At 72.0% G+C, this 55,072-nt stretch carries 57 protein-coding genes, 1 pseudogene and 1 riboswitch; of the genes and pseudogenes, 16 read left to right on the top strand and 42 right to left on the bottom strand.

Annotation, left to right across the window (positions count from 1 at the left end; genetic code table 11):
* Together VNM44_RS13995 and VNM44_RS14000 are read left to right on the top strand one after the other, a co-directional pair.
* Positions 1 to 448, top strand: a pseudogene (locus tag VNM44_RS13995) (histone deacetylase); the annotation flags it as partial.
* 10 nt (positions 449 to 458) lie between these two features.
* Entirely contained in the window at positions 459 to 1,274 is an 816-nt protein-coding gene (locus VNM44_RS14000) for an SDR family NAD(P)-dependent oxidoreductase (protein ID WP_325626504.1), read from the top strand.
* Here the strand turns inward: VNM44_RS14000 and VNM44_RS14005 are convergent.
* From VNM44_RS14005 to VNM44_RS14030, 6 genes are all read right to left on the bottom strand, one after another.
* The gene (locus tag VNM44_RS14005) at positions 1,253 to 2,422 is read right to left on the bottom strand and encodes a hypothetical protein (protein WP_325626505.1); all 1,170 of its coding nucleotides are present in this window, start codon (positions 2,420 to 2,422) and stop codon (positions 1,253 to 1,255) included. The two genes, VNM44_RS14000 and VNM44_RS14005, sit on opposite strands and share 22 nt — an antisense overlap.
* Positions 2,423 to 2,492: 70 nt before the next feature.
* Positions 2,493 to 3,167, bottom strand: coding sequence for a class I SAM-dependent methyltransferase (locus VNM44_RS14010; RefSeq protein WP_325626506.1), 675 nt, complete (start codon positions 3,165 to 3,167; stop codon positions 2,493 to 2,495).
* Entirely contained in the window at positions 3,164 to 4,183 is a 1,020-nt protein-coding gene (alr, locus tag VNM44_RS14015; protein ID WP_325626507.1) for an alanine racemase, read from the bottom strand. The genes VNM44_RS14010 and alr overlap by 4 nt, the downstream gene beginning before the upstream one ends.
* Positions 4,184 to 4,236: 53 nt before the next feature.
* Complete coding sequence (locus tag VNM44_RS14020; RefSeq protein ID WP_325626575.1) at positions 4,237 to 5,592, bottom strand: NAD(P)H-hydrate dehydratase; 1,356 nt, start codon at positions 5,590 to 5,592, stop codon at positions 4,237 to 4,239.
* Positions 5,592 to 5,981: a holo-ACP synthase gene (locus VNM44_RS14025; protein ID WP_325626508.1), complete on the bottom strand. Its 390-nt coding sequence runs from the start codon at positions 5,979 to 5,981 to the stop codon at positions 5,592 to 5,594. Before VNM44_RS14025 ends, VNM44_RS14020 begins: the two co-directional genes overlap by 1 nt.
* A gap of 4 nt (positions 5,982 to 5,985) precedes the next feature.
* Entirely contained in the window at positions 5,986 to 6,762 is a 777-nt protein-coding gene (locus tag VNM44_RS14030; protein WP_325626509.1) for a TIGR01458 family HAD-type hydrolase, read from the bottom strand.
* Here VNM44_RS14030 and arfB point away from each other — a divergent pair.
* A complete protein-coding gene (gene arfB / locus VNM44_RS14035; RefSeq protein ID WP_325626510.1) occupies positions 6,761 to 7,174 on the top strand; it encodes an alternative ribosome rescue aminoacyl-tRNA hydrolase ArfB in 414 nt (137 codons plus the stop codon). The two genes, VNM44_RS14030 and arfB, sit on opposite strands and share 2 nt — an antisense overlap.
* A 4-nt stretch (positions 7,175 to 7,178) precedes the next feature.
* Complete coding sequence (locus VNM44_RS14040; protein ID WP_325626511.1) at positions 7,179 to 7,934, top strand: biotin--[acetyl-CoA-carboxylase] ligase; 756 nt, start codon at positions 7,179 to 7,181, stop codon at positions 7,932 to 7,934.
* Positions 7,935 to 7,977: 43 nt separating this feature from the next.
* Here VNM44_RS14040 and VNM44_RS14045 read toward each other — a convergent pair whose 3' ends face one another.
* From VNM44_RS14045 to rplM, 10 genes are all read right to left on the bottom strand, one after another.
* Positions 7,978 to 8,889, bottom strand: a complete 912-nt coding sequence (locus VNM44_RS14045; RefSeq protein ID WP_325626512.1) for a 2Fe-2S iron-sulfur cluster-binding protein — start codon at positions 8,887 to 8,889, stop codon at positions 7,978 to 7,980.
* The gene (locus tag VNM44_RS14050; RefSeq protein WP_325626513.1) at positions 8,886 to 10,748 is read right to left on the bottom strand and encodes an NAD(P)H-dependent oxidoreductase subunit E; all 1,863 of its coding nucleotides are present in this window, start codon (positions 10,746 to 10,748) and stop codon (positions 8,886 to 8,888) included. The genes VNM44_RS14045 and VNM44_RS14050 overlap by 4 nt, the downstream gene beginning before the upstream one ends.
* Positions 10,749 to 12,701, bottom strand: a complete 1,953-nt coding sequence (locus tag VNM44_RS14055) for a molybdopterin oxidoreductase family protein (protein WP_325626514.1) — start codon at positions 12,699 to 12,701, stop codon at positions 10,749 to 10,751.
* A 60-nt stretch (positions 12,702 to 12,761) separates the two neighbouring features.
* Positions 12,762 to 13,289: a molybdenum cofactor guanylyltransferase gene (gene mobA, locus VNM44_RS14060; RefSeq protein ID WP_325626515.1), complete on the bottom strand. Its 528-nt coding sequence runs from the start codon at positions 13,287 to 13,289 to the stop codon at positions 12,762 to 12,764.
* The gene (gene fdhD, locus VNM44_RS14065; protein ID WP_325626516.1) at positions 13,286 to 14,062 is read right to left on the bottom strand and encodes a formate dehydrogenase accessory sulfurtransferase FdhD; all 777 of its coding nucleotides are present in this window, start codon (positions 14,060 to 14,062) and stop codon (positions 13,286 to 13,288) included. Before fdhD ends, mobA begins: the two co-directional genes overlap by 4 nt.
* A gap of 72 nt (positions 14,063 to 14,134) precedes the next feature.
* Positions 14,135 to 16,774 carry an Ig-like domain-containing protein gene (locus VNM44_RS14070; protein WP_325626517.1) on the bottom strand — a complete coding sequence of 880 codons (2,640 nt, stop codon included), beginning with the start codon at positions 16,772 to 16,774 and terminating at the stop codon, positions 14,135 to 14,137.
* Positions 16,775 to 16,894: 120 nt separating this feature from the next.
* Entirely contained in the window at positions 16,895 to 18,727 is a 1,833-nt protein-coding gene (gene glmS, locus VNM44_RS14075) for a glutamine--fructose-6-phosphate transaminase (isomerizing) (protein ID WP_325626518.1), read from the bottom strand.
* 62 nt (positions 18,728 to 18,789) lie between these two features.
* The gene (locus VNM44_RS14080) at positions 18,790 to 20,049 is read right to left on the bottom strand and encodes a phosphoglucosamine mutase (protein ID WP_325626519.1); all 1,260 of its coding nucleotides are present in this window, start codon (positions 20,047 to 20,049) and stop codon (positions 18,790 to 18,792) included.
* 112 nt (positions 20,050 to 20,161) lie between these two features.
* A complete protein-coding gene (rpsI, locus tag VNM44_RS14085; protein ID WP_325626520.1) occupies positions 20,162 to 20,557 on the bottom strand; it encodes a 30S ribosomal protein S9 in 396 nt (131 codons plus the stop codon).
* 24 nt (positions 20,558 to 20,581) lie between these two features.
* Positions 20,582 to 21,025, bottom strand: coding sequence for a 50S ribosomal protein L13 (rplM, locus tag VNM44_RS14090; protein WP_325626521.1), 444 nt, complete (start codon positions 21,023 to 21,025; stop codon positions 20,582 to 20,584).
* A 118-nt stretch (positions 21,026 to 21,143) separates the two neighbouring features.
* On the opposite strand from rplM, the gene VNM44_RS14095 reads away from it, so the two are divergent.
* From VNM44_RS14095 to VNM44_RS14120, 6 genes are all read left to right on the top strand, one after another.
* Entirely contained in the window at positions 21,144 to 21,416 is a 273-nt protein-coding gene (locus tag VNM44_RS14095; RefSeq protein ID WP_325626522.1) for a type II toxin-antitoxin system prevent-host-death family antitoxin, read from the top strand.
* A gap of 2 nt (positions 21,417 to 21,418) precedes the next feature.
* Complete coding sequence (locus VNM44_RS14100; RefSeq protein ID WP_325626523.1) at positions 21,419 to 22,009, top strand: PIN domain-containing protein; 591 nt, start codon at positions 21,419 to 21,421, stop codon at positions 22,007 to 22,009.
* Positions 22,010 to 22,015: 6 nt separating this feature from the next.
* A riboswitch (TPP riboswitch) is annotated at positions 22,016 to 22,128 on the top strand.
* The gene (locus tag VNM44_RS14105) at positions 22,114 to 22,764 is read left to right on the top strand and encodes a thiamine diphosphokinase (RefSeq protein WP_325626524.1); all 651 of its coding nucleotides are present in this window, start codon (positions 22,114 to 22,116) and stop codon (positions 22,762 to 22,764) included. (Overlaps the previous riboswitch by 15 nt.)
* Entirely contained in the window at positions 22,761 to 23,816 is a 1,056-nt protein-coding gene (locus VNM44_RS14110; protein ID WP_325626525.1) for a thiamine ABC transporter substrate-binding protein, read from the top strand. The genes VNM44_RS14105 and VNM44_RS14110 overlap by 4 nt, the downstream gene beginning before the upstream one ends.
* Positions 23,792 to 25,381, top strand: a complete 1,590-nt coding sequence (locus VNM44_RS14115; protein WP_325626526.1) for an iron ABC transporter permease — start codon at positions 23,792 to 23,794, stop codon at positions 25,379 to 25,381. The genes VNM44_RS14110 and VNM44_RS14115 overlap by 25 nt, the downstream gene beginning before the upstream one ends.
* Complete coding sequence (locus tag VNM44_RS14120; protein ID WP_325626527.1) at positions 25,378 to 26,352, top strand: ABC transporter ATP-binding protein; 975 nt, start codon at positions 25,378 to 25,380, stop codon at positions 26,350 to 26,352. Before VNM44_RS14115 ends, VNM44_RS14120 begins: the two co-directional genes overlap by 4 nt.
* Before the next feature lie 51 nt (positions 26,353 to 26,403).
* On the opposite strand, the gene guaA is transcribed toward VNM44_RS14120, so the two are convergent.
* The 10 genes from guaA to VNM44_RS14170 all read right to left on the bottom strand — a co-directional run bounded on the left by guaA (position 26,404) and on the right by VNM44_RS14170 (position 35,789).
* On the bottom strand, positions 26,404 to 28,002 hold the full coding sequence (gene guaA / locus VNM44_RS14125; RefSeq protein ID WP_414652987.1) for a glutamine-hydrolyzing GMP synthase: 1,599 nt from the start codon (positions 28,000 to 28,002) through the stop codon (positions 26,404 to 26,406).
* A 16-nt stretch (positions 28,003 to 28,018) separates the two neighbouring features.
* Complete coding sequence (gene guaB / locus VNM44_RS14130; protein ID WP_325626529.1) at positions 28,019 to 29,494, bottom strand: IMP dehydrogenase; 1,476 nt, start codon at positions 29,492 to 29,494, stop codon at positions 28,019 to 28,021.
* Positions 29,495 to 29,542: 48 nt separating this feature from the next.
* The gene (locus VNM44_RS14135; protein ID WP_325626530.1) at positions 29,543 to 30,493 is read right to left on the bottom strand and encodes a 1-phosphofructokinase family hexose kinase; all 951 of its coding nucleotides are present in this window, start codon (positions 30,491 to 30,493) and stop codon (positions 29,543 to 29,545) included.
* The gene (locus VNM44_RS14140; protein WP_325626531.1) at positions 30,490 to 31,605 is read right to left on the bottom strand and encodes a D-alanyl-D-alanine carboxypeptidase family protein; all 1,116 of its coding nucleotides are present in this window, start codon (positions 31,603 to 31,605) and stop codon (positions 30,490 to 30,492) included. The genes VNM44_RS14135 and VNM44_RS14140 overlap by 4 nt, the downstream gene beginning before the upstream one ends.
* A gap of 23 nt (positions 31,606 to 31,628) precedes the next feature.
* On the bottom strand, positions 31,629 to 32,549 hold the full coding sequence (gene pyrF, locus VNM44_RS14145; RefSeq protein ID WP_325626532.1) for an orotidine-5'-phosphate decarboxylase: 921 nt from the start codon (positions 32,547 to 32,549) through the stop codon (positions 31,629 to 31,631).
* The gene (locus tag VNM44_RS14150) at positions 32,546 to 34,207 is read right to left on the bottom strand and encodes an exonuclease domain-containing protein (protein ID WP_325626533.1); all 1,662 of its coding nucleotides are present in this window, start codon (positions 34,205 to 34,207) and stop codon (positions 32,546 to 32,548) included. Before VNM44_RS14150 ends, pyrF begins: the two co-directional genes overlap by 4 nt.
* Positions 34,208 to 34,368: 161 nt before the next feature.
* On the bottom strand, positions 34,369 to 34,641 hold the full coding sequence (locus VNM44_RS14155; RefSeq protein ID WP_325626534.1) for an HU family DNA-binding protein: 273 nt from the start codon (positions 34,639 to 34,641) through the stop codon (positions 34,369 to 34,371).
* A gap of 70 nt (positions 34,642 to 34,711) precedes the next feature.
* Positions 34,712 to 35,275 carry an orotate phosphoribosyltransferase gene (pyrE, locus tag VNM44_RS14160; protein WP_325626535.1) on the bottom strand — a complete coding sequence of 188 codons (564 nt, stop codon included), beginning with the start codon at positions 35,273 to 35,275 and terminating at the stop codon, positions 34,712 to 34,714.
* On the bottom strand, positions 35,272 to 35,448 hold the full coding sequence (locus VNM44_RS14165; protein WP_325626536.1) for a hypothetical protein: 177 nt from the start codon (positions 35,446 to 35,448) through the stop codon (positions 35,272 to 35,274). The genes pyrE and VNM44_RS14165 overlap by 4 nt, the downstream gene beginning before the upstream one ends.
* Positions 35,445 to 35,789 (bottom strand): hypothetical protein, encoded by a 345-nt coding sequence (locus tag VNM44_RS14170; RefSeq protein WP_325626537.1) that lies wholly within the window; start codon positions 35,787 to 35,789, stop codon positions 35,445 to 35,447. Before VNM44_RS14170 ends, VNM44_RS14165 begins: the two co-directional genes overlap by 4 nt.
* Positions 35,790 to 35,841: 52 nt before the next feature.
* Between VNM44_RS14170 and VNM44_RS14175 the strand changes: the two genes are divergently transcribed.
* Positions 35,842 to 36,663, top strand: a complete 822-nt coding sequence (locus VNM44_RS14175) for a YihY/virulence factor BrkB family protein (protein WP_325626538.1) — start codon at positions 35,842 to 35,844, stop codon at positions 36,661 to 36,663.
* Between the two features lie 5 nt (positions 36,664 to 36,668).
* On the opposite strand, the gene VNM44_RS14180 is transcribed toward VNM44_RS14175, so the two are convergent.
* Genes VNM44_RS14180 through murI form a run of 3 tightly spaced genes read right to left on the bottom strand, consistent with a single transcriptional unit; the run spans position 36,669 to position 38,801 of the window.
* Positions 36,669 to 37,223, bottom strand: coding sequence for a non-canonical purine NTP pyrophosphatase (locus VNM44_RS14180; protein ID WP_325626539.1), 555 nt, complete (start codon positions 37,221 to 37,223; stop codon positions 36,669 to 36,671).
* Positions 37,223 to 37,939, bottom strand: a complete 717-nt coding sequence (gene rph, locus VNM44_RS14185) for a ribonuclease PH (RefSeq protein ID WP_349258047.1) — start codon at positions 37,937 to 37,939, stop codon at positions 37,223 to 37,225. Before rph ends, VNM44_RS14180 begins: the two co-directional genes overlap by 1 nt.
* A gap of 40 nt (positions 37,940 to 37,979) precedes the next feature.
* Positions 37,980 to 38,801 (bottom strand): glutamate racemase, encoded by an 822-nt coding sequence (gene murI, locus VNM44_RS14190; RefSeq protein ID WP_325626540.1) that lies wholly within the window; start codon positions 38,799 to 38,801, stop codon positions 37,980 to 37,982.
* Between the two features lie 60 nt (positions 38,802 to 38,861).
* On the opposite strand from murI, the gene VNM44_RS14195 reads away from it, so the two are divergent.
* The 4 genes from VNM44_RS14195 (at position 38,862) to VNM44_RS14210 (ending at position 43,332) form a co-directional block, all read left to right on the top strand.
* Entirely contained in the window at positions 38,862 to 40,283 is a 1,422-nt protein-coding gene (locus VNM44_RS14195; RefSeq protein WP_325626541.1) for an alpha/beta fold hydrolase, read from the top strand.
* Positions 40,280 to 41,485, top strand: coding sequence for an ABC transporter substrate-binding protein (locus VNM44_RS14200; RefSeq protein ID WP_325626542.1), 1,206 nt, complete (start codon positions 40,280 to 40,282; stop codon positions 41,483 to 41,485). Before VNM44_RS14195 ends, VNM44_RS14200 begins: the two co-directional genes overlap by 4 nt.
* A gap of 28 nt (positions 41,486 to 41,513) precedes the next feature.
* A complete protein-coding gene (locus VNM44_RS14205) occupies positions 41,514 to 42,521 on the top strand; it encodes a hypothetical protein (protein WP_325626543.1) in 1,008 nt (335 codons plus the stop codon).
* 82 nt (positions 42,522 to 42,603) lie between these two features.
* Entirely contained in the window at positions 42,604 to 43,332 is a 729-nt protein-coding gene (locus VNM44_RS14210) for a type 1 glutamine amidotransferase (RefSeq protein WP_325626544.1), read from the top strand.
* On the opposite strand, the gene VNM44_RS14215 is transcribed toward VNM44_RS14210, so the two are convergent.
* The 6 genes from VNM44_RS14215 to VNM44_RS14240 all read right to left on the bottom strand — a co-directional run bounded on the left by VNM44_RS14215 (position 43,329) and on the right by VNM44_RS14240 (position 47,247).
* Positions 43,329 to 43,709, bottom strand: a complete 381-nt coding sequence (locus tag VNM44_RS14215; RefSeq protein ID WP_325626545.1) for a sulfurtransferase — start codon at positions 43,707 to 43,709, stop codon at positions 43,329 to 43,331. The two genes, VNM44_RS14210 and VNM44_RS14215, sit on opposite strands and share 4 nt — an antisense overlap.
* A 103-nt stretch (positions 43,710 to 43,812) precedes the next feature.
* Positions 43,813 to 44,397 (bottom strand): glutathione S-transferase family protein, encoded by a 585-nt coding sequence (locus VNM44_RS14220; protein ID WP_325626546.1) that lies wholly within the window; start codon positions 44,395 to 44,397, stop codon positions 43,813 to 43,815.
* Positions 44,398 to 44,406: 9 nt separating this feature from the next.
* Positions 44,407 to 45,402, bottom strand: a complete 996-nt coding sequence (locus VNM44_RS14225) for a GNAT family N-acetyltransferase (protein WP_325626547.1) — start codon at positions 45,400 to 45,402, stop codon at positions 44,407 to 44,409.
* Positions 45,403 to 45,599: 197 nt separating this feature from the next.
* The gene (locus VNM44_RS14230) at positions 45,600 to 46,223 is read right to left on the bottom strand and encodes an HAD-IB family phosphatase (protein WP_325626548.1); all 624 of its coding nucleotides are present in this window, start codon (positions 46,221 to 46,223) and stop codon (positions 45,600 to 45,602) included.
* A gap of 8 nt (positions 46,224 to 46,231) precedes the next feature.
* Entirely contained in the window at positions 46,232 to 46,969 is a 738-nt protein-coding gene (locus VNM44_RS14235; protein WP_325626549.1) for an SDR family oxidoreductase, read from the bottom strand.
* Positions 46,966 to 47,247 (bottom strand): hypothetical protein, encoded by a 282-nt coding sequence (locus VNM44_RS14240; RefSeq protein ID WP_325626550.1) that lies wholly within the window; start codon positions 47,245 to 47,247, stop codon positions 46,966 to 46,968. The genes VNM44_RS14235 and VNM44_RS14240 overlap by 4 nt, the downstream gene beginning before the upstream one ends.
* 44 nt (positions 47,248 to 47,291) lie before the next feature.
* Between VNM44_RS14240 and VNM44_RS14245 the strand changes: the two genes are divergently transcribed.
* On the top strand, positions 47,292 to 48,182 hold the full coding sequence (locus tag VNM44_RS14245) for a DMT family transporter (RefSeq protein WP_325626551.1): 891 nt from the start codon (positions 47,292 to 47,294) through the stop codon (positions 48,180 to 48,182).
* Between the two features lie 25 nt (positions 48,183 to 48,207).
* On the opposite strand, the gene VNM44_RS14250 is transcribed toward VNM44_RS14245, so the two are convergent.
* The 7 genes from VNM44_RS14250 to VNM44_RS14280 all read right to left on the bottom strand — a co-directional run bounded on the left by VNM44_RS14250 (position 48,208) and on the right by VNM44_RS14280 (position 55,011).
* Positions 48,208 to 48,762: an SRPBCC family protein gene (locus VNM44_RS14250; protein WP_325626552.1), complete on the bottom strand. Its 555-nt coding sequence runs from the start codon at positions 48,760 to 48,762 to the stop codon at positions 48,208 to 48,210.
* Positions 48,763 to 48,815: 53 nt separating this feature from the next.
* Positions 48,816 to 49,577: an HpcH/HpaI aldolase family protein gene (locus VNM44_RS14255; protein ID WP_325626553.1), complete on the bottom strand. Its 762-nt coding sequence runs from the start codon at positions 49,575 to 49,577 to the stop codon at positions 48,816 to 48,818.
* 3 nt (positions 49,578 to 49,580) lie between these two features.
* Complete coding sequence (locus VNM44_RS14260; protein ID WP_325626554.1) at positions 49,581 to 50,582, bottom strand: oligopeptide/dipeptide ABC transporter ATP-binding protein; 1,002 nt, start codon at positions 50,580 to 50,582, stop codon at positions 49,581 to 49,583.
* Complete coding sequence (locus VNM44_RS14265; protein WP_325626555.1) at positions 50,551 to 51,576, bottom strand: ABC transporter ATP-binding protein; 1,026 nt, start codon at positions 51,574 to 51,576, stop codon at positions 50,551 to 50,553. Before VNM44_RS14265 ends, VNM44_RS14260 begins: the two co-directional genes overlap by 32 nt.
* Positions 51,573 to 52,448, bottom strand: coding sequence for an ABC transporter permease (locus tag VNM44_RS14270; protein ID WP_414652988.1), 876 nt, complete (start codon positions 52,446 to 52,448; stop codon positions 51,573 to 51,575). Before VNM44_RS14270 ends, VNM44_RS14265 begins: the two co-directional genes overlap by 4 nt.
* Before the next feature lie 86 nt (positions 52,449 to 52,534).
* Entirely contained in the window at positions 52,535 to 53,455 is a 921-nt protein-coding gene (locus VNM44_RS14275) for an ABC transporter permease (protein ID WP_325626557.1), read from the bottom strand.
* Positions 53,456 to 53,475: 20 nt separating this feature from the next.
* Entirely contained in the window at positions 53,476 to 55,011 is a 1,536-nt protein-coding gene (locus VNM44_RS14280; protein WP_325626558.1) for an ABC transporter substrate-binding protein, read from the bottom strand.
* Positions 55,012 to 55,072: the final 61 nt, after the last annotated feature.

Genomic DNA, 55,072 nt, shown 5'->3' on the forward strand with positions numbered 1-55,072 from the left:
GCGGCGCGTGCTCGTCGTCGACGTCGACGTGCACCAGGGCGACGGCACGCACTCTCTCCTCGCCGGTGACGCCGACGCCTTCACCCTCTCGGTCAACGGCTGGCGGAACTACCCGTTCCGCCGGGTTCCCGGCGACCTCGACGTCGATCTCCCGGACGGGACCGGGGACGAGCGCTACCTCGACGAGCTCGGTGCCGTCCTACCGCGGGCACTCCGCCGCGCTCGGCCCGAGCTCTGTTTCGTGCTCGCCGGCGCCGACCCGTACGAGGGCGACCGGCTCGGACGGCTCGCGCTGACGAAGCACGGCCTGCGCGAGCGCGACGTGCTCGTGCGGGACGCGCTCGCGCAGGCCGGCGTTCCCGTCTGCCTGACGCTTGCGGGCGGCTACGCGGAGGACATCCGCGACACGGTCGAGATCAACGTGAACACGCTGCGCGTGTTCGCTTAGGCTCCCGCGGATGGCGACGGCTCCGACGGACCCTCCGAACGGCGCGGCGCGCAGGGTCGCAGTCGTCACGGGCGCGTCGTCCGGCATCGGCGAGGCGACGGCGCGACTGCTCGCTCGGAAGGGGTGGCATTGCGTCCTCGTCGCCCGCCGGGAGGACCGACTGCTGGAGATCGCGGCCGAGACGGGCGCCGAGGTCGAGGTCTGCGACGTCGGCGACCGCGAGGCGGTCGACGTCATGGCCGCCCGCGTGCTCGAGCGGCATCCGGCGATCGACCTGCTCCTCAACAACGCGGGCATGCCCGCGCGCGGCACGTTCCTCACGGTCGACCCGGAACTGGTCGAACGGGTGATCGACGTGAACTACCTCGGCGGCGTCTGGTGCACGCGGGCGTTCCTCCCCGGGCTCCGCTGGGCGGCGTCGGGCGGAAGCGGCGCGCACGTCGTCAACATGATCTCCGTTGCGGGAACCGTGGCCTTCGCCCCGGCCGGGGCGTACGCCGCCTCGAAGCATGCACAGCTCGCGTTCTCGCGCTCTCTGGCGTCGGCGCTGAGCGGCAGCGGGATCGCCGTCCACGCCGTGCTGCCCGGCTTTGTCGAGACCGAGGGCTTCCCGCAGAAGGGCGTGCTCAAGAGCCGGCTCCTGGGACGGTTCGTGATCCAGCCGCCGCGGGTCGCCGAGGCGGTGCTGACCGCGGTCGAGAAAGGCCGCCGCGAGGTGACGGTCCCGTGGTTCCCCTACCGGCCGATCTCGGTGCTGCAGGCGCTCGTCCCGGGGGTGGTCGGCCGGTTCGCCGGGATGTCGGACTACCGGCCCGGGTCGGTCTGAGGCGAATCGTCGCCACTCTCGCCCGCGGGATCGTTGAGCCGCGCGATCCACGCCGCGAAGAGCGGGTCGACGATCGTGTGGCCGCCCTCGTCGCGCTCCTCGATCTCCGCCGTCGCCGCGAGCCTCGGCAATGCCCGCCGGACGACATCCTTCGTGAGTTCGAGCCGCCGCAGGGCGGAGGCTCGGTACGGCGAACCGGAACCGAGCAGCAGCGCGCGCAGCGTCTTCTGCTCCGAGAGGTCGAGGCCGCGCCACTGTGCGTCGAACTCGGGGTCCAGCTCGGCCATCGCGGCGGCATGGGCGGCATCCCAGTCCTCGAGGGTCGCCTCGGCCCCGCGTGCGACCTCCTCCCAGAGCCGGTGCGCCAGGAGCATCGTCCGCTGCGGGTGTCCACGCCCGGCCTGGAGGAGCGGGTTGAGCGCCTCGCCGACGGCTCGACCCGTCGACTGGAAGCGGGCTGCGACATAGGCGGCGATGTCGGCGTCCGCGAGCCTCCCGAGCCGCATGGGGACCGCCGAGCCGTAGAGCGGGCGGTCCTTCGTCTCGAAGAGCAGGCGCATCAGGCCGGGCTCCGATCCGGCGAAGACATACGACGCGACCTCGCCGTGATGCTGGATGTGACTCCGGAGGAGGCCGTCCAGGCCGTCGATGCGGCCGATGTCCTGAAACTCGTCGAACGCGATCAGCGCCCGGTAGCCGCCCGCTGACTCCAGTCGGAGCGGCAGGTCGAGAAGCGCATGCAGCGCGGGGAGCGGGTCGCGAGTCGGCTCGAGCTGCAGCCGCGCGCTGATGCCGAACGCCCCGAGCGACAGCCCGACGCCGGTGCGCTGGAGGAATGCCTCGACGCGCCGTCGCAGCTCTCCCTTGAGGTGCTTGGCATAGGCGCGCTCGAGGCGGACCGTCACGTCGGCGATCGAGGAGACGCGATAGAGATCGACGAGTACCGGGACGAGCCCCTCGTCGCGCCCGCCGTCGTGCAACGCTCGCGTGAGCAGGCTCGTCTTCCCGTACTTTCGCGGCGCGTAGAGGCGGACGTAGTGCCCACCGATCGCATGTCGGAGCAGCAGGCGCACCTCGTCGTCGCGATCGACGATGTCCTCCGGCGGGACGGGACGGGAGTAGACGAACGGGTTGACGTCCACGATCATGCGTCACTCAGACTACCAGTCAGTAGTCTGTGTGACTACTAAGTGGTCGTCAGGGAGACACCTCGGGCATTCATTGCTTGCGCGCGAGGTACCAGCCGATCTCGACCTCGTGCACGGGCGGGGCCATCCGGGCGATCCGCTCGCGTTCCTCGCCCTCGAGGCCGACGAGGTCGAGGTACGTCTCCATGTCACGACGCTCCCGCACGATCTCGTTGGCGGTGACGATCAGGTCGTTGGCGTCGAGGTAGCCGCGAATGTCAGCGTCGGGGAGCAGGCGCGTGTGCGACGGGTCGCGCGCGCGCTCGAAACGGTCGAGCTCGAGGCTCCGCATCGGGTCGACGTCGCCGAGCTGGTCGGCGATCAGGAGGCGGCCCCCCGGCCGGGTCACACGCGCGATCTCCGAGACGACGAGCTCCGGGCGGGCGACGTGGTGCAGGACGCGGAGGCAGCCCACGAGGTCGAAGTCGCCGTAGGGGAACGGCAGCGCCTCGGCGTCGCCGAGCACGAACGTGCAGTTGTCGGGAGCGTCCTCGCGCGCGGCGGCGAGGTACTCCTCCGACGAGTCGACGCCGACGACCTCGCCGACGAGCGGCGCCAGGGCGTACGCGAGGGCGCCCGTACCGCAGCCGACGTCGAGCGCCCGCTCGTCGCCGCCGAGCGGCGAGAGGAGCCGGCCGATGCGCGCCTCGAGGTCGACGTGCCGTTCGGCCTGGAGCGCACGCCGGTGAGCGACGCGGTCGCTCACCCGACCACCTCGCGCGTCGCGCGCCCGGGCGCGACGCGAATCCCGCAGGCGAGCTCGTAGCCGATCGTGCCGGCGACGGCGGCGTGGGCCTCGAGCGTCATGCCGTCGCCGACGAGCGTCACGGGGGCTCCGCGCTCGGCCGGCCCGGGCAGGAGCACCGCGAAGGCGTCCATCGAGATCGTGCCGACCACGGGGACGCGCACGTCCGCGACGACGACGTCCGTCCCCGTCAGGTCGCGCCTGAAGCCGTCGGCGTAGCCGACAGGGACGATCCCGATCCAGCTCTCCGCCGTCGCGACGAACTGCCTGCCGTAGCCGGTCGACTCGCCGGGAGCGAGGCGCCGCACCTGCGCGAGCTCCGACTCCCAGCGCAGCGCGGGCCGGAGCCCCCATCGCGTTGCGTCCTGGCCACGGGGGTCGACGCCGTAGAGCGCGATGCCACACCGCACGGCGTCGAGGCGCGTCTCGGGCATGGTCAGCGCGGCGGCGCTGTTCGCCGCGTGCCGGACGTAGCGGCCGGCGTAGGGCTCGGTGGCGCGCAGGAATCGCTCGAACTGCTCCGACGCGAACGAGCGGTCGCTGTCGGCGGTGGCGAAGTGCGTCATCAGCCCCACCACCGAGCGGCCGGGAGCCGGAAGCTCGGCGAGACCCCATCTGCCCATCCCGGTGTCGAGCTTGAGGTGGACGGGGACGTCCTCCGGGACGCTTTCGTCGGCGACGGCCAGCTCCAGCCTCGCCCGGCGGGCAACAGCGACCTCATCGGCCGTCGTCGGGCCGAGCACCACGATGCGCGACGTCGGGAGCGCTTCCCGCAGAGGCACGGCCTCGCCCACCGTCGCAACGCAGATCGCGGTCGCCCCGCCCTCGAGCGCCGCGCGGGCCACGTCGGCCGCGCCATGGCCGTATGCGTCCGCCTTCACGACGGCCCAGAGCTCGCTCGGCCGCTGCATCGCCGCGAGCGTCCGCGCGTTCTCGCGGATCGCGCCGAGGTCGATCGTCACGAGCGAGCGGGTCATGGCGCCATTCTCCCGGAGCGGGCGTCGCTGCGCGGCGCCCGCCGGGCGTCCCGTCAGGCCAGCACCGAGGGAAGCGCGTCGACAACGTCAGAAGCGACCAGGCCGGCGCTGTACGGCGCGGCCCGGGCGGCCATCCCGTGCGCGACCGCAGCGGCGGCCGCAGCGTCGACCGGGTCGAGCCCCTTCGCCAGGAAGGCGCCGAGGATGCCCGTCAAGACGTCGCCGGTCCCGGCGGTGGCGAGAGACGGCGGCCCCGTGTCGCAGACGATCGTGCGCCCGTCGGGCGCGCGCACGATCGTGTCGGCGCCCTTGAGGAGGACGACTGCGCCGAAGCGCTCGGCGAGCCGTGCCGCGGCGTCGAGCCGATGGCCCGAGACCCAGTCGGACTCCGAGTCGAGGAGGCGGGCGGCCTCGCCCGCGTGAGGAGTGAGAACGAGCGTCCCGCTGCGCTCCACCGGCTCGAGCCCGAAGAGCCCGTCGGCATCCACCACCGTGGGGAGCTGTGAGCGCTCGAGCAGCTCGCGGACGAGCGTGCGCGCCCCGTCCGAGCGGCCGAGGCCGGGGCCGAGCGCGAGCGCCGTCGCCCGGCGGAGGTCCGGGCCCAGCCCTTCGACGGCGTCGACCCACTCGAACCCCCGTTTCACGGGCTCGAGCGCGAGGATCTCTGCGACCTCCAGCGACGCCGTCGGAACCGCAAGGGTGACGTATCCGGCATCGGCGCGGAGCGCGGCTCTCGCGCTGAGCACGGCCGCGCTCGTCGTGCCCGGCGCCCCGCCCACGACGAGGAGCGAGCCCGCAGTGAACTTCGTGTCGCGCTCTCCGCGGCGCGGCACGCGCTCCAGGAGCGCAGGCGTTGCGCGAACGGCCGCCGTCGGGGCAGGCTCGAGCCCGATGCCTGCGACCACGACCCGCCCGGCGCGAAACCTCCCGGGAGCCACGACGAGCCCGACCTTGCGGCCGTGGAACGTCACGGTCAGATCCGCCCGGACGGCGGCGCCCGCGACTTCGCCGGTCGACGAATCGACGCCCGACGGCACGTCCACCGACACGACGGGGGCACCGCTCCCGTTGATCCGCTCGATCAGCTCCGCCGCATCCGGCCGAGGCTTGCCATGGAAGCCGGTCCCGAAGAGCGCGTCGACGACGAGGTCGGCGCCCACGAGGTCGTCGCTCTCGACCGCGTCCCTGCCGGCCTCGCGGAGCACGCGAGCGGCGATCCGGCCGTCGCCGCCGTTGGCGCCGCCGCCGCAGACGGCCACGACGCGGCGCACATCCGGGTAGGACGCAAGGATCTCGTCCGCGACGGCCCGGCCGGCACGCTCCATCAGCTCCTCGGCCGTGCCCGGGTATCCCGGGTAGCGCGCCTCCGCGACACGCATCTCGTCCGCGGTGTAGAGCGGCTCGTGCATCACGGCCGCGGGCGGCGTACGGGCGGCGTCTCGAGGTCGGCGACGCAGGTTGCGGCCGCGACGGTGTGGGAGTGCGTCAGCGAGACGTCGATCTCGCGCATGCCGACCTTCTCGGCCCAGCGCAGCGTCTTCCCGGCGAGGGTGACGCCCGGCTTCGGCGGGCCGACGATCTCGATCTCCTTCCACGTGAAGAGGACGCCGCAGCCGAGCGCCTTGCCGACCGCCTCCTTGCCGCAGAAGCGGGCCGCGTACGACTCGGCCGGATTCCGTCGCGACTCGCAGTAGGCCTGCTCGTCGGGCGTGAAGCAGCGGTCGCGGAAACCGGGACGCTCGAGCGCGCGCCGGATCCGCTCGATCTCGATCACGTCGGTGCCGATCCGGACGGCCACCGCGTCAGAGCGACCGCTCGAGCCAGCCCGGCAGGTCGGCGATCGAGCTGAGCACGACGTCGGGGCGTGCATCGAGGCCCTCGAGCGTGTCCGGCCGAAACTTCCCCGTCCGGACGAGCGCCGTGCGCATGCCGAAGAGCTGGGCGGCCCGGATGTCGGCCTCCGGGTCGTCGCCGACGAGCCACGTCAGCTCGGGCTCGGCGCCGAGCGCGTCGAGCGCCGCCGCGAAATAGGCGGGGCTCGGCTTCCCGAGCACGGTCGCCTCGACTCCGGTCGCGTACTCGAGGCCCGCGACGAAGGCGCCCGCGTCGAGGAGCGGACCGCGGCTCGTCTGCCACCAGCGGTTCTTGTGGAGGCAGTAGAGCTCGGCGCCCATCTGGATCTCCGAGAAGGCGCGCGCCAGGTTCATGTAGCTGAAGACCTGGTTCGGCTCGAGTGTCTCGTCGCAGCCGCCGAGCAACACCGCGTGGGCCCCGTCGCCGACGAGAGCGAGCCCTTCGAGGTCGGGAACGACCCCGGCCATGACGAGCGCGCAGACCCGCTTGCCGGCGAGCTCGCGCGCCGCTGTCCCCGCGGGCGTCTGCAGCTCGCCGTCCTCGACGTCGAAGCCGAGCGTGCGAAGCTCCTCCGCGAGCTGGGCCCGCGGCCGGGTCGAGTTGTTCGTGACGAAACGGAGGGCATGCCCCTCGCGACGCAGCTCGGCGACGGCATCCTGCGCGCCGGGGATCGCCGCCCCGGAGACGTGCAGCACTCCGTCGACGTCCAGGAGAATGCACGCCATGGGCCGGGAGCCTATACGTGTCACGCGCTCGGTCTCGCTCGACCCCGACGAGATCGAGCTCCGCGTCTCACGCTCCTCCGGCCCGGGCGGGCAGCACGCCAACAAGGCGGCAACGCGTGTCGAGGCGGTGTTCGACGTCGAGGCGTCGCCGTCGCTCTCGCCGGCCCAGAAACGGCGCGTCGTCGCGAAGGCCGGGCCCGTGCTCCGCGCCGTGGCGCAGGACGAGCGCAGCCAGGCGCGCAACCGGGAGCTCGCCGTCGAGCGGCTGGTCGCAAAGCTCGCGGAGGCGCTGCGGGTGGAGCGACGGCGCGTCGCCACTCGGCCCTCGGCGGCCGCCCGCGAGCGTCGTCTCGCGGAGAAGCGCCGCCGGGCGGGCGTCAAACGCAACCGGGCGCAGCCCGAGGCCGAATAGGCCCGTGTCGAAGCCCCTGACCCCCGAGCTCGTGGAACCGCTGCTCCGGGGGCGCTTCGGCAGGCCGTACCTGTGGAGCGAAGGCTGCGCGTCGACGCAGGACGCGCTGCGGGGCAGTGCGCTGGCCGAGGGAGCCGTCGCCGTCACGGAGCACCAGACGGCAGGCCGGGGCCGCGACGGACGTCGCTGGGAGGATGCCCCGGGCCTGGGGCTTCTCCTTTCGGTGCTCCTGCGCCCGCCCTCGGGGTCGCCCGTGCAGCAGCTCTCGCTCGTCGCGGGCCTCGCCGTCGCGGAGACGGTCGAGGACGCGCGTGACCTGGCCGCGGTCAAGTGGCCGAACGACGTGCTCCTCGGCGGCCACAAGGTCGCGGGGATCCTGCTCGAGTCCTCGGGCGTGGAGGTCGTCTGCGGGATCGGCGTCAACGTCCTGCAGACCGAGGCCGAGCTACCGGCGAATGCGCGGCTGCCTGCGGCGTCGCTCCTGACGGCAACAGGGCACGCTCCGGACCGCGCGGAGCTGCTCGTCTCGCTGCTCGAGACGCTCGAGCACCGCTACGACTCCTGGCGGCGGCGCGGCCTCACGTCATTTCTCGACGAGCTCGAGGCACGAAACGCGCTGCGCGGGAGGCGTGTCGAGGTGGGCGGCGAGGCGGGGACGGCGGGCCGGATCGCGCCCGACGGGCGGCTGACACTGCTTCGGGCCGACGGGACGACGGTGCTCGTCGCGAGCGGGGAGGTGCAGGAAGGGGGGCGAGGCTGAAGCCACGCCCCGCGCCGGCCGGGAGCGGCGGCGGTCGGTGGCGTCAGGACACGTGCGTGTAGCCGAAGCGGCCTTTGATGCAGAGGTTGCCGAGCGTGACGTCGTGGTCGGCCGGGCTCGTCACCTTGACGATCGCGTTGTCCTGGACGTGGAGCTCGAGCGAGCACCCGACGCCGCAGTAGGGGCACGTCGTCTCGGTCACCACCTGCTCGTCCTCGCGCCACTCGCCGGCTTCCCGCAGCTCGTGCTCCGAGCGAAACATCAGAGCGCCCGTCGGGCAGACGGCGATGCAGTTCCCGCAGTAGACGCACGCGGACTCCGGGAGCGGCGTCGCGAGCTCCGTCGAGATGCGGGCGTCGAAGCCGCGCCCGGCGACGTGGATCGCGAACGTGTTCTGGTGCTGCTCGCCGCAGGCGTCGACGCACTTGTAACAGAGGATGCACTTCGCGTAGTCCCGAACGTAGAGCTCGTTGTCGACCTTCACCGGCTGGTGCACGGTTGCCGCGGTGCGGCCGTCGGGAACGACGTGATGGCCGGTACGGGCCCGATCGCGGTCCGTGGTCGGCGGGGCCGGCGGGCCGAAACGCTCGGGCTCGGCGCCGTAGCGCTCGAGGTACTCCGGCGCGACAGGCGTCGTCGTCAGGTCGACCGAGGAGGCGAGGAGCTCCATCACGAGTTTGCGCGAGAGCCGAACACGCTCGGAGTCCGTCTGCACCTTCATCCCCGCGTCCACCTTGCGCGAGCAGGCGGGTACGAGCACGCGCGAGCCCTCGAGCTCGACGACGCAGACGCGGCAGACGTTCGCGGGCTCGAGCGTCTCGCCGTAGCAGAGGGTCGGCGTATCGATGCCGAGCTGGCGGCAGGCGTCGAGGATCGTCGAGCCCTCGAACACGCGGACCGGCTGACCGTCGACCTCGAGCTCGACCATGCGTCTCGGTGCGAGCAGCTCGCTCATGCAGCGCCTTCCTGGAAGACGTGAAGGCGACGGATCGCCGACTCGACGGCGCTCGAGGCCGTCTGGCCGAGACCGCAGATCGACGCGTCACGCATGCACTGGCCGACCTCGGCGATGAGCGCCAGCTCGCGCTCGACGCCACCGCGCGGCTCACCGGCGAGCAACCTCGCCAGAGACTCCTCCTGTCGAACGGTGCCGACGCGGCACGGGACGCACTGCCCGCAGGACTCGTCGCGGAAGAACCCGGCGATCCGCATCAGCAGCCGGGGCAGGTCGATGGTCTCGTCGAGCACGAGCACCACACCGGAGCCGAGCGTCGTCCCGGCTTCGCGAACACCCTCGAACGTGAGCGCGACGTCGAGGTCGTCAGGACCGAGAAAGCCGCCTGCGGCACCGCCCATCAGCACGGCCTGTAGCGCCCGTCCACCCGGCACCCCGCCCGCCAGATCGAGGATCTCGCGCAGGGTCGCGCCGAACGGCACCTCGTACGTCCCCGGCCGGGCGACGTGGCCGGAGACGCAGAGGAGCTTCGTCCCCGTCGAGCCTTCGGTGCCGACCTCCGCGAACGACGGGCCTGAGCCGAGCACGACGTCGAGCACGTTGACGAGCGTCTCGACGTTGTTGACCACCGTCGGCTTGCCGAAAAGCCCGACCTCGACCGGGAACGGCGGCTTGTTCCGCGGCTCGCCACGCCTGCCCTCGATCGACTCGAAGATCGCAGTCTCCTCGCCGCAGATGTACGCCCCCGCGCCGCGCCGAATCTCGACGTCGAAGGCGAAGCCCTCCCCCATCACGTCGTCGCCGAGGAAGCCGCGCTCGCGCGCCTGCTCGAGAGCGTGCTCGAGGGCATGACGCGCCTCGGGATACTCGCCGCGCAGGTAGACGTAGCCGCGCTCGCAGCCGGTCGCATGGGCGGCGATGGTCATCGCCTCGACGACCGCGAACGGGTCGCCCTCAAGCACCGCACGGTCCTTGAACGTCCCCGGCTCGGATTCGTCCGCGTTGCAGATCAGGTAGTGAGGACGGGCGGGCTGCTTCGCCACCGCCTCCCACTTGACGCCGGTCGGGAAGGCCGCACCGCCGCGCCCGAGGAGCTTCGAGTCGGACACCTCCCGGAGCACCCCCGCCGGACCGAGCTCGAACGCACGCCGTAGCGCCGCGTAGCCACCATGCGCGCGGTAGTCGTCGATGCTCGAGGGGTCGACGACGCCGACGCGGCGCAGGAGGCGCAATGCCGGATCGCCCGCCTGCGGAAGCGGCGCCGACGGCGAGGGTGCTGGCTTGCCGCCCGCGAGGAGCGCGAGGACGGCGTCCGCCGCGACGGGCGCCTGCGCCCGCTCGAGCGGCTCCTCGCCGGCAACCGAGACGAGCGCGGCGGGCGCGCGGTCGCACTGCCCGAGACACGGGCTCCGGTACCAGGTCGTCGAGCCGTCGTCCGAGAGCTCGCCCTCGGGGCCGAAGCGCTCCTCGACCTGCGCGACGAGGTCCTGCGCGCCGTGGCAGCGGCAGGCGATGTCGTCGCACACGTGGACGACGCGGGCCGGGCGCGGCTCGAGCGCGAGGAGCGCGTAGAACGACGCGACGCCGTACGCGTCTGCGGGAGGGATGGTCAGCCGCCGGCAGATCTCGTTGAGCCCGCCCGGGCTGATCCAGCCGATCCGCTCCTGCAGAGCCCAGAGCGCGGGGAGGAGCAGATGCCGCCTCGCACGGGCAGAGTGGCCCCCCGCGGCCGTGTTGCCCTCCGCACCTACCGACCGCGCGCCGCCCTCCCAGCCGGAGGTGGGCTCGCCGAGGACCTCGTCGAGCGCGGCGCGCTCGCTCGGCGTCGGTTCTGCGTTCGGAACGAGCTTGAGGTCCATTCAGGCCGTGGCCTCCGCAGGCTCCCGTTCACCCGCGCTCAGAGCTCGCTCCGCAGGGGCGAGCTTCTCGACGCGGATCGCGGCCGCCTTGAACTCCGCCGTGCCGGACTTCGGGTCGGTCGCATCGATCGTGAGCTGGTTGACGTCGACCTGGTCGGGGAAGTGGAACGTCATGAATGCGAGCCCCGCCCGGAGCGACGGGTCGATCCGCGCGGGCGCTTCGACCGACCCGCGCCGGGACGCAACGCGCACGACCTCGCCCGCAGCGATCCCGAGCCGCTCGGCGTCCTCCGGCGAGATGTCGAGCGACTCTCCGCGGTGGAGCGGCGAGCGATACCGGTTGGACTGTGCGCCCGTGTTGTAGGACTCGAGCCGGCGCCCCGTCGTGAGCCGAATCGGGTACTCCGCGTCGAGTGCCTCGAACGGTGGCTTCGCGTCGACGACGCTGAACGGCGCGAGCGGCCCCTCGACCGGGTCGGCCCAGAGGCGGCCGTGGAGGAAGAGCGAGCCCGGATGCTCGTCGTCGGGACACGGCCACTGGAGGCCGCGCAGCGCGTCGAGCCGGTCGTAGCGCATGCCGCGGTGCATCGGCGAGAGGGAACGGCACTCGTCCCAGATCTGCTCGGCGGTCGGGTGGCCCCAGTCGTGGCCGAGCCTGCGCGCCAGCTCGGAGAGGATCCACGTGTCGTCGCGTGCGTCGCCGGGCGGGTCGAGCGCCTTGCGGACGCGCTGTACGCGCCGCTCGCTGTTCGTCACGGTCCCCTCGGCCTCGCACCACGAGGCGGTCCCCGGCAGCACGACGTCCGCCATCTCCGCGGTCTTCGTCAGCACGATGTCCTGGACGACGAGGAGGTCGAGCTCGCGGAGCAGCTTCCGGGCATGGTTGACGTCTGCCTCCGACTGCGCGGGGTTCTCGCCGATCACGTACAGCGTCCGCAGCTCGCCGCGCTCCATCGCATGGAACATCTGCGTCAGGTGCCAACCGTAATGTGGGGGGATCGGGCCGCCCCAGGCGGCCTCGAACCGGGCGCGCGCGTCGTCGTCGCGCTCGATGTCCTGGAAGCCGGGAAGCTTGTTCGGGATGGCGCCCATGTCGCCACCGCCCTGGACGTTGTTCTGACCGCGCAGCGGGTTGAGGCCGGAGCCGTAGCGGCCGACGTGGCCGCACAGCAGCCCGAGGTTGATCAGCGAAAGAACGTTGTCGACCGCGTTGTGGTGCTCGGTGATCCCGAGCGTCCAGCAGATCATCGCCCGATCGGCACGGGCGTAGGCGTGCGCGGTCTCCCGGATCACGGCGGCAGGCACGCCCGTCAGGCGCTCACCCTCCTCCAGCGTGTACGGCTCGACCGAGGCCGCGTACTCGGCGAACCCCTCGGTGGCGCGCTCGACGAAGGGGCGGTTGTGCAGCCCTTCGTGGATGATCTCGCGCGCCATCGCGTTCGAGAGCGCGATGTCCGAGCCGACATCGAGGCCGAGCCAGCGGTCGGCCCACTGCGCGGAGCTCGTGCGCCGAGGGTCGACGGCGAAGAGGCGCGCCCCGTTCCGCACCCCTTTCAGGAGGTGGTGGAAGAAGATGGGGTGCGTCTCCCGGGCGTTCGAGCCCCAGAGGAGGACGACGTCCGTGTCCTCGATCTCGCGGTACGACGACGTGCCGCCGCCCGCTCCGAACACCGTCGCCAGACCGACGACGCTGGGCGCGTGTCAGGTGCGGTTACACGAGTCGATGTTGTTCGTCGCCATCACCTGGCGCGCGAACTTCTGCGCCAGGAAGTTCATCTCGTTCGTCGCCTTCGAGCACGAGAAGATCCCGAAGGACGTCGACGCGTCGACCTCCCGCGCCCGCGCGAACCCGGCGGCGACGGTGTCGAGTGCTTCGTCCCAGGACGCGGGGCGAAGCTCGGCGCCGTCGCGAACGAGCGGCGTCGTGAGGCGACCCTTGGGCATGGACGGCATGCGGCTCCTTCGGACGCTGACCCGTTCAATCTAGCCAGGGCCACGTCCGCCGCGCAGGCGTCAGCGCGCGGCGTTGACGGCGAGCGCGGCGAGCTCCTCCGGCGTGTCCGCATCCGCGAGCAGCGGGACAGGCACATCGACGACGGTGGTGTTGACGCCCCGCAGCGAGCGCTCGCCGGAGGCGACGCGCCGTTCGAGCTCGGGCAGGAGCGAGGTCGGATACCCGCCCGGGAGCGGCACGCGGGCCGACGGCACTGCGCAGGCCTCGCCCAGTGCGCGCAGGACGGCAACCGTCACGAGCGGCACGTCGACCGGGAGCGCGACGACCCGCTCGTGGCTCGCCCGGCGCAGCCCGGCGATCAGCCCGTACACGGGCGCGCGCTCGTCGGTGCCGTCGTCGAGGACCGGGAACGGCAGCCCGTCGAGCTCGTGCGCCTTGCCGACGACGAGCACCTCGTCGCAGGCCTCCGTGAGCAGCCGATGGCCGCGAACCGCGAGCGGCTCGCCGAGAAACGGCGCCAACGCCTTCGGCGAGCCGAAGCGCGAGGACGCGCCGCCCACGAGGAGCACTCCCGTGAGCCGGATCACGCGACGATGCGCTCGGGCGCGGTGTAGACGGTCGCGGCTCCGTCGCGGACGAACCCGCACAGGGTCACGCCGCGATCCGCTGCGAGCTCCACGGCGAGGGACGACGGCGCCCCGACCGCGACCAGCACGGGGCAGCCGGCGACGGCCGCCTTCTGCACGAGCTCGAACGAGAGGCGCCCGCTCACGCAGAGGATCCACCGCGCGAGCGGCAGCCGTCCGTCGCCGAACGCCCACCCGATCACCTTGTCCATCGCGTTGTGGCGGCCCACGTCCTCGCGGACGCAGATCAGCTCCCCGTCGGGCGCGAAGAGACCGGTCCCGTGAAGGCCGCCGGTGGCGGCGAAGGTCGTTTGTGCCGCCTGAAGCGCTTCGGGCAGCGCGGCCACGACGCCGAACGGCACGCTCAGGTCGCTCTCGATCCGGGGCGCATCGACGGCGACCGCCTCGAGTGCGCCCTTGCCGCACACCCCGCAGGACGACGACGTGTAGAAGGAGCGCTGGATACGGCCGAGGTCGGCATCCGGCGCATCGACCTCGACGACGTTCGCCGCCAGGTCCTCGGGCGGCCGGGCAGACGTGGGCCTGAGCCCTTCGGTGAGGCAGAAGCCGAGCGAGAGCTCCTCGTCGTGCCCGGGCGTCCGCATCGTCACCGCGACGGCGGTCCCGTTGACACGGATCTCGAGCGGCTCCTCCACGGCGAGGCGGTCGCCCTCCTGCACTCCGCTCGGAAGCCTGCGCACGGTCGCGCGTGCCGTCTCGTGGGGCGTCGCCATGCGCTGAGAGTAGATCGGGCACGCGTCGCCGACGCGGAGCCGGGGCGGACCCGGCCCCGCGTCGGCGGCGTCTCACTCGTCGTCGAACACGAATCGGGCGACCGACGGATCGTGGTCGCTCGCCTGGTCCGCGAACTCCGCGTTCACGTGGACGACGTCGTAGGAGGTCTCGCTCTTGTCGAGCTTGTCGCTCACGAGCATCTGGTCGAGCACCTGGGAGTTGCCCTCGAAGACGTACGAGTAGCGCTCCGCCTTGGGGAGCCGGTCCATCAGGTTCACGAGCGCCCCGCCGCCCTCGAGGGTCTGCAGCGTCTCGGAGAACTCGAAGTCGTTGAGATCGCCGAGCACGACGATGCGCGCGTTCTTGAACGTACCGAGGATCTGGTCGACGAAATCGTTCACGACCTGCGCCTGCTGGTGGCGCTGCACCTCGGAAGGCCTCACCGTCGGCTGGAACCGGCCGAAGAGAGGACTGTCGCCGCCCTTCGAGTTGAAGTGGTTCACGATCACGAACAGTGTCTGCCCGCGGAAGCGAAGCTCGGTCGCGAGGGGCTTGCGGCTGTCCGTCCACGCAGGGTTCTGCGGGTCGATCCGGCCCGGGCTGTAGGTGAGCTGCACCTTGTTGTTCTTGCCGGTGACGCCGTTCGGTGTCGTGGAGGTGGCGCCCGGCCGGTCGACGAAAGCGAGCCCGCGATCGGTGCGGAACAGGAGCCCGACGCGGATGTTGCCGCCCGGCTGCCCGCCGTCCTCGTCGTTCACGGGGTCGATCTGACGGAACTGGTACGCGGGTCCGCCCGCGGCCTCGATCGCCGCGATCAGCTGCTGGAAGGTCAGCGTCGCGTCGGTGACGCCGGAGTCCGCCGGCCCGCTGTTGTCCTGGATCTCCTGGACCGCCACGACGTCCGGCGAGCGGAGGTTGTCGACGATCAGGCCCGCCAGACGCGCGAACTTCGCCGGCGGATCGACGGGAGACAGGTTCTCGACGTTGAAGCTGGCAACGGCGAGCTCCTCGGGACGCTGCGGCCGGGCCGCCTCGCGCACCAGGCCTCCGTCGACCCGCGTGAGCGCGCTCGTCAGCTGGATCTCGTAGTTGCCGAAGTTGTAGTCGAGCACCCCCACCGGGTCGGAGGTGAAGTGGTCGCCGACGTTGACCGCCGGCGTCCCGCCCGGCCCGATGATGTCGTCCTCGAGCTGGATGCGCTCGGGATTGAAGTCGGCCGGCGCGATCACGATGCCCTGCCGCGCAGTCCTGATCCCGGCGCCTGCGCCGTCGTTCGCGAGCACCCAGACCTCCCCGAAGCCGTTCGTCGGCCCGACGACGACCGGGTCGGGCACGCGGAGCAGCATCCCCTCGAGGCTCTCCCAGAAGTCGATCCCGTCCGTGGCCGGGTCGAACGAGCCGCTCGTCTCGACGTCGCCATTCGCATCGTCCTCGATCACGCTCGAGGGCGGAACGCGCCCTCCCGCGCCGATCAGCGTCCGGGCGATCGCAGCGCCGGGCCCGCCCGCGGTCACCGTCGGCGAGGTGAGCTCGGTCGTCGTCAGGTTCGCGCTCGTGGCGCCGCCCGGCCGGAACTCCGTCACCCGGCCGCTCACGGTGACCGCCTGTCCGACCGAGACCGATGCGCCGATGCCGGTCGCGAAGACGAGGATCGCGTCCGACGTGGCGACGCTGCCGTCGCCGGTCGCGTCCTGCATCGTGAAGCTGTTCGGCCGGACGGATGTGACCACGCCGGGCGCCGAGACGACACGGCCGACGAGCGGCGAGACGTGCGACGCGCCCTGCACGTCGTAGATCCGAGCTGCGAGCGCGACGGTCGTGAACGAGAAGACGTGGTCGCTCGCCATCGTGTCGGGTGGGTCGTTCGTGTCGACGTCCGAGACTCCCGCGTCGTCCACGATCACCGTGCACGACTCGCCCGGCAGGAAGTCGGCCGTCGGGTCGAGCGTGTACGTCGTCGGCCCTCCGGAGAGCCCGAATGCGTGCGCGCCGCTGGCGGCGCACGAGATCGAGAACGTCGTCGGCGCGACGGAGACGGGCTCGCTGAACGTGATGCCGACAGCTGATGTCGTCGACACGCCCGTTGCGCCGGCGGCAGGGGAGGTGCTCGCGACGAAGGGAGCGTCGCCGACGACGGTGTGCGCGCCGAGGCCGTCGACGGCGTCGGTGGCGAAGCCGTCCCACTCCACGGAGGGATCGAAGGCATCGGCGCCGTTCGCGTCGCCGGCCACGATCGCCCCCTTGCGGCGGAGCGTGTTGTCGGCCGTGCTCTGGAGGCCCGAGCCCCACTCGGTCCCGGGGTCGAAACCGATCTGGCCGATCACGTCGAGGACGGTCGTGCCCTTGCGCAGGACGACCGCGTCGTCACCGTTGAACCAGCCTGAACCGTTCGTCTGGTCGGCCTGGGCGAGGATCGTCGCGTTCGCGCTCGACTGCGCGACCACGTACACGTCGCCGTTCGCGACGGTACCGGTGAGGTTGATCGTCAGCCCTGCCGTGGCCGAGCCGTTGAAGAAGATCTGGACGTTGTAGCCCCCGGCCGCGAGATCGATCGCGCCGCTGGTGCCGTTGTAGACCTCGAGCGCCTTGTTGTTGCTCGTGCCCTCGATGTACTCCGAGAAGAACAGGTCGGTCGGAGCGGCCGCCGCGCTCTGCGCTCCGGCGAGCGCGCAGACGAGCACGGTCACGGCCAGGACGAGACGGCGTGGCATCGATTCTCCCCTTGATGTCGCTGACGACGGTCGCCGCGGATCCTAGTGCTTCTGCGTGCGTCCTTCGGGCGTGGCTTCGTAAGGCCACGCCTCTAACGCCCCGAGCGCGGCGCTCCGGCGCTACTCCACCGTGACGGTCTTCGCCAGGTTGCGCGGCTGGTCGACGTTCAAGCCGCGCAGGCGGGCTATGCGGTAGGCGAGGAGCTGCAGCGGGATCACGGCGAGGATCGCCGACAGGAAGGCGGGCGCCTTCGGGACGTAGATCACGTCGTCGGCGTGATGCTGGATGTCCTCGTTACCGTCGGACGCGATCGCGATCACGTGCGCGCCGCGGGCCCGCACCTCCTGGATGTTCGAGACGAGCTTCTCGTAGACCTGCTCCATCCGCGTCGCGACGACGACGACCGGCGTCGACTCGTCGAGCAGCGCGATCGGCCCGTGCTTCATCTCGCCCGCCGAGTACGCCTCGGTCGGGATGTACGAGATCTCCTTCAGCTTGAGCGCGCCCTCGAGCGCCACCGGCAGCCCGATGTTGCGCCCGAGATAGAGGAAGAAGGGCCTGTCGTGGAACTTCCGGGCGATCTCGTCGATCGGGTGGTCGCCCTCGAGGAACTGCGTGATCTTGTCGGGCAGGCCATAGAGGGCGTTGACGATGTACTCGAGCTCTCCGGACGGCAGCGTCTCGCGCACCTGCGCCAGCTTCATCGCCACGAGGAAGAGGAGCGAGAGCTGCGCGGTGAAGGTCTTCGACGCCGCGACCGCCATCTCGATCCCGCACCGCGTATAGAGGACGGAGTCGACCTCGCGCGTGATCTGCGAGCCCATCATGTTCGTGATCGCGACCGTGTGCGCGCCCATCGAGCGGGCGAGCTTCATCGCCTCGATCGTGTCGCGCGTCTCGCCGGACTGCGAGATGCCGATCACGAGCGTGTCGGCGTCGAGCACGGGGTTGCGGTAGATCCACTCGGAGGCGATGTCGTGCTCGACCGGCACGCGGCCCCACTCCTCGATCGCGTACCGCGCGGCGACGCCGGCGTGATAGGCGGTTCCCGCGGCGAGGATCACGATCCGGCGCAGGTGCTTGAGCTCCTCGTCGGTCATCCCGAGGCCCTCGAGCTCGAGCCGGCCCTTGCGGAGGCGGTCGCCGATCGTCTCGGCGACGGCGTCGGGCTGCTCGTGGATCTCCTTCAGCATGAACGTCTCGAAGCCGCCCTTCTCGGCGCTCTCGTCGTCCCAGTCGAGCTCGACGACGTCGTGCTCGACAGGCGAGGCGTCCGCGGCGCAGTAGAAGCTCGACCCCTCCGGCGTCACGGCCACGATCTCGCCGTCCGAGGGGAACTGGACCTCGCGCGTCTCGCGCAGGAACGCGGCGGCGTTCGAGGCCACGTAGGTCTCACCCGCGGCGAGACCGACGACCATCGGGCACTGATGACGCGCGCCCACGAGGAGGCCGGGGTGGTCGCGGTGGATGGCGACCAGCGCGTAGTGGCCTTCGAGCTCGTTGTAGGCGCGCCGAACGGCTTCGACGAGGTCGCCCTCGTAGTGGTCCTCGATCAGGTGGGTGACCGTCTCGGCGTCGGTCTCGGACGAGAACACGTGCCCCTGCGCCGTGAGGCGTTCGCGGAGCTCGCGGTAGTTCTCGACGATGCCGTTCAGCACCACGGCGAGCTTCTCGGGCTCCTCGGACGCGAGCGGATGCGCGTTCGCCTCGGTGACGCCGCCGTGGGTCGCCCAGCGCGTGTGGCCGAGACCGGTGGTCGCGGGAGACGCTCCGTTGCCGGCGCGCTGGCGCAGGTGCTGCAGGTTGCCGACGGCCCGCGTGTACGTGAGCCCGGACTCCTCGAGCAGGGCGATCCCGGCCGAGTCGTAGCCGCGGTACTCGAGGCGCTCGAGGCCGTGGAGCAGCAATGGCTTGCACTCGCGGGGCCCGACGTATCCGATGATCCCGCACATCCTGGCCTCCTTTTCAACCCGGACGCGCATGTCCGGCCGGATGGCCCTGCTTTGCAGGGCTTTTACCGGGCTCCGGCCTCCTGCCGGACGAGATTCGCGATGCTAGCACAGAGGTCAGCGGCCTCCTCTGCGCGCTCCGCCTCGGCGAGGACGCGGATGACCGGCTCGGTCCCGGACGGCCGGACGAGCACTCGCCCGCGGCCCTCGAGCTCGGCGTTCAGGCGCTCGACCTCTCGCGTGACCGCCTCGGGTACTTCGAGTCGCGACACGCGCACGTTCCCCTTCGCCTGCGGGAAACGCCTCATCACGGACGCGGCCTCCGCGAGCGAACGCCGGCCGAGTGCCCGGCACAGCGTGAGCGCCGCGGCCAGGCCGTCGCCGGTCACGTGCCCCTCGAGGACGATCAGGTGGCCGGACTGCTCGCCTCCGAGGATGCCGCCCTCGCGGCGCAAAGCCTCGAGCACGTAGCGGTCGCCCACGTCGGTGGTCACGACGCGGATCCCGTGCTCGTCCATCAGCCGGTGGAAGCCGAGGTTCGTCATGCTCGTGACGGCCACGAGGTCGACTCCCATGGCCAGCGCGCAGATCGCGACGATGCCGTCGCCGTCGACGACGTCGCCGTTCCCGTCGACCGCGAGCATCCGGTCGCCGTCGCCGTCGAAGGCCACGCCGAGGTCGTACCCCCCGGACGTGACCGCCGCCTGCAGCATCGACAGGTCGGTGGCGCCGCAACCGGCGTTGATGTTCGTGCCGTCGGGCGTCGCGGCGAGTGCCGTCACCTCGGCGCCGAGCGTCTCGAACACGCCAGGCGCGATCGTCGAGTAGGCGCCGTTGGCACAGTCGACGGCGATCCGCAGGCCGTGGAGGTCGGCCCCGAAGTGCTCGAGCACGTGGTCGACGTAGCTCTCGACGACGTCCTCGGCGCGCTCGATCGTGCCGCCTCCAGGCCCGGGCGCACCGACGAGCGCCTCGATCTCGAGCTCGTCCGCGTCCGTCAGCTTGTGCCCCTCGCGGTCGAAGACCTTGACGCCGTTGTACTCCGGCGGGTTGTGGGAGGCCGAGACGACGAGGCCGAGATCCTGTGAGAGCAGCGCGACCGCCGGCGTGGGCAGCACGCCTGCGAGCACTGCCGTACCGCCGGCGTCGACGATCCCGCGCCTGAGCGCCGCTTCGAGCCGCGGGCCGGACTCACGCGTATCGCGGCCGACGAGAACGCGACCACGGCCCGACCACAGCGTCGCGGCGCGGCCGAGCTGCTCGACCAGCTCCTCGGTGAGCGCCTCGTCGACGATGCCGCGAACGCCGTCCGTGCCGAACCACATGCGCGTTCCAGCTGCCCCGGAACGCGCTAGACCAACGGCATCCGTTCCTGCCATCGACGCCACCTCCACCGTAGCGTGGTTCCTAGCGGCGCATCCCGCAAGGGGTGCGGCGCTACCGCTTGCTGAACTGCGGCGCCTTGCGCGCCTTGTGCAGGCCGGCCTTCTTGCGCTCGACCTGGCGTGCGTCGCGCGTCAGGAACCCTTCGCGCTTGAGGGGAATACGAAGCTCGGGATCGGCGTCGACGAGGGCGCGGGCGATGCCGTGCCGGACGGCGCCTGCCTGTCCGCTGATCCCGCCGCCGTGGACCCGAACGCGCAGGTCGTACCGGCCCTCGGCGTCCGCGACCTTGAGCGGGCTGAGTGCGAGCGTCCGGTGCGTGGCGCGCGGGAAGTAGTCCTCGAGCGTGCGACCGTTGATCCAGGTCGTCCCGTCGCCGGGTCGGAGGATCACGCGCGCGACCGAGGTCTTGCGCTTGCCGGTGCCGCGGTACTGGGCGATCTCAGCCATAGGAAGCTCCATCGGGGAACAGGCTTACTGTCCCCGACTCCTTTCTCGTAGCGTCTTCGGGGCTTGCGCCGCATGCGGGTGCTCCGGGCCTGCGTAGACCTTGAGCTTGCGCAGCTGGGCGGCCGCGAGCCTGTTCTTGGGGAGCATGCCCTTGACCGCCTTGCGAATGACCTCGGTCGGGCGACGCTCGAGCTGCTCGCGCAGGGTGCGCTCCTTGAGGCCGCCCGGGTAGCCGGAGTGCCAGCGCACCATCTTCTCGTCGAGCTTCTTGCCGGTGACGCGCACCTTCGCCGCGTTGACGACGACCACGAAATCGCCGGTGTCGACGTGCGGTGTGTACTCCGGCTTCCGCTTGCCGCGGAGCGTGTCGGCGATCTCGGTCGCAAGCCGACCCAGGGTCTCACCCTCGGCGTCGACGACGTACCAATCACGCTGGATCTCGCCCGGCTTGGCGGTGTAGGTGGTCATTGCTCGGAAAGAGGGCGGTCGCGTGACCGCCGGCGGCGGAGTGTAGCAGCCTCCCTGCCTCCGGATCGCGACGCGACGGCACACGAGGTTGCCCGCCGCTGTCATCATGAGCGCTCACATGACCCCGACCATCGGCCTGACCGAGGCGCGCGAGCGCCTCACCGAGATCCTCGAGCGCGTCGTCGACGGCGAGCAGATGGTCGTGACGCGCTATGGATCTCCGGTCGCCGCGATCGTTCCCGTGCCGGCCGAGCTCGACGACGACCGGCCCTTGGGGCTTGGGGCGTTCGCGGGCGCCGCCGCCACGCGGCCCGGCCTCTTCCAGACGGTGACCGAAGTGGTCGCGCTCCGATCGGTCGCGCGTGACCGCGAGCCGCCGGAGGCGGGATGACCATGTACTGCTTCGACACCGACATCCTTGCTGCGGCCCTCCTCCGCGAGCCGCCGATGCAACTCGTCCGCCGGCTCGCACGGACGCCGGGCGACCAGCAGTGCACGACTGCGGTCGCCGTCGCGGAGATCGTGTACGCCGCGACGCGGAACGGCGACCAGGAGCTGACGACCCGCATCCGCGAGCTCATCGCCGCAGCGACCACGGTGCTTCCCTTCGACCACGAAGCCGCGGAGGCCTATGGCGCGCTGCGAGCTCAGCTCGAGGGCGTCGGGGTCCGACTCGACGAGCCGAGCCTCCGCATCGCCGCGATCGCGCTGTCGCACGACCTCACGCTCGTCACGGCCAGCGCGCGCCTCTACGACCGCGTTCCCGGCCTTCGGATCGAGAACTGGCTCGAGCCCGACGACGCCGAGCTCGAAGCACCTGCAGACGAGGACGACGGGGCGGTGATCGGGACGCGCGGCGCGGCGAGCGTCGCGGACGGAATCGTGCTCCATCCCGGCCTCGTGCCAAGCCTCGAGGCGCGCGCCCGATCTGCGGCCGGCACCGGCGATCCTGAGACCGACGAGGCGAGCGCCGAAGCGCTGTAGGATTGCGGCAGCGAACCGGGGAGCTCGGGCAACCGGGCTGAGAGGGCGGCTGGAGCGCCGCCGACCCGCAGAACCTGATCTGGGTAATGCCAGCGGAGGAAGGTGTGATCCAGCCGGACGTCGTGGTCGTCGCCTCGGGCCAGGGGCCCGTCGTCGAGGTGCCCTCGGCCCGGGCGGTCGTCGCCGCGGACGGCGGGCTCGAGCGCGCGGCGGCCCTCGGCCTCGTGGTCGACGTCGTCGTCGGCGACCTCGACTCGGTCTCGCACGCGGCCCTCGAGCGCGCGGAGGCCGACGGCATCCGTGTCGTGCGACACCCCGAGGCGAAGGACGCCACCGATCTGGAGCTCGCGCTCGACGAGGCCGTTGCACTCGGCGCGGAGAGCGTGCTCGTGGTCGCAAGCGACGGGGGCCGCCTCGACCACCTGCTCGCCTCGCTCCTGCTCCTCGGCTCGAATCGATACGACGCGCTCGAGCTCGACGCGCTCGTCGGTGAAGCGCTCGTGCACGTGATCCACGGTGAGCGGGTGCTTCGTGGGGAGCCGGGAGAGCTCGTGACGCTGCTCGCGCTCGGCGGCTCGGCGGAGGGCGTCACGACGGACGGCCTCGAGTACGCGCTGTCGGCCGAGGCGCTCGAGCCGGGCTCGAGCCGCGGCGTCTCGAACGTGTTCGCCGCGACGGAGGCCCGCGTCAGCGTGGCGCGCGGCGTCCTCCTCGCCGTGCGCCCCGACGCCGCCGGAAAGGGCCGACGGCGATGAGTCGCTGCGTCCTCCTCCGTTGCGCTGCGGCCGCGGCAGTGGTCGCGGCCACGCTGGTGGCCGCCGCCTGCGGCGGAGACGACACGCCGACCGACGTCGTCCTCGTGACGCACGACTCCTTCGCGGTCTCCAAGGCCGTGAAGCAGGCGTTCGAGCGCGAGAGCGGGCTCACGCTCCGGATCCTGCAGGGTGGCGATGCCAACGAGGTGCTCAACCGGTCGCTCCTCACCGCGGGCGACCCTCAGGGCGACGTCGTCTTCGGGATCGACGACAGCGTCCTCTCGCGGGCCGTGGGCGGCGACCTGCTCGAGGAGTACCGATCGCCCGAGCTCTCGACGGTGGAGCCGGATTTCGCGAATCCCGATCCACACGTGACGCCCATCGACCACGGGGAGGTGTGCCTGAACGTCGACCGCCGCTGGTTCGCGTCCCGCCACGTCCCGCCGCCCAAGACGCTCGCCGACCTGATCCTCGACCGCTATCGCAACCTGCTCGTGGTCGAGAACCCCGCGACGTCCTCGCCCGGCCTGGCGTTCCTGCTCGCGACGGTCGCCACCTACGGGGACCCGGGCTGGCAGACGTACTGGCGGGGGCTGCGCGCGAACGGCGTGCGGGTCGTGGACGGCTGGGAGGAGGCATACACGCAGCAGTTCTCGGGGGCTTCCGGCAGCCCGGGCAAGCGCCCGATCGTCGTCTCGTACGCGTCGAGCCCGGCCGCAGAGGTGATCTTCGCGTCGAAGCCGCTCGCCACCGCCCCGACGGCCGCGGTCGAGGAGGGCTGCTACCGGCAGGTCGAGTACGCCGGGGTCCTGCGCGGCGCGCACAACGAGGACGGCGCGAGGAAGCTGATCGACTTCATGCTCTCCGAGCGGTTCCAGGCCGACGTCCCGGGCTCGATGTTCGTCTATCCGGTGCGGGCCGGGGTGCCGCTGCCCGAGGCGTTCGCGAAGCACGCAATCGTCCCGCGCGACCCGCTGCAGCTGCCGGCGGCCCAGGTCGACGCGAACCGCGACCGTTGGGTCGCCCGGTGGACCGAGATCGTCGTGCGCTGAGCGCGGCCGGCCGCGCCGCGACGGTCGTCCTCCCCGTCGCGTTCCTCGCCGTCTTCTTCGCCTGGCCCCTCGGCGCGATCCTCGGGCGAGGCCTCGTCGTCGACGGCCGGCCGGACGTGCCGTTCGACGTGCTCACCGCCTCGACGACCCGTGATGTCGCGTGGTTCACCCTCTGGCAGGCGACCGTCTCGACGGTGCTCACGTTGATCGCTGCGCTGCCCCTCGCCTGGGCGCTCTCACGATTCCGCTTCCCGGGGCGCTCGCTGGTCGAGGCGCTCGTGCTGGTTCCCTTCGTCCTCCCGACAGTCGTCGTTGCGACCGCGTTCGTCGCCCTGCTCCCGGACGGCGTCGAGCGGTCGGTGTGGGCGATCCTGCTCGCGCACGTCTTCTTCAACGTCGCGGTGGTCGTTCGCATCGTCGGCGCGTTCTGGGCCGGCCTCGACCAGCGCCTCTGGGACGCGGCGGCGACGCTCGGAGCGTCGCCCGCCGACCGTCAGCTCCGCGTCACGGTGCCGCTCCTCGCGCCCGCGCTCGCGTCGGCGGCGTCGATCGTGTTCCTCTTCTGCTTCACGTCGTTCGGAGTGATCCTGATTCTCGGTGGGCCGCGTTACTCGACCCTCGAGACGGAGATCTACAACCAGGCCGCCCGCCTCTTCGACCTCCGCACCGCCGCTGCGCTCGGCCTCCTGCAGCTGGCGGCCGTGGCCGCCGCCGTGCTGGTCTCGGGAAGGCTCGAGCGCCGGCTCGGAGGCGGCCGCCGGCGCGGTGACGCGGCACGGCGGCCGGTCGGTGGAGAGCGAATCGCCGTGGCGGTCGTCGTCCTCGGGTCCCTCGGCCTGCTCGCGCTGCCCCCGGTCGCGCTCGTGCTGCGCTCGCTGCAGGTAGGCGCCGGCTACGGGCTCGACCATTTCAGCGCCCTCGCGCACGAGACGCCGGCGCTGTTCGTGGCGCCCTGGCACGCAATCCTCAACTCGCTGCTCTTCTCGACGGCTGCGACGGCGATCGCGCTGGCTGTGGGTATCCCGGCCGCCGTGGCCGTCGCGAGTGGGCGAAGGGGGCTCGACGTCGCGCTGATGCTGCCGCTCGGCGCCTCCGCCGCGCTGCTCGGCTTCGGGTTCCTGCTCGCCTTCGACGACCCGCCGCTCGACCTCCGGTCATCGCCGGCGATCGTGCCCCTCGCCCAGGCGCTCGTCGCGCTGCCGTTCGTCGTCCGCTCGCTCGTGCCTGCGCTGCGCGCGCTCGACGTGAGGTTGCGAGAGGCGGCGGCGATTCTCGGGGCGAGCCCCGCCCAGGTGCGACGCGAGGTCGAGTTGCCCCTTCTGGCGCGGCCTCTGGCGGTCGCCGCAGGGCTGGCGTTCGCCGTCTCCCTCGGTGAGTTCGGCGCGACGATCTTCGTCGTTCGCGCCGACTGGCCGACCGTGCCGGTTGCGATCTTCCGCTTCCTCGGACGCCCGGGCGAGGCCAACAGCGGTGCGGCGATGGCGCTCTGCGTCGTGCTGATGGCGCTCGTCGCGGCCGTCGCGCTCCTCTCCGAGCGTGCGCTCGTGAGGCGGCGGCCGCGGTGAGGCTTGCCCTCGAGGAGATCGGTGTCGTGATCGACGGCCGCGAGATCCTCGACGACGTGTCGCTCGAAATCGGCGCCGGCGAGCGGCTCGCGCTGCTCGGCCCGAGCGGGTCGGGGAAGTCGACCGCGCTGCGGGTCGCCGCGGGGCTCCAGCGGCCGACGACCGGCCGCGTTCTGCTCGACGGCGCGGACGTCACCGGCGTCCCGCCACACCGGCGCGGGGTCGGCCTCGTGTTCCAGGACGCGGCGCTCTTCCCGCATCGCGACGTCGCAGGCAATGTCGGCTTCGGGCCGCGCGTGGCCCACCTACCCGAGGCGGAGCGCGACGGTCGAGTCGTCGAGGCGCTGGCGCTCGTCGGCCTCGCCGGGATGGAGCGGCGCGACGTGACGACGCTGTCGGGAGGCGAGGCACAACGCGTGGCGCTCGCGAGGGCGCTCGCGCCGCGCCCGGGTGTGCTGCTCCTCGACGAGCCGCTCGGCGCGCTCGACGGCCCGCTCCGACAACGGCTGCAGGACGACCTTCGCGGCCTCTTCGAGCGCCTTGCGCTGACCGTCGTCCACGTCACCCACGACGTCGGCGAGGCGTTTGCCATCGGAGACCGCGTCGCGGTGCTCCGCGACGGGCGCATCGCTCAGGTCGCGACACCCGAGGCCCTCTGGGCCCGGCCGGCCGACGAGTGGGTCGCGCGCTTCCTCGGGATGGCGAACGTCTTCTCGGACGGTGAACACGCAACGGTCGTCCGACCCGAGGCGGTCGGGGTCCTTCCGGGCGAGGGGGCCGTCGTCGTGGCAGCCGACCGCGATGGCCCTGTCGTGCGCCTGCGCGTGCGAGAGGACGGTGGACGCGAGCTCGAGGCGGTCGTCGTCGGCGTCGACGTGCCGCGCGTCGGGGAGCGCGTCGCGGTGGACGTGGATCCGCGCGGGGTGGTCGACGTGGCGCTGTGGCGCCCCGAGATGCCGGGACGCGGCTGAAGTCGCGTCCCAGGACCAGGTGGGAGTGAGGGCCACGCTCCGCGGGGGCCCTCACTCCCACTCGATGGTGGCCGGCGGCTTCGACGTGAGGTCGAGCGCAACCCGGTTGACGCCCTGGACCTCGTTCACGATCCGGCCCGCAATCGTGTCGAGCAACTCGGAGGGCAGCCGCGCCCAGTCGGCGGTCATCGCATCCTCCGACGTGACGGCGCGGATCACCACCGGATAGGCGTACGTCCGCTCGTCGCCCTGGACGCCGACCGAGCGCACCGCCGGAAGTACGGCGAAGCACTGCCACAGCTCGCGGTAGAGCCCCGCGCGGCGCACCTCCTCGAGCAGGATCGCGTCCGCGGCGCGCAGGATCGCGAGGCGCTCCTCCGTCACGTCGCCGATGATCCGGATCGCAAGGCCGGGCCCCGGGAACGGGTGACGCCACACCATCCGCTCCGGTAACCCGAGTTGCTCGCCGACCCGGCGTACCTCGTCCTTGAACAGCGAGCGGAGCGGCTCGACGAGCTCCATCCGCATGTCGGCCGGCAGGCCCCCGACGTTGTGGTGCGACTTGATCTTCGCCGCGACCCCGACGTCGCCGCCGGACTCGATCACGTCGGAGTAGAGCGTCCCCTGGACGAGGAAGCGGACGTCACCCAACCGCCGCGCCTCCTCCTCGAAGACGCGGATGAACTCCTCTCCGACGATCGCCCGCTTCTCCTCGGGCTCGCTCACGCCCGCGAGCCGCGAGAGAAACCGCTCGCGCGCGTCGACCGAGACGAGCGGGACGTGGAAGTGGTGGCCGAAGGTCTCGACGACCTGCTCCGCCTCGTTCTCGCGCAGGAGCCCGTGGTCGACGAAGACGCACGTCAGCTGGTCGCCGACGGCCTTGTGGACGAGGAGGGCCGCAACCGCGGAGTCGACACCGCCCGAGAGCCCGCAGATCACGCGCTCCGAGCCGACCTGCGCGCGGATCCGCTCGACCTGCTCCTCGATCACGGCGGCCGGCGTCCAGGCCGGAGGAGCGCCCGCGACGTCGTAGAGGAACGACTCCAGGATCCTCTGGCCCTGCGGCGTGTGCACGACCTCGGGGTGGAACTGCACGCCGTAGAGCCCCCGGTCGGGATCCTCGAACGCGGCGATCGGCGTCGTCTCGGAGGAGGCGGTCACGCGCGCGCCGGTGGGCGGCGCCGTGACCGAGTCGCGGTGGCTCATCCAGACGACCTGCTCGGGCGAGAGGTCGTGGAAGAGCGCCGCAGAGCCGTCGAGCGAGACGTCGGCCTTGCCGTACTCGGAGACGTCGTTCGCCTCGACCCTCCCGCCGAGCTCTCGGGCCATGAGCTGCATCCCGTAGCAGATGCCGAGCGTCGGGACACCGAGCTCGAAGACCCCCGGGTCGGCAAGCGGCGCGCCCTCGGCGTAGACGGACGCGGGGCCGCCGGAGAGGATCAGGGCGGCGGGGTTGCGACGCGAGATCTCCTCGGGAGCGAGCCGGTGCGAGACGAGCTCCGAGTAGACGCGCGCCTCGCGTACGCGTCTCGCGATCAGCTGGCTGTACTGGCCGCCGAAGTCGAGGACGAGGACCGGGCGGTCCTCCGGGGCCGGCTCGGACGGCTGCTCGGGCTGAAACGGTGTCGGTGCGAGGCTCGAGGCTGGCACCGACACCGTTCCCACGCTAGCCTCGGCGATAGTTCGGGGCCTCCTTCGTGATCGTCACGTCGTGCGGATGACTCTCGCGCAGGCCCGCTCCCGTGATGCGGACGAAGCGCGCCTCCTTGAGCTCCTCGATCGTCGCGGCGCCGCAGTACCCCATCGCCTGGCGGAGGCCGCCGACCAGCTGATGGATGATCGGGCCGAGCGGCCCCTTGTAGGGCACGCGGCCCTCGATGCCCTCCGGGATCAGCTCGGCGACGTCCTCCACGTCGCCCTGGAAGTACCGGTCCTTCGAGAAGCCTCGCGCCTTCATCGCGCCGAGTGAGCCCATCCCGCGATACTCCTTGAAGCGCTCGCCCTGGACGACGATCACGCCGCCGGGCGTGTCGTCTGTGCCCGCGAGCATGCCCCCGACCATGACCGTGTCCGCGCCGGCGCCCAGCGCCTTCGCGACGTCGCCCGACGACGTGATGCCGCCGTCCGCGACGACGGGGACGCCGTGGTCGGACGCCGCCTGCGCGCAATCGAAGATCGCGGTCACCTGCGGCACGCCCGCGCCGGCGACGACCCGCGTCGTGCAGATCCCCGACGGGCCGACGCCGACCTTGATCGCGTCCGCCCCGGCGTCGATCAATGCCTCGGCCGCCTCGGCCGTAGCGATGTTCCCGGCGATCAGCTGGACGTCGTGGGCGTCCTTCAGGCGGCGCACCATGTCCACGACGCCGAGTGAGTGGCCGTGCGCCGTGTCGACGACGAGCGCGTCGACCTCGGCTTCGACGAGCGCCGCGGCGCGCTCGACGGCGTCCGTCCCGACGCCCACCGCGGCAGCAACACGGAGCCGACCTCGCTCGTCCTTCGTCGCGAGCGGATACGCCTCGCGCTTCGAGATGTCCTTCACGGTGATGAGGCCTTTGAGCCGGCCCTCGAGGTCGACGATCGGAAGCTTCTCGATGCGGTGCCGGCCGAGAATCGCCTGCGCCTCCTCGAGCGTCGTGCCGACGGGCGCCGTGACGAGACCTTCCTTCGTCATCGCGTCGGCGACGCGCATGGTGGAAGGGACGCCGAAGCGGAGGTCGCGGTTCGTGAGGATGCCGACGAGCCGCTCGTCGTCGTCGGTGATCGGGATCCCGGAGACGCGGTAGCGCTGCATCAGCTCGAGCGCGTCGCCGACGAGGGCATCGGGTGAAAGCGTCACCGGCTCGACGATCATTCCCGCCTCGGAGCGCTTCACCTTGTCGACCTCGCCGACCTGGTCGGCGATCGAGAGGTTGCGGTGCAGCACGCCGATACCGCCGAGCCGCGCGAGCGCGATCGCCATCCGCGCTTCGGTGACCGTGTCCATCGCCGCCGAGACGAGCGGGATCTCGAGCGCGATCGTGCGCGTCAGACGCGTGGCGGTGACGACGTCGTTCGGGAGGACGGCCGACTCGGCCGGGACGAGCAGGACGTCGTCGAAGGTGAGACCTTCCTTCGCGAACTTGTCCCGCGGGTCGCCCAAGTGAATCGATCGTAACAGCGGCGCGGGACGCCCCGGCCGCTTCGCGGGCTAACCGACGGGTTGGAGCTCGTGGACCTCGACGCCGGCGGCGAGGCGCTTGGACTCGGCGGGGTCGAAGCGTCCGGCTCCCACGTCGAGCACCGAGGCGGCGCCGGTCGCCGAGGCGAGCCGCAAGGCGTCGGCGGCGGGAACGCCGTCGAGCACCGACATCAGCCACTGCGCGAGGAGCGCGTCGCCCGCGCCGACGACGGACATGGGCTCGAGGTGCGGCACGACCGCGCGGTAGCGGTGCACCTGCCGGTCCTCGCGCACGAGCGCGAAGCAGCCGCTCTCCACCGTTATCAGCACGTTTCGCGCGCCGAGCTCCGCGATCGCGTCGAGGGCCATCAGGAAGTCCTCCTCGTCGTTCAGCTCCTGGCCGACGAGCTGCTCGGCCTCGTGCTGGTTCGGCGCCACGAGCCACGGCTCCGCGTCGACGCCGAGGCGGAGCGGCTCGCCCTCCGCGTCGAGGACGACGCGCACGTTACGCCGCGCAAGCTCTCGCGCGGCGTCGGCGTAGAACGTGTCGCTCACCCCGCGCGGCAGCGACCCGGCGAACACGACCGCATCCGCCCCACGCGACAGGTAGCGCAGCTTGTCCATCAGCATCCCCAGCTCGGCCTCCGAGACCTTCGGCCCCCACTCGTTGATCTCCGTCTGCCTCCCCGACGTGGGGTCGACGACCAGCGTCGAGGTGCGCGACTCGTCGCGGATCCGGACGAAGTCGTTGAGGATCGCCTCGCCCGTCAGCTCCTCGACGATCCGGGTTCCCGTCCGCCCGCCGGCGAGCCCCGTCGCGACCACGGGCACCTCGAGCCGCTTGAGGGCCCGTGCGACGTTGATCCCCTTCCCGCCGGCGAGCGTCAGCACCTCGCTCGCGCGGTGGCGCTGGCCGAGCTGCAGCGTCGGGACGGTGAGCGAGCGGTCGAGAGCCGCGTTGAGGGTGACGGTGACGATCACGGCAGTGCCTCCACGAGATGATGGACCGTGCGCCGGGCGACCCACCAGGCCTTCGCCGGCCGGCCGGGTGTGCTCTGCGAGCCTGCGGCGACGAGCGGGGAGCGGGCGACGACGCGCGACCCGTCGGTCACGACGAGCGTGCCGAGGCGCTGCCCGGCCGCGACGGGCAGTGTCGCAACCGCCGGGAGCACGACGCGCTCCACGAGGGGGCGCTGCGCAGAGGCGGGGCGCACGATCGCCCGCGGCGCGACGGCGCGGACCGGCGGACGGCCCCAGCCGACCGGGATCGTGGCGTACGTGCGGGCCGGGTCGACGACCTTCGACATCCGGTAGCTCCGAAGGCCATAGCGGAGCAAGGCCGCGAGGTCGGCGTCGCGCTGCGCCTCGCTCGGCGAGCCGAGCACGACGGCGGTGATCCCGACGCCGCCGACGCGGGCAAACGCGGCCTGTGACCACCCCGCGAGCGCCGTGTGGCCGGTCTTGCCGCCGACCATGCCGGAGACGCGCCCGAGGAGGTTGTCGGTCGACTCGACCACGCGGCCGTCGGAAAGCCTCGCGCGCCGCATTCCCGCGTACTCGCGGATCACCGGGTTGCGGAGCGCCGTCCGCAGCAGCACCGCGATGTCTCGCGCCGTCGAGACGTGTCCCGGCTGGTCCAGGCCGTGCGGGTTGCGGTAATGCGTCCGCCGGAGCCCGAGGCGGCGTGCCTCGCCGTTCATGAGCGCGACGAACCTCGGCACCGACCCGGCAGCGGCGACCGCGAGTGCTGTCGCCGCGTCGTTCGCGCTCGGCACGAGCGTTCCGATCACGAGGTCCCGCACGGGCACGCGCTCTCCGGCCCTGAGGTCGAGGGACGACTCGCCGATCGCCGCGGCGGCCGCAGGCACCGTGACGACGTCGTCGAGCGAGACGTATCGCAGGGCGACGAACGCCGTCATCAGCTTCGTGATGCTCGCCATCGGGCGGGGAGTGGTCGCCTCGCGCGCCGCGAGCGTATGGCCGTCGACCGAGCTCTGTACGACGTACGCGCGCGCCTGGACGACGGGCGCCGCGGCCTGCGCGGCGGCGCACAGGGCGAGGGCGGCGACGACGACGGCGAGCAGCCGGGTCACGGCGCGGAAGGGTACTGCCACGCTCACCAGCCGGCCGCCGCCCACACCGCCGCCTGCAGCCGCGCGGCCTCCGCACCGGCCGCGGCGCGCCAGTCGTCCTGCGGCGCGTCGCGGTAGGCGTAGATGACCGAGCGCGACGCGTTGACGACAGCGCTCGACGGCCCGCTCGTGAACGCGCGGGCGACGTCGGCCGGAGTGGCGCCCTGGGCGCCCACGCCCGGGAGGAGGATGATCGCACGGGGCATCTCCCGGCGCGCCTCGCCGACGATGCGAGGCACGGTGGCGCCGACCACGGCTCCGACGCTCGAGAGGCCGCAGGCGCCGACGAGCTCCTCGCCCCACTCGTCGACGAGCTGGGCGATGTGGCGCCAGACCGGTCGCCCGTCCGCGAGGACGGCGTCCTGGAGCTCGGCGGCGCCCGCGTTGGACGTGCGCACGAGCAGGAACAGCCCTGCGCCGTCTCGACGGCAGGCGGCGAGGAAAGGGTCGACCGAGTCGCGACCGAGGTATGGGCCGACGGTGAGAGCGTCGGCGAGCGGAGGGCCGCCGTCTCGCGGCTCGAGGAACGCGGCCGCGTACGCCCGTGCCGTCGACCCGATGTCACAGCGCTTCGCATCGGCGATCACTAGGAGCCCCGCCTCGCGCGCGTAGCGCGAGACGTGCTCGAGGGCCCGCCAGCCGTCGCTCCCGAGCGCCTCGAAGAAGGCGGCCTGCGGCTTGATCGCGACGACGTACGGCGCAACGGCGTCGACGATTCCTCTGCAGAAGCGCTCGACCGCACCCGCCGCCGCCGCGCGGCCCTCGGCCGCCTCGCCCCGGAGCTCGACCGGCAGCAGATCGACGACGGGGTCGAGGCCCACGACGAGCTGGGAGCGCTTCCGCTCCACGACGTCGGCGAGGCGATCGGCGAACGGGGTCGGAGCGCCTGCGGCGTCGCTCGTCACGCGGCCAAGGGTATCCCGTCGATCGCGGCGCGGATCGCGCCGGGATCGAGCCGCGTCACCCGCAGCTCGGGCGGCGGGCGGCGCAGGAACGAGCCGACGAGCCGCAGCTCGTCGGCGTCCTCGGGCGCGATCGAGCGCTCTGCGCGGAGCGCCTCGCCGACGAGCGCGGCGATCTCGCCCACCGAGCCGCCCCCGCGGGGGACGAGGCGCACCGCGGCCACGCGGCCGCCTGTGATCGCGTGCGCGCGCACGAAGCCGGGTTGCCGGGCCGGGACGACGATGCAGGCCGAGAGCGAGCGCAGCCGCTCGAGCTCGCGCAGCGCGTCGATCGCCTCCTCGAGGCCCGCGATCCGGTCGCGCAGGCGCGCGGCATCCTCGAAGCGGAGCTCACCGCCGAGCCGGCGCAGCCGCGCCCGGAGGACGGGCAGGGCGGCGGCGACGTCGTCGGACTCGTGGCCGTCGAGCGCACGAGCCGCCGCGCGCGCGAGCCGTCGGCCCGCGAGCGGGCCGAGCCAGGTCGGCTCGACGGTGACGGTCCAGCGGCCGGCGCGCCGGCGGAGGTAGACATGGCGGTCGGGCCGTGTGCCACGGGCGTTGGCGGGAGGACGGAGCTCGCGGAGCAGCCGTAGCTCCTCGAGCGCCGCCTCGAGCTCCGAGCCCGTCTCTCGCCATTCGACCCGCTCGAGCGCAGCCAGAGCGGCCTCGACGGAGGGCCGCTGGCGACCGCCGGCGAAATACGACCGCAGTCTCGCGCGCAGGTCTCGCGCGCGTCCGACGTAGAGGGCGAGCCCGCCGGCGCCGCGGAAGACGTAGACGCCCGGGCGTCTCGGCGCGTCGGCGACGAGCGAGCGCTTGACATGGAGTCGCCGTGCGCGCGGCGCGGCGAGCTCGACGAGATCGGCGAGCGTCCGGGCGCCCCGCTCCTGGGCGAGGCCGACGAGAACGACCAGGATCTCCGCGGTCGCGCGGGCGTCGGGCAGCGCGCGATGGCAGGGCTCGGTCGCAACGCCGAAGAAGTGTGCGAGCGAGGCGAGCCCGACCCGACGCGTGCGTTCGCCCAGCAGGCGCCGGGCGAGCCAGACGGTGTCGACGACCGGCGAAGCGATCCGCCGTCCCGTGAGCAGCTCCACCTCACGGTCCAGGAAGGCGAGGTCGAAGCGCGCGTTGTGCGCGACGAGGGCCGCGTCACCGGTGAACGCGAGCAGTCGCCGGATCGCGAGCTCGACACGCGGCGCGCCCCGGAGCGTCTCTTGCCGGATTCCGGTCAGCGAGGTCACCGCGGGAGGGAGCCGCACGCGGGGGTCGACGAGCGTCTCGAAGGCGTCCTCGAGCTCGAGCGCGCGCACCCGCTGGGCGCCGATCTCGCAGATCCGCGAGGTGCGCGGCGACAGCCCCGTCGTCTCGAGGTCGACGACGACGAAGTGGGCATGCTCGAGCTCGACGTCCGCGCCCGGCGGGGCGGCAAGCCCGACCGAGGTTCCACGCCACGCGAGGCGGGCGTCGCCCGTGACGACGTCGTCGAGCAGCGAGCGCGCGAGCGCGGCCGGCGCGCTCGCGAGCGCGAACAGCACCCGAGCCGCCTCCTCTGCCGGAACCGGCCCCCGCCGCGCCTCGACGAGCTCCACGAGCCGATCCGCCGCGTCGAACGAGAGCTGCACGGAAGAGATCGTAAGCGAACATACGTTCGCTTTTCAAGCGTCGGGCGACGCCTCGCGGTGCGGTTGCGGCCGCCACAGCGGCCGCCTTCAGGGATCTGCCCGCCACGAGGCGGGCCGCGGACGGGAAATCCGCTCGGCGGATTTCCCGTCCGCAAGCAGGTCTAGTTCACGGCCTTCTTCAGCTGCGAGCCGGCCGAGAACTTCGGGACGTTGGCGGCCTGGATCTGCACCTTCTCACCGGTGCGGGGGTTCACGCCCTGGCGGGCGGCACGCCGCGTCACGTGGAACTTGCCGAAGCCGGTGAACGTGATGGAGTCGCCGTTCTGCAAGGTGCTCTCGATCACGCCGAGGGCCGCGTCGACCGCCGATCCGGCGTCGCGCTTCGTCAGGCCCGCCTTGTCGGCGACGGCATCCACGAACTCCTGCTTGGTCACGTTCGTCCTCCCTGGGTCGATGGTCCTGTTGTTTTTCCCCGCCCGAGCCTATAGCGCGGGCGGATTCGGCTCAACCATGCGGGTTCATCCCCTGCTCCCGCGCCTCGAGCAGCTCGGTCGCCCGGTAGAGCGAGGCGAGCCGCACGCCGAGTCGCGCGAGAGCGTCGGTGCCGCCCTCCTCGCGATCGACGACGCACACGGCGTGCCGTACGACGAGCCCGGCCGCGCGAACGGCCTCCACCGCCTCGCAGAGGGCGCCGCCCGACGTGACGACGTCCTCGACGAGGCACACGAGCTCGCCAGGCTCGTGTGGCCCTTCGATGCGGTTCCCGGTGGCGTATTCCTTGGCTTCACCGCGCACGATGATGAACGGCAGGCCGGACGCCATGGCCGCCGATGCGGCCAGCGCGACCGCCCCGAGAGCGGGCCCTCCGAGCTTCACGGCCTCCGGCTCGACGTCCTTGACGGCGGCCGCGAGACGCTCACCGAGCTCGCGGAGCAACGCAGGATCCGTCTCGAAGCGGTACTTGTCGAGGTACCAGCGCGAGCGCTTGCCCGAGCGGAGCGTGAAGTCGCCCTCGAGCAGCGCGACGTCGAGGAGGCGGTGGCCGAGCTCGTCGACCACGGTCGTCACGGGAGCGCCCTTCCTCCGACCTCGACGAGGCGGTCGCGTTCCGGCGTGCCCGGACGGAGCTCGAGCTCCGAGCCGTCTTCCCAAACGACGACGACGCGGAGCCGGTCGTCGCGACGGCGCCGGAGGAGGACGTAGGCGACGACCGTGGCCGCCGCGAGCAGGAGAAGCCTCATGCAACCGCTCCGCCGAGGCGACGGAGCACGGTTCGCAGGTCGAAGGCGACGAGCCCCGCCGTCGGCTCAGGCACCGTCGTCGCTGTGATCGACCGCTCGCCGTCGCGCACGACGACGACGGAGCCTCGCTCGAGGTCGACGTGGACGCGCTCGACCGCCTGGCCCGGCCGGACCACGGCAGCCTCCGCGAGGAGCGCCTCGCCGACCGTGGCGAGCTCGCGCGCGCGGTCGTCGCCCGAGGTCCGGGCTGCTTCGACCTCTCCCCCGGCGTCGGCGATCACGACCTCGACGACCTGGGTGGAGAGCTCGACGAGCTCCGAGAGGGCGGCGGACGCGTCCATGCCGGCGCCGGAAGCTACCAAAGCCCGCCTGGGCGTACGGCACCATCCTTCCGTGCGGGCCATCGGCGCGACCTTCGACCGGTTCTTCTCCGAGCGCGGAACACACCTCGCGGCGATGGTCGCGTACTTCGCGCTGGCCTCGTTCGTGCCGTTGATCTTCCTCGCGCTCTCCGTGCTCGGCTTCCTCGACCAGGCCGACCAGTCGAGCGCGCTCGTCTCCTACCTCGAGGACGTCTTCCCCGACCAGTCGGTCGAGTCGATCGTCAAGGTCGTCGACGCGGTGCAGCGGAACGCCACGACACTGTCCGTGGTCGGCGCCGTCGCCCTGCTCTGGAGCTCGGTGTCGCTCTTCTCGGCGCTCGAGTCGGCCTTCAACATCCTCTACGGCCGGCCGAATCGGTCGTTCCTGCGCGGGAAGGCCCTTGCGAGCATCTACATGAGCGCGGCGCTGGTCGTCCTCTTCGCGGGTCTCACGCTCGGGACGTTCGGCTACGACCTCCTGCGCCGCTACGCGACGGACGTGGTCTCGAACCAGTGGGTCGCCCTCGCGCTCACGCTCCTGTCCTCGGGCCTCGCGCTGTTCGCGTTCCTCCAGTCGGCGTACTACCGCCTTCCGAACGCGCGGCTGACGCACCGAGAGGTGCTCCCCGGCGCGACCCTCGGCGCGATCGTCCTGGTGGGGACGCTGCAGGCGCTGCCGCTCTTCGTCTCGTTCTCGTCGGACGTGGTCGCGCTGCAGACGCTCGGCACGACGTTCCTGCTCCTCGTGTGGCTGTACGTGATGGCGAACGTGATCGTCTTCGGGGCGGCGCTCAACTACGTGCTGGCCTACGGGGTGACCGGACGAACGGTGGAGCCGAGGCGCGCCGCCTGACTGCGTCAGGGCGCCAGAAGCGCTCGGAGCGCGGCGGCCGCGCGCGCACGGTGCGAGTGGGCGCGCTTCCACTCGTCGCCGAGGACAGCGACCGTCTCGGTCTCGCCGGCGGGGACGAACACCGGGTCGAAGCCGAAGCCCTCCCCGCCCGACGCCTCGCGCGCGATCGAGCCCTCGAGCGTCCCCTCGGCGACAGCCTCGCGCCCGTCGGGAGCGATCGCGACCATCACACAGACGTACCTCGCGCCGCGGTCGTCCGCGCCCGCGAGGGCCGCCAGCATCCGCCCGACGGGGTCGCCGGCCGCCCAGCGCGCCGTGCGTACCCCCGGGCCGCCGTCGAGCGCGCTCGCCTCGATGCCCGAGTCCTCGCCGACCGCCCAGGCGTCCGGCGGCGCATGCCGCCGACCCCAGCGTGCCTTGATCCGCGCGTTCTCCTGGAACGTCGCGCCGTCCTCGTCCGGGGCGTCGTCGCGATCGAGCGCGTCGACCTCGAGCGTGGGAAGGGCGCGGCGGAGCTCCGCGAGCTTGTGCGGGTTCCCCGAGGCGAGGACGAGCCGCACTACAGCAGCGAGGCGGCCTCGCAGGCGCTCCGCTGCGCCGCCTCGAGCTCGGCGATGCCTCCCGCTGCGAGGTCGAGCAGCCGGTCGAGGAGCTCGCGCGTGAAGGGCTCCTTCTCGGCGGTCGCCTGCACCTCGACGAGCCGGCCGTCGGCGGCCATGACGACGTTCATGTCCGTCTCGGCGGATGAGTCCTCGACGTAGTCGAGGTCGAGCACCGGCTCGCCGTTCACCACACCGACCGAGACTGCGGCGACGGACGACGGGAGCGCCTTCGTCAGCCCGAAGCGGTCCAGGGCGCGGTACGCGGCGACGTAGGCGCCGGTGATCGCAGCGCAGCGCGTCCCGCCGTCGGCCTGGAGCACGTCGCAGTCGAGCCAGAGCGTCCGTTCGCCGAGCGCCTTGAAGTCGCAGACACTCCGCAGCGCGCGTCCGATGAGCCGCTGGATCTCCACCGTCCTGCCGTCGGGACGCCCGCGCGAGACGGCGCGCTGGGTGCGCTCGCCCGTCGAGGCGGGAAGCAGCGAGTACTCGGCGGTCATCCATCCCTGACCCTTGCCGCGAAGCCAGCGGGGGATGTCCTCGTCGACCGTCGCGGTACAGAGGACGACGGTGCGCCCCTGCGCGTAGAGGACCGACCCGTGGGGCTGCTCGAGGAAGTCCGGCTGGAGATCGAGCTCGCGGAGCTCGTCGGGCCTGCGTCCATCGTGGCGTGTCAGGGCGTCGTCCTCCTTCGGCGTGGGCGGCGTTCGGGCGGGATCATGCCGCCTGCGGCGCGACGCCGGCGAGCGTGACGCGTTCGACGTGCCGCACGGGCAGTTGCAGGAAGCGCTTTCCCATCTCGGCGAAATCGTCCGGATCGCCCGTGGTCAGGAACCGTACGGCTCCCTCCCGGCTCTCGTCGTTCTCGATGCCCTTCCGCGCGAGCGTCTCTGCGACCTCGCGGGCCGTCTCGTCGGCCGAGAAGACGAGGGTCACGGAGCGGCCGAACGCGCGCTGGAAGACCGGACGGACGATCGGGTAGTGGGTGCAGCCGAGGATCACCGTGTCGACGCCGGCCTCCTTGAGCGGAGCCGCGACCTCCCGCACCGCCTCGGTCGTCTCCTCGCCGAAGGGATCGGGCCCCTCGATGAGCGGGACGAGCCGCGGCGCCGGCACGGAGATCACCTCGACCCCGGCGTCGTACGCGTGGACGAGCTCCTCGTAGCGGCGGCTCGCGACGGTCGCCTCGGTTGCGAGCAGCCCCACGCGCCGGTTGCGCGTCGCGAGCGCCGCCGCGTGCGCCTCGGGCTGGAGCACCCCGACGACGGGGACACGGAGCGCCCGCTGGAGGTCCGGCAGCCCCGCCGCGGTCGCCGAGTTGCACGCGACGACGACGAGCTTCACCCCCTCCTCCTCGAGGCGAGCGCCGATCTCGAGCGCGAAGCTGCGCACCTCGTCGAGCGGACGGGGGCCGTACGGCAGCCGTGCGTTGTCGCCGAGATAGACCGCGTCCTCGTGCGGCAGCGTCACGAGCAGCTCGTGGAGGACGGTCAGCCCGCCCACCCCGGAGTCGAACACGCCGATCGGCCGGCCGTCCATCGGCCGGGATGATACGGCGACCTTCCGGATCGCTCACATGTGTGGGCTACCCTGGCCGCCGTGTCGGGCTTCGGCAGAGGCGTCCTGCTCGTCCTGCTCGCGACGGTCGCAGCGCTGCTCGCGTCCGCGCCGGCGCTCGCCTCGAGCCGCCAGGACGTGACGATCGCCTCGGCGGACGGAACCGCGCTCGCCGCGACCTTCACCCTCCCCGACGGCGCCGTCCCGCAGGGCGGCTGGCCCGCGGTGATCTTCATGCACGGCCTCGGCGGCAACCGCTCTTCGACACTCGCGGTCGCCCAGGGGATGGGAATCGGCGAGCGCTACGCCGTGCTCGCCTACGACGCACGCGGGCACGGCGAGTCCGGTGGGCTGATCGGGATCGACGGCCCGAAGGAGATCGCCGACGTGAAGGCGGTCTTCGCCTGGCTCCGCAACCGACCGGACGTCTCGGACACGCGGATCGGCGGCTGGGGCGTCTCGTACGGCGGCGGCGGCGCCTGGAACTCGCTCGTCGCGGGCGTGCCGTGGGCCGCGCTCGAGATCTCGATGAGCTGGACCGACCTCGCCGACGCGCTCGTGCCGCAGGGGCTTGCGAAGAGCGGCGTCATCGCCGGCTTCCTCGGCTCGCTCGACCCGAAACGCGTCGATCCCGAGGTGTTCGCGCTCCGCGACGCGGCGTTCGCGGGGAACCTCGCGACCGTGCGGCCGTTCGCCGCTGCTCGCTCGTCGCTGCCCGCGCTCAAGGGGGTCAAGACGCCGGTGTTCATGATGCAGGGCCGACGCGACTTCGCCTTCGGAATGGAGCACGCGCTCGCCGCCTACCGCGCGCTCGCGGGCCCGAAGCAGCTCTGGTTCGGCCTCTCGGGCCACGCGCCGTCGTCGGGCGTCGCGGCCGACACGCCCGCGATGCTCGCCGAGGGAGCCCGCTGGTTCGATCGCTTCCTCCGTGGCGACACCGCGGCGCCGCTGCCGAAGCCGGTCGCGATCTCGCCCGAGAGCTGGAAGGGAACGCCGGTGCGCTTCGCAGGCCTGCCGAAGGTCGTCACGCCGAAGGCGACGCCGTTCGCGAAGCGCGCGTCGTTCACCCAGTCGGGCCGCTACCAGGTTGCGCTGCGGAAGCTCGCCCGGCCCACCGAGGTCTTCGGCTCGCCGGTCGTGAGCGTCACCGCGAGCGCCACCGGCGGCTGGTCGCGGGTCGTCGCCGTGCTCAGCGCGCGGACGCCGGCCGGCAAGGAGATCGTCGTCGCCGGCGGCGGCGTTCCGGCCACGGCCGGAAAGCGCACCTACCGGATCGCGCTCGGCAACCAGGCGACGTTCCTGCCCAAGGGCTCGCGGCTGACCGTCACGGTCGGCTCGTCGTCGCTCGCACAGAGCCCAGGAAACCTGCTCTACCTCGACCTGCCCTTCCCGTCGACCGCGCGGCTTGCGGTCGCCGGCGGCTCGCTGCGGCTTCCGCAGCTGGCGACGCCGGTTTCCCGATGAGGCGCGCACTCGCCGTCGCTGCCGCGGCGCTCGTCGCCGTCTCCGCGGCGGGCGCCGCCACGAGCGCCGACCCCGGCGTCACGCCGACGACGGTGCTGATCGGCGGCACGGTGCCGCTCTCGGGCGAGGCGGCCGCGTTCGGCACGGTCGGACCGGGTGCGAAGGCCTACTTCGACTACGTCAACTCGAAGGGCGGCGTCAACGGCCGGAAGATCGAGTACCGCTACTACGACGACGCGTACAACCCGGCCCAGACCGTCCAGCTGACGCGCAAGCTCGTCGAGCAGGACAAGGTCTTTGCGATCTTCGACGCGATCGGGACGGCGAACAACCTCGCGATCCGGGAGTACCTGAACGCGCAGAAGGTGCCGCAGCTCTTCTCGGGCGACGGTTCGCAGGCGCTCGGCGGTGCCTCCGCCCGCTACCCCTGGACGGTCGGCTTCCTGCCGAGCTACCGCGGCGAGGGCGCTGTGCTCGGCCGCGATCTCGTCAAGACCCGGCCGAAGGCGAAGGTCGCGGTGCTGTTCGAGAACACCGAGCTCGGCAAGGACATGGCCCGCGGCCTCTCGCGCGCGGTCGCCGGCAACGGGCCGAAGATCGTCGCCTCCGAGCCGTACGAGCTTACGACGACCGACGTCGTCTCGCAGATCGCGAAGCTCAAGGGTTCCGGCGCGGACACGCTGATGCTCTTCGCGACGCCGAAGTTCATGATCCAGGCGATCGTCGCCGCGAAGAAGCTCGCGTGGAAGCCGCAGCTCTACCTCGCGTCCGTGTCGATCGAGCCGACGATCATGGCGATCGCCCGCGCGAACGCACCCGATCTGACACTCGGCGCGCGCGCGATCGCGTTCGTGAAGAACCCCAACGACCCGATCTGGCGCAAGGACCCGGCGGTCGCGCTCTACAAGTCGATCCTCGAGCGGTTCGCCCCGTCGGCCAAGTGGACCGACGTCTACAACTGGTACGGCATGACCGTCGCGTGGACGATGGTCGACACGCTGAAGCGCGCGGGCAAGAACCTCACGCGCGCCGGGCTCCTTCGGGCGGCGCGGAGCCTCGACACGACCGCGAACCCGTTCCTGCTCCCGGGGACACGCCTGCACACGTCGGCGAAGGACGCATTCCCGCTCGACACCGTCTACCTGTACCGCTACGACAACCGCCAGTGGGTCCGTACGGCAGGGCCCTTCCCCGCACGATGAGTCACCCACCAAGGAGGGAACACCCACGATGAGGAACCGGACACGCACCGCGATCGTCGCGGTCGCGGCGCTCGCGGCGCTCGCGCTCGCGGCGGTGGCGACCGCGGCCTACACGTCGCCGAAGCTCTCGGTGTCGTACGCCGCGGGCAACGTCACGCGGATCGTCGCCTCGGCGTCCGTCGACAACGACGCGACCGCCCGCGCGGCGATCGTCATCCCGACCGGCACCGCGCTCACCACGACCGCGGCCCCCGGCACGAAGGTCGGCACCGCCAAGGCCCAGGTGAGCGCGCTCGCGCTCGGCGGCGCACTGCTGCCGCTCGCGGGCGACATCGTCGTCGCGCCTCCGGGCTCGGTCCCGGCCGCCTCGCAGACGGGCTGCATCGGGCCCGCGACGCCGCAGGCGACGCTGATGCTCGTCCTCCAGGCCGCGGGGCAGACGATCAACCTGCCCGCCTACATCATCCCGACGAGCGGGCCGCAGGCCGCGCTCGGCGCGGCGCAGCTCGTGTTCTGCCTCCCGCCGCCCGACCTCCCCGCTCCCGTCGGCGCCACGTTCGGCGCGAAGTTCCTGAGCGCCGACCTGACGCTCAACGGCGTCATCGGGCCCATCGCCCAGGGCGCCTGGGTCGCGTTCTGGACACCGTGGAACGCAGGCGTCGGCACGGTCAACGCCGCCGCCACGGTGGCGTCGCCGGCCGCGATCGCGCCCGGCGGGATCACGCTCTCGGGCCGCAAGGTGAAGGGCGTCAAGCGGCTCTCCGGCCGCGTCACGCAGGCCGGTGCGGGCGTCGCGACCAAGGTGACGATCCTCGCCGGGACGAAGCGCCTCGCCACGGTCTCAGCCAGGGCGAACGGCGCGTTCACCTACGCGGTGCCGAAGAAGTCGAAGGCCACGACGTTCCGCGCGCGCGCAGTCGTTGCGGGCCACGACGCGCCGGCGGTGTGCGGCCAGTTCGGCTCGCTCGGCGTGCCGTGCGTCAACGCGACGGTGAGCGGCTTCACCGCGACGTCGGGCGCCGTCCGGATCCGCTAGGCGGGTCTCACTCGCAGGTCTGAGGGGACTGTCCCCCCGGGAGGGGGACAGTCCCCCGCGGGCCCTCGCTACAGTCGCCGGGATGCGCGTCCTCTCGATCGTCCACGACCCCGCCGTCACCGGCGGCGGAGGGCTCTTCGAGCGGGTCGTCGTCGAGCGGGGCGACCACCTCGACCGCTGGGTCGTCGCCGAGGGCGACGCAGCGCCCGGCGACCCGACGCGCTGGGAGGCGGTGATGGTCTTCGGCGGCGCGATGCACCCCGACCAGGATGCGGAGCACCCGTGGCTCCAGGACGAGGTGGCGTTCATCGAGCGGGCGGTCGCTCAGGGCGTGCCGACGATCGGCGTGTGCCTCGGCGCGCAGCTCCTCGCGCGCGCGGCCGGCGCATGGGTCGGGCCGGCCGCGGCGGCGGAGGTCGGCTGGTTCTCCGTCGAGGTGAACGACGAGGGAGCCGCGGACCCCGTCCTCCGCGCCCTGCCGCGGCGCGTCGACGCCTTCCAGTGGCACTACTACACGTTCGAGCTGCCCGACGGTGCCGTCGAGCTGGCGAGGAGCGAGGCCGTGCGCCAGGCGTACCGGCTCGGCGAGCGCGCGTGGGGAATCCAGTTCCACGCGGAGGTCGACCGGAGGATGCTCGACCGCTGGTTCCGCGAGGGAGCCTCCGAGCTCCCGAAGCCGATCGACGAGATCAGGGCCGAGACCGACCGTCTCCTCGGCCGCTGGAACGAGCACGGCCACGCCCTTTCGACGGCGTTCCTCGACGAGGCGCAGCGCCTGGCCTCGCGCGAGCCAGAAGCCGCGCGCCGCTAGCTCTGAGCCGGTGGCCCGGTCTCGGCCGGGAGCGCTGCGTCGCGCGACCACTCGTGCCAGGAGCCGACGTAGTTCCGGGCGTCGTACCCGGCCGCGACGAGCACCTGAACGGCCATCGCGGAGCGGCTCCCGGAGTGGCAGTAGGCGACCACCTCGGTCCCCTCGGGCTCGCCGACGAGGTCGCGCACCGCACCGACGTCACGGCAGTCGAGCAGGAGGGAGACCTCGAGGCTCCGCGCGCCGGGAATCCGGCCCGGCCGCGGGTCGCAGGGAGCGACCAGTGCTCCCGTGAACTCCTCGGGACGCCGCACGTCGAGGACCACGAGCCCCGGCTCGCCGAGCCGCCGCGAAAGCTCATCGGTCGTGACGTCGCTCATCGGCCGACCAAGGGGAACCGGGAGGTTCCCCACGATCTCCAGAAGAAGGGGGCACGCCGGGGGAACATGGCCGCCGCGAACAGGAGCCAAACGCGAATATTGGTCATGCAGCGAGCGATGCGACGGTCTCGACCTCTGCGGCCACGGAGGGCCGCTCGCAGCACGTCTCGAGCCAGCGCACGAGCGCTGCGTGGCGGTCGAGCGAGAGCCCCATCAGGTCGCGCATCCGCAGGAGCCACGGGAGATACGAGATGTCGGCGAGACCGAAGGCGCGGCCCGTGAGAAAGGGGGCTGCTCGCAGGAGCGCATCGAGCCCCTCGAGCGCGTGCTCGACCCGCCCCGCCGCGCCGGCCTCCTCGCGGCGCAGCGCGTAGTACGGCTTGCCGAGGGCGTCGAAGCGGGAGATCACGAGCCGCGCCGCGGCGCGCTCGCCGGCATCGACGGGGAGGAGCGGCGGCTCCGGATAGCGCTCCTCGAGGTACTCGTCGACGACGGCCGATTCCGGCAACACCCAGCCGTCCTCCTCGAGGACGGGGACGCGGCCGTCGGGCGGGTTGTGCTCGAGCAGCCAGGCGGGCCGGTCGGAGAGATCGACGACGACCGTCTCGTACGGCACGCCCTTCTCGGCGAGCACGATGCGCACGCGCGCGCAGTAGGGGCAACGCGGCGCGTCGTAGAGCGTGAGCACCTTTCGAGGCTACCCGGCCGACGAGCCGTCGGGCGTCGTGTGGCCGTGGTCGGCGCCCTCGAGGCCGAGCACGGCAGCGAGCTCCGAGAGGATCTCGCGGGCGGGCGGCAGGTCGGCCGGTGCCGCGGCATTGGGCGCAGCGGCGCGAACGCGCTGTGGGTCGGCTCCTGTGAGGCGTGCGAGGACCGTGGGGTTCGCAGCGAGGCCGATCACGTCGCCGGGCGCGAGCGGGCCGTAGAACTCGGGCACCGAGAGGTACTCGTCCACGATCCCGCCGCGGTCGAGCGCCACCATTCGCACGACCTCGTCCACCTCGAGCGACAGGGCGACGACGATCGTCCCCATGCGCGAGGACACTTCACGCGCGTAACGGACGAGCGCCGTCGGATCCTCGTCGATCACGGGGTCGTAGACGGCTACCCAGCCGTTCCGCGGCCCCTCGACCCGCGAGCCGGACGAGCCGATCCGGGGAGCGAAGGCGCGTGCGGCGCGCTCGACGTCTCCGACGGCGTCGGTCTGGACGTGAATCGAGGCGAACGACACGGCGTGCCGGCCCGGCGCGAGGCGCTCGCGGAGCGCCGTCACGGGGGCCACGAGGACGACGACGTCCTCGCCGAAGCCCCAGCGGTGGTAGACCGCGCGCGCGCCGGCGTTCGCCGCCGTCACTTCGAGATCGAGGTGCTCGATGCCCTGCGGGGCCACCGCCTCCACGACTGCGTGCACCAGCGCGGCGGCGACGCCCCCGCGACGGGCCTCCGGCACGACGTAGAGATCGGTCAGGCGCGCGAGGCGCGAGCCGGTGCGCCGCGCGAGGGCAAAGCCCACGGCCTCGCCGTCGACCTCGGCGACGAAGGCGAGCCCGTCGTCGACGGCCTCCCGGAGCTCCGCGAGCTCGCGTGCGAGGTCGAGCTCGACGTGAGCCGGCGGCGGCACCTCGCCCTCGAAGGCGCGCCAGAGCGCCTCGAGGACCGGAACGTCGGCGGAGGTCGCGGCGCGAACGTTCACGCGCCCGATGCTAACCGCAGGACAAAGACGCCTTCCCGAGGCGCGACGTGGGATCTATGCTTGGAGGAGCCCGGCGGCGGTCATCCCCCTCGGCCGTCGCCGGCATTCTCTTCTGCGCGCGTTTCTCGAGCCCGCCGCCGCCATCGTGGCCCGGGCACGGCGGTGACGACCGGCGACATCGCGCCGCCCGGGTAGCGCTACGCGGTCACGAGCACGGCCTGCACGTCGTGCAGGTCGTCGAACGGCTCGTAGGCGACGCCCTGCTCGTCGAGCCAGGCGGCGAGCCCGTCCCGCGCGAAGCGGAGCTCGGCTGCGAGTGCGACGCAGCGGTCCGAGTAGCCGTCGCCCGCGTAGGCGAAGCTCCGAAGCCCCGCGACGGCGCTCCGCTTGCACCGCTCGCCACAGACGTCGCAGACCGGGCCCTCGGCGAAGGAGGTGCGCCAGCCCGCCGGGTCGGCCGTCACGTGGTTCGCCGCGACGCGCGCGGCGACCCCCTCGCGCTCGAGCACGGGCTCGATCAGCTCGTGGAAGCCCGAGGAGACGATCAGCGGGTCGTATGCCGCCACGAGCTCGCGGAACCCCGGTCGGACGCGGACCTGCGCGACGAGCCAGTCGCGCACCTCCTCGAACGGCGCCGTGATCGTCGCCATCTCCTCGGCGATCACCTCGTCGAGCGTCATCGTCCGCCCGAGCTCCAGCTCGAGCGCGGAGAACACGTCGAGGTCGCCGAAGCGCTCGATCGCCATGTGCAATCCGTCCCGCTCCGTCACGGTCCCATCCCAATCGAGGACGACCGCGGGACGACGCTTGTGATCCGACACGAGCGGCGTCAGTCGGCGGGGAGCGACCAGCCGCCGTCGACAACGACCGTCTGCCCGCGGATCATCTCGGCGTCCGGGGAGCAGAGGAACGAGACGAGGCCGGCCACGTCGTCGGGCGTGACGAGCCGGCCCGCCGGGTTTCCCGCGCCGGACGCGAGCATCTCCTCCCGGTTCGGGAAATGGTGGAGCGCACCCGTCTCGACGACGCCCGCCGAGACGGCGTTGACGCGGATCCCGCGCGGAGCGAGCTCGACCGCGAGGTAACGCACGAGCGCTTCGAGCGCCGCCTTCGACGTCCCGACGAGCGAGTAGTTCTCGAGCACGCGCACCGACCCGAGGCTCGAGATCGCGACGATCGAGGATCCCGCGGGCATCGACGGGGCCGCGACGCGTGTCAGCCCGAGAAGAGCCCGCGCGTTCGCGTTCAGCGTCCAGTCCCAGTGCTTGTCCTCGGTCTCGAGCGCGGGGCGGATGACCCCGGTTGCGGCGTTGTGGACGAACACGTCCAGCGGGCCGAGCGCCGCGACCTGCTCTGCGACGCGCGACGAGGTGACGTTGCCACGGATCAGGACCGGCTCGGCCCCGAGCTCGCGCAGCTCGCCGGCCGTCTCCTCGGCCGCCTCGTCCGAGCGGAAGTAGCCGATCGCGACGGTCGACGCGCCCTCGCGTGCGAGCCGGAGCGCGATCGCCTTACCGATGCCGCGCGACCCTCCGGTGACGAGGACGCGGGCCCCCCGCGAGTTCACGTCTGGCGGCGCGGGAGCGGGTCCGAGGCCGTCGCGGAGGAGGGAATCTCCCCCCAGCCGATCCGCTCGCGCGACTCGGGCTCCGAGTTCTCCGCCTTCGTCGACGCGTGGCCGAGCCGGTCGAGCAGCTCGATCTTCTCCTCGCCGTAGCGGCGGACGGGATCGTCGTCGGGCAGTCCCTCGATCGCCTCGCGCACACGCGCCCTGATCTGGTACGCGAAGTGAGGCGTCGCGGGGCCGACGAGGGCGTCGATGTCGTCGAAGGTCGGCTCGGCCATCGGGCGCGAAGCCTAACCGCGGACACGCAGCTAGCGTCGCGCCCATGCGCCGGCCGTCGAGCGTCGAGGTGATGCTGCTCGTGACGATCGGGCTCTGGTCGCTGAACCTGACCGTCAGCCGCTACATCCTCACGCACGGCTTCCTGCCGCTTGCCTACGCGACGGTGCGGTACGGCTTCGCCGTCCTCGTCTTCGTCGTGCTCACGCTCGTCCTCGAGCGGTCGCTCCGCATCCGCCGCGCCGACCTCGGGATCGTGGCGGCCGCGGCCGCGTTCGTCTACCTGAACCAGATCGGGTTCGTCTACGCGCTCGACCGGTCGTCCGCGTCGGTGCTCGGGCTGATCCTCGGCGCGACGCCGATCTTCGCGGCCCTCGCCGGGCTGCTGCTCGGCACCGAGTCCCTCCCGTCGCGCTTCTGGGCCGGTGCGCTCTGCTCCTTCGCGGGCGTCGCGCTCGTCGCGCTCGGCGCGGGCGGCGCGCTCTCGGGCGACCTCGGCGGCGTCCTGCTCGGCGTGCTGACGGCCGCGACGTGGGCCGGCTACTCGATGCTCGTGACGCCGCTCATGCGGCGCTACTCGGCGACGCGCATCAGCGCCGTCGTTCTCGGCGCCGCGTGGGTGCCGATCGCGCTGACGGGGCTACCGCAGCTCTCCGACCAGGACTGGCACCTCGGCTGGGAGGTGTGGGCGCTCTTCGTGTTCGCGACGCTCGGGCCACTGGTCCTGACGAACGAGCTCTGGTTCCGCTCGCTCGACCGGATCGGGCCGGCGCGCGCGACGCTCGCCGCAAACCTGCAGCCCTTCCTCGCGGCCGCGATCGCCGTCGTGCTCCTGTCGGAGAAACTCGACGCACTCGAGCTGGCGGGCGGCGTGCTGATCGCCGCGGGCATCTTGGTCGCGCGCCGGCGACGGGTCACGGCGCCGCCCTCGGAGTAGCCTCGTCGCTCGTATCGCCTCTCTGTCAACCTCGGCGAAACGGCCGCGTGATCGAGCCCCAGAGGGCGTGGAGCACGAGCCGGAGACCCGAGACCGGCTTCGCCTGTCGGGCGTCCTGGGGACGCCCGGCCTCCTGGCCCTCGAGCTCGGCCCGCAGCCCGTCCGCGAACTGCGTGACGAGCTGCTCGGTGACGTCGAGGACGATGCCGCGGCCGTAGCGCGCGACGGCCCCGGACAGGGCGAGGTCCGTGACGACCCCGATGCTCGTTCCGCCGTCGGCGGCGGCGAGCCTCGACTCGATGGTGGCCTGCGCGGCGCCCCGGCCCCGGATCTCGCGCGCCTTGGCCGACAGGAGGACGCGCCCCGCGTCCTCGTCGGCCTCCTCGCGCCGCACGTCCGTGGCGAACGTCAGGGCGATCGGCCCCATCTTCACGTTCATGTTGGCCTTCCAGTTCGACTCGTCGACCTCCTCGACGAGCTCCGCGCCCGGCATGCAAGGGACGACGCGGCGGACGTCCATCAGCAGCGCCCACGCGGCCGAGCGGTCGGCGGGCACCTCGAACGAGCTCTCTATTCGCACCTCTTCCTCCTAGGACGGGGGGACGCGGTGGAGCGGGGACGTCGGCCGGCGACTCACTCGCGCACCGCCGCGAGGAGCCCTCGCGCGCTGCGGGTGACGAGCGAGTCGACGGTGACCGCGATGTAGCGCGCCCCACGCTCGCGCCAGGCCCGGGCGCCCGCCTCGTCGGCGACGAGCACGCCGAGCGCGGCGGCCGACCCTTGGACGCCCTCGACGATCGCCCCGTACGCCTCCACGACCACGGGGTGCGAGGTCTGCCCCGGGACGCCGAGCGAGTGCGACAGGTCGGTGGGGCCGACGAAGACGACGTCGACGCCATCGACGGCGGCGATCTCGGCGACCTGCTCGAGGGCAGCGCGAGTCTCGATCTGGACGACGACGAGCGTCTCCGCGTTCGCGCGCTCGACGTACTCGGCGAGCGACTCGCGCTGGCCGTAGGCGGCCGCGCGCACGCCGGTCAGCCCGCGTGTCCCGCGCGGCCCGTACTTGACCGCGCGAACGGCGCGCTCCGCGTCGTCGGCCGACGAGACGAGCGGCACGTGGACACCGAGCGCGCCCGTGTCCATGAACCGGAGGATCACGGCCGGCTCGTTCGCGGGCACCCGGACGAGCGCGGGCACGCCGCGAACATCCGTCCCGCGCACCATGTTCTCGCAGTCCCGCGGCTCCATCGTCCCGTGCTCGCCGTCCAGGACGAGGAAGTCGAAGCCCTGCAGCGCGAGCAGCTCGGCCAGGCCCGGATCGGGGTAGCGGACGAAACAGCCGTAGAGGAGCTCCCCGGCGCGAAGCCGTTCCTTGGTGTCACGGGCCGGCATGCGTCAGGTCAGCCAGCACGCCGCGCGATGGGCGCCGTTCTTCGACTCGAGCGGGGGCTCCTCGTCGCTGCAGCGCTCCACGGCGATCGGGCACCTGGTGTGGAAGCGGCAGCCGCCTGGAGGACGCAGGAGATCGGGAAAGGCCCCGCTGATCGAGATGCGCTTGCGCGTCGCCTCGATTCTCGGGTCGGGAATCGGGACGGCCGAGAGCAGCGCCTGCGTGTAGGGGTGCTTGGGGTTCTCGTAGATCTCGTCGCGCGTCCCGACCTCGACGATCTTTCCCGCGTACATGACGGCGATCCGGTGGGAGATGTGGCGCACGACGGAGAGGTCGTGGCCGATGAAGAGATACGTGATGCCGAGACGCTCCTGGATGTCCTGCAGCAGATTGACGACCTGCGCTCGGATCGAGACGTCGAGGGCGGACACGGGCTCGTCGGCGACCACGAAGTCCGGCTCGAGGCTCAGCGCGCGCGCGATGTTGATCCGCTGCCGCTGGCCGCCGCTGAAGGCGTGCGGGTAGCGGAACATGTACTCGGGCGGCAGGCCGACGAGCTCGAGCAGCTCGGCCACGCGATCCTCGGCCTCGCGGAGCTTCTTGATCTCCCCGTGGACGAGGAGGGGCTCCGCGATGATCTCCAGCACCCGCAGCCGCGGGTTGAGGCTCGCGTACGGATCCTGGAACACGAGCTGCATGCCCTTGCGCAGCTGACGAAGGGTCTCCCCCTCGACCTCGGTGATGTCCTGACCGGCGAACCGGATCCGCCCGCTGGTGAGCGGGACGCGGCGCAGGATCGCCCGCGCGGTCGTCGACTTCCCGCAGCCGGACTCGCCGACGAGCCCGAGCGTCTCGCCGCGCTCGATCTCGAACGACACGCCCTCGACCGCGTGCAGGAACAACTTCTCCTGCCCCCAGAAGCCGGCGCGGCCTGCGGGGAAGCGGACGGTCAGGTCGTCGACGCGGACGAGCGGCTCAGAGCCGTTGCCGCTCGACGCGCCCTGCAAATTCGCTGTCGAGGATGTCGAAGGCACGCCAGCACGCCACCTCCCTTCCTTGCTCGTGCCGCTCGAGGGGCGGCATCTCGTCGACACAGCGATCGATCCGGATGGGGCAGCGGGCTTCGAAGGGGCAGCCGACGGGCGGCGTGATCAGGTCCGGCGGCACCCCCTCGATCCCAACGAGTCGTGGCAGCACGATGTCGAGGCGTGGCGTCGAGCTCAGGAGACCCTTCGTGTACGGATGGCCAGGACGCTCGAACAGATCGAAGGCCGTTCCCGTCTCCATGATCTTGCCGCCGTACATCACAGCGACGCGCGAGCAGACCTCGGCGACGACGCCGAGATCGTGCGTGATCAGGAGCACGGCCAGACCGAGCTGCTGCTGGAGCCCTGCGATGAGCTCGAGGATCTGCGCCTGGATCGTCACATCGAGCGCCGTCGTCGGCTCGTCGGCGATCAGAAGCTCCGGCTCGCCCGCGAGGGCCATCGCGATCATGACGCGCTGGCGCTGCCCGCCCGAGAGCTCGTGCGGGTACGCCTTGGCCTTCGCCCGCGGAGAGGGAATCCCGACGAGGTCGAGCAACTCGGCGACCCGCTCGTGAGCCTCGCCGCGCGACATGCCCCGGTGCAGGCGCAGAACCTCGCCGATCTGCTTCTCGACCGTGAACAGCGGGTTCAGCGACGTCATCGGGTCCTGGAAGACGACAGCCAGCTCCTTGCCTCGGATCCGTTGCAGACGGCGCTCGCCCGCGTCGCCGAGCAGCGACTCGCCCTTCCAGCGCACGTCGCCGCCGGTGATCCGGCCGGGCAGCTGGATCAGCCCGAGGATGCTGAAGGCCGTCACGCTCTTGCCGGAGCCCGACTCGCCCACGAGGCCGAGCGTCTCGCCCGGCTGGATCGAGAAGGAGACGTCGCGCACGGCGTGCGCGGTGCCGCCGCGGGTGAAGAACTGGACCTGCAGGGACCGAACCTCGAGCAGGGGCGTGCCGTTGGTGCTCATCGCGCGACCGCCGAGGGATCCATCGCCGCCCGGGCGAAACGCCGCTCCCGCTGGAGCGGGTCGGCCGTGATGCGCATCCAGCTCGCGAACAGGTTGGCCCCGAGCACGGTCAGCGAGAGGGCGATGCCCGGGAACGTGATCACCCACCAGGCGCTCGAGATGTAGTCGCGGCCCTCGGCGATCATGAGGCCCCACGAGACCGCGGGCGGCTGCGTGCCGAGGCCGAGGAACGACAGCGCCGCCTCGGCGATCACCATCCGGGCGAACTCGAGCACGGCGAGCGTGAGGAGCGGCGAGGCGAGGTTCGGGAGGATGTGCCGGAAGATGACGCGCCGGGACTTGCAGCCTGCCAGCTCGGCGGCCTCGACGTAGGGGCGCTCCCGGGTCGAGAGGACGATCCCGCGGGTGATGCGCGCGTAGACCATCCAGCCGTTGATCGCGAGCACGATGATGATCGCCTTCAGGCTCGGGTGGACGACGGAGAGGATGATGAGCGCGAGCAGCAGCCCGGGGAAGGCGACCTGCGTGTCGACCCAGCGCATGATGAACGAGCTCGTCCGCCCGCCGCGGTAGCCGGCGACCAGGCCCATGAAGACTCCGAACGTGCCCGCGAGCGCCACCACGGCAAGGCCGACCTCGAGCGAGATGCGCGATCCGTAGATGACCCGCGAGAGCACGTCCCGTCCCAGCTGGTCGGTGCCCATGGGATGGTCCCAGCTCGGGCCCTGCAGGCGGTCGAAGAGCGACTGCGCGTCGGGCGGGTACGGCGCGATGAGCGGAGCGAAGATCGCCATCGCGAACATCACGAGCATCACGAGCACGCCGAACATCCCCGCCTTGTCGCTCCACAGCTCGGTGACCGTGCTGCGCATCGCGCGGATCACGGCGTAGGGCCGACCGCGGAGCAGTTCCTCCTCGCGGGCGGCCTGGAGCCTGGCGGAGCGTGCGTCCAAGGCCATCAGGCGAGCTGGATCCGTGGGTCGATGACCCGGTAGAGGACGTCGATCAGGATGTTGATGACGACGACGAAGATCGCGACCAGGAACACGATCGCCTGGAGCAGGATCAGATCCTGGTCGACGATCGCGTTGTAGGCGAGGAACCCGATGCCGGGCCAGGCGAAGACGGTCTCGACGACCGCCGTGTAGCCCGCGAGCGCGAGGATCACCTCCCAACCGAAGAGCGTCACGACCGGAACCGACACGTTGCGCATCGCGTGCACGCCGACGGTCCGGAAGCCGGAGAGGCCTTTCGCCCGCGCCGTCTGGACGTATGGCTGCGCGAGCTCGTCGAGCATGGAGGAGCGGACGATCATCACCATCCGCCCGATCGTGGCGAACGCCATCGTCACCGCGGGCAGGATCAGGTGGTCGAGGCCGCCCTTCCCGGACGAGGGAAGGACGCCGAGCCAGACGGCGAAGATGTAGATGAGCAGCAGGCCGACCCAGAACTCGGGCATCGAGAGCGCGGCGAGGCTCCCGACCACTGCGACGCGGTCGAACCAGCCGCCGGGCCGCAACGCCGCGAGCACGCCGAGCACCATCGACACGACGAACGCGAGGCCCATGCCGGCTGCGACGAGCTCGAGCGTGGCGGGCAGCCGCTCGAGAACGATCCCCATCGCGTCCTCGCGCAGGACGAGCGACTGGCCGAAGTCGAGGTGTGCGACGTCCTTCAGGTACTCCCAGAACTGGACGGGGATGGACCGGTCGAGACCGAGCTGATGCCTGAACTCGGCTCTCTGCTCGGGAGTCGACTCGAACGGGAGCAGCACGTCCACCGGGTCGCCGACGAGACGCGTCGTCACGAACACGACGACGGTCACGAGGAAGACCACGAGGGCCCCTTGCGCGAGCCTCCTGAGAATGAACCGGCCCATCCCTGCCTCCTAGCCTTCCTTTAGGCGCCGCCGAGCGCCATCGTGTTGAGGAAGAGCAGCGAGTCCTGGCGAGGCTGCCAGACGAGCCGCTTGCTCGTCCCGTAGAGGTCGGCGATGTTCACGAGGAACGTGAAGTACGCCTGATCGCGCGCCCGCTTCGTCGCCTGGCGATAGAGCGCGTCCCGCTTCTTCGTGTTCGCCTCGCTGCGTGCCTGCGTGATCCACTTCTCGAGCGCCTGGTCGTCGTTCGACGCCCCGATCCCGCTCGGCGCGTAGTACGCGGAGAGCGACCGGTCGGCGTCGAGCAGCTCGTTCGAGCTGGTCAGGTAAATCGCATCCGGCCGGTTCGCCTTGTCGAACAGCCGGTTCAGGTACTCGCCGAAGTCGAAGATCTGGACGTTGACCTTGAGGCCGATCGCACGCCAGAACGAGGCGACCGCCTCGATCGTCTCCTTGTCCTTCAGCCAGCGGCCCGACTCGCCGACGAAGTTGATCGTCTTCCCGGACGCACCGGCCGCATCGATCAGCTGCTTCGCACGGTTCACGTCGTACGCGAACGGCCTGAGCGTCGGGTTGTAGCCCGTCCACGAGGGGCTCAGGAACTGGGCGTCGTCGACGCGCGCGAAGCCCCCGAACAGCGCCTTGGCGATCCCGTTCTTGTCGACGGCGAGGTTCAAGGCCTGCCGCACGCGGGGGTCGCTCGTGACCTGGCTCCCCTGCTTGGCGTTCAAGATGACCACCGGATGCTCGAGCCCGACTGCGCTGACCGCCTTCGGCGCGCGCTTCACGTCCTCCGGCAGAAGGTTCGTGATCAGGTCGAAGTCGCCCGCCAGCAGGCCGGCCAGACGCGTGCCTCCCTCCGGCACGAACTTGTACGTCACCGTCTGGATCCTCGGCTTCGGCGTCCCCCAGTACCGCGGGTTCGCCTTGAGCGTGATGTGGTCGCCCTTTCGCCACTCGACGAACGTGTACGGCCCCGTGCCGACCGGTTTCTCGGCAAACCCGGCAGCCTGCGCGGCCTTCGGCGGGACGATCGTCAGCCAGTAGATCCGCGAGGGCAGGATCGGGTCCGGAGCGGTCGTTGTGATGTCCACCGTCCGGGCGTTGACCTTCTTCGCGCCCGAGATCGTGCCGACGAAGCTCACCTGCTCGGAGTTGAACTTCTTGTTGATGATCCGCTTGATGCTGTAGACGACCGCGTCGGCATTGAGCGGCTCGCCGTTCGTGAAGGTGATGCCGGTGCGGAGGACGACCCGCCAGACCTTGGGGCGGATCTGCTTCGGGGCCGCAGCCGCCAGGCCGGGGACGAGCTTGCCGGTTCTCGTCCGCGCCATCAGCGTCTCGTAGATGTTCCGGGTGACGGCGCGCTCTCCGCCGTCGTCCTTGAGCTGCGGGTCGAGGGTCGTCGGCTCGGAGCCGATCGCGAGCGTGATCGAGCCGGCCGCAGCCGTGGCCGACGCGCGTGTGCGGTCGGCGGCGCTCGCGGCGCTCAACGCCCCCGCCGCGAGCAGCGCCGCGGCGACGACCGAGAGCGCCGCGAAGCGATGACGTCTCATCATGTCACTCCTCTCGAGATGATGGCCTTGATGGCCGTTGGCAACTGGGACCTGTCGAGGA

The sequence above is a fragment of the Gaiella sp. genome, assembly GCF_035558935.1.
Taxonomy (GTDB): Bacteria; Actinomycetota; Thermoleophilia; order Gaiellales; family Gaiellaceae; genus Gaiella.

What these genes read in the sequence shown, in the direction of transcription:
- VNM44_RS14045 (WP_325626512.1), bottom strand. Translation starts at nt 8,889, where the DNA reads ATGAGCGAGCTGCTCGCACCGAGACGCATGGTCGAGCTCGAGGTCGAC.
- VNM44_RS14080 (WP_325626519.1), bottom strand. Translation starts at nt 20,049, where the DNA reads ATGTGGTTCGGCACGGACGGCGTTCGCGGCATCGTCGACGAGGCGCTC.
- VNM44_RS14030 (WP_325626509.1), bottom strand. Translation starts at nt 6,762, where the DNA reads ATGGCGTGCATTCTCCTGGACGTCGACGGAGTGCTGCACGTCTCCGGG.
- VNM44_RS14200 (WP_325626542.1), top strand. Translation starts at nt 40,280, where the DNA reads ATGAGGCGCGCACTCGCCGTCGCTGCCGCGGCGCTCGTCGCCGTCTCC.
- VNM44_RS14245 (WP_325626551.1), top strand. Translation starts at nt 47,292, where the DNA reads ATGCGCCGGCCGTCGAGCGTCGAGGTGATGCTGCTCGTGACGATCGGG.
- VNM44_RS14270 (WP_414652988.1), bottom strand. Translation starts at nt 52,448, where the DNA reads ATGCGCAGCACGGTCACCGAGCTGTGGAGCGACAAGGCGGGGATGTTC.
- fdhD (WP_325626516.1), bottom strand. Translation starts at nt 14,062, where the DNA reads ATGGCGACGCCCCACGAGACGGCACGCGCGACCGTGCGCAGGCTTCCG.
- glmS (WP_325626518.1), bottom strand. Translation starts at nt 18,727, where the DNA reads ATGTGCGGGATCATCGGATACGTCGGGCCCCGCGAGTGCAAGCCATTG.
- VNM44_RS14170 (WP_325626537.1), bottom strand. Translation starts at nt 35,789, where the DNA reads ATGGACGCGTCCGCCGCCCTCTCGGAGCTCGTCGAGCTCTCCACCCAG.
- rpsI (WP_325626520.1), bottom strand. Translation starts at nt 20,557, where the DNA reads ATGGCTGAGATCGCCCAGTACCGCGGCACCGGCAAGCGCAAGACCTCG.
- VNM44_RS14110 (WP_325626525.1), top strand. Translation starts at nt 22,761, where the DNA reads ATGAGTCGCTGCGTCCTCCTCCGTTGCGCTGCGGCCGCGGCAGTGGTC.
- VNM44_RS14210 (WP_325626544.1), top strand. Translation starts at nt 42,604, where the DNA reads ATGCGCGTCCTCTCGATCGTCCACGACCCCGCCGTCACCGGCGGCGGA.
- murI (WP_325626540.1), bottom strand. Translation starts at nt 38,801, where the DNA reads ATGGACGGCCGGCCGATCGGCGTGTTCGACTCCGGGGTGGGCGGGCTG.
- alr (WP_325626507.1), bottom strand. Translation starts at nt 4,183, where the DNA reads ATGACCCGCTCGCTCGTGACGATCGACCTCGGCGCGATCCGCGAGAAC.
- VNM44_RS14000 (WP_325626504.1), top strand. Translation starts at nt 459, where the DNA reads ATGGCGACGGCTCCGACGGACCCTCCGAACGGCGCGGCGCGCAGGGTC.
- VNM44_RS14205 (WP_325626543.1), top strand. Translation starts at nt 41,514, where the DNA reads ATGAGGAACCGGACACGCACCGCGATCGTCGCGGTCGCGGCGCTCGCG.
- VNM44_RS14095 (WP_325626522.1), top strand. Translation starts at nt 21,144, where the DNA reads ATGACCCCGACCATCGGCCTGACCGAGGCGCGCGAGCGCCTCACCGAG.
- VNM44_RS14215 (WP_325626545.1), bottom strand. Translation starts at nt 43,709, where the DNA reads ATGAGCGACGTCACGACCGATGAGCTTTCGCGGCGGCTCGGCGAGCCG.
- VNM44_RS14020 (WP_325626575.1), bottom strand. Translation starts at nt 5,592, where the DNA reads ATGCACGAGCCGCTCTACACCGCGGACGAGATGCGTGTCGCGGAGGCG.
- VNM44_RS14050 (WP_325626513.1), bottom strand. Translation starts at nt 10,748, where the DNA reads ATGGACCTCAAGCTCGTTCCGAACGCAGAACCGACGCCGAGCGAGCGC.
- VNM44_RS14070 (WP_325626517.1), bottom strand. Translation starts at nt 16,774, where the DNA reads ATGCCACGCCGTCTCGTCCTGGCCGTGACCGTGCTCGTCTGCGCGCTC.
- VNM44_RS14265 (WP_325626555.1), bottom strand. Translation starts at nt 51,576, where the DNA reads ATGAGCACCAACGGCACGCCCCTGCTCGAGGTTCGGTCCCTGCAGGTC.
- VNM44_RS14275 (WP_325626557.1), bottom strand. Translation starts at nt 53,455, where the DNA reads ATGGGCCGGTTCATTCTCAGGAGGCTCGCGCAAGGGGCCCTCGTGGTC.
- VNM44_RS14165 (WP_325626536.1), bottom strand. Translation starts at nt 35,448, where the DNA reads ATGAGGCTTCTCCTGCTCGCGGCGGCCACGGTCGTCGCCTACGTCCTC.
- VNM44_RS14100 (WP_325626523.1), top strand. Translation starts at nt 21,419, where the DNA reads ATGTACTGCTTCGACACCGACATCCTTGCTGCGGCCCTCCTCCGCGAG.
- VNM44_RS14280 (WP_325626558.1), bottom strand. Translation starts at nt 55,011, where the DNA reads ATGAGACGTCATCGCTTCGCGGCGCTCTCGGTCGTCGCCGCGGCGCTG.
- arfB (WP_325626510.1), top strand. Translation starts at nt 6,761, where the DNA reads ATGGGCCGGGAGCCTATACGTGTCACGCGCTCGGTCTCGCTCGACCCC.
- VNM44_RS14255 (WP_325626553.1), bottom strand. Translation starts at nt 49,577, where the DNA reads ATGCCGGCCCGTGACACCAAGGAACGGCTTCGCGCCGGGGAGCTCCTC.
- VNM44_RS14005 (WP_325626505.1), bottom strand. Translation starts at nt 2,422, where the DNA reads ATGATCGTGGACGTCAACCCGTTCGTCTACTCCCGTCCCGTCCCGCCG.
- VNM44_RS14240 (WP_325626550.1), bottom strand. Translation starts at nt 47,247, where the DNA reads ATGGCCGAGCCGACCTTCGACGACATCGACGCCCTCGTCGGCCCCGCG.
- rplM (WP_325626521.1), bottom strand. Translation starts at nt 21,025, where the DNA reads ATGACCACCTACACCGCCAAGCCGGGCGAGATCCAGCGTGATTGGTAC.